The organism is Variovorax sp. VaC1, from assembly GCF_043658315.1.
Lineage (GTDB): Bacteria > Pseudomonadota > Gammaproteobacteria > Burkholderiales > Burkholderiaceae_C > Variovorax.
On record NZ_JBIGLT010000008.1, the window covers coordinates 1 to 56,996 of the forward strand.

The following is a 56,996-nucleotide window of genomic DNA, read 5'->3' on the forward strand; positions in this document are numbered from 1 at the left end:
GTCGCGGTGCTCAGACCCGTCGAGGTCGACGTGGACAAGCTGGCGACGCTGCTATTCGTCGTGCTCAGGCCGGTGGAAGCCGAGGTCGACAAGCTGCTGATGCTGCTCGTCGCGGTACTCAGACCGGTCGAGGTGGACGTGGACAGGCTGCCGATGCTGCTGGTCGCCGTGCTCAGGCCGGTAGACGTCGAAGTCGACAGGCTGCTGATCCCGGTGGAGGCCGAGGTCGACAAGCTGCCGACGCTGCTCGTCGCGGTGCTCAGACCCGTCGAGGTGGACGTGGACAAGCTGGCAACGCTGCTATTCGTCGTGCTCAGACCGGTGGACGTCGAAGTCGAGAGGCTACTGATCCCGGTCGAGGTCGACGTCGACAAGCTGCTGATGCTGCTGGTCGCGGTGCTCAGACCCGTCGAGGTGGACGTGGACAAGCTGCCGATGCTGCTTGTCGCTGTGCTCAGGCCGGTAGACGTCGAAGTCGACAGGCTGCTGATCCCGGTGGAGGTCGACGTCGACAAGCTGCTGACGCTGCTCGTCGCGGTGCTCAGACCGGTCGAAGTGGAAGTCGACAAGCTGCCGATGCTGCTGGTTGCCGTGCTCAGGCCGGTGGACGTCGAGGTCGACAGGCTGGCAACGCTGCTGTTTGTCGTGCTCAACCCTGTGGAAAGGCTGCTGATGCCGCTCGCCGACGTGCTCAAGCCCGTCGAAAGGCTGCTGACAGTGCTGTTGGTCGTGCTCAACCCTGTCGAAAGACTGCTAATGCTGCTCGTTGCAGTGCTCAGGCCAGTGGACGTGGAGGTTGAGAGGCTGCCGATGCTGCTTGTCGCGGTGCTCAGGCCCGTCGAGGTCGAGGTCGACAGGCTACCGATACCGGTGGAAGTCGAAGTCGACAAGCTGCTGATGCTGCTGTTTGCGGTGCTCAGACCGGTCGAGGTAGACGTCGACAAGCTGCCGATGCTGCTCGTGGCGGTGCTCAAGCCAGTAGACGTCGAAGTCGACAGGCTGCTGATGCCTGTGGAAGTCGAGGTGGACAGGCTGCTGATGCTGCTGGTCGCCGTGCTGAGCCCGGTCGAGGTGGACGTCGACAAGCTACCGATGCTGCTCGTGGCGGTACTCAAGCCAGTAGACGTCGAAGTCGACAGACTGCTGATGCTGCTGGTTGCAGTGCTCAGACCCGTCGAGGTGGACGTGGACAAGCTGCCGATACTGCTCGTCGCCGTGCTCAGGCCAGTGGACGTCGAAGTCGACAGGCTACCGATCCCGGTGGAGGTTGAAGTCGACAGACTGCTGATGCTGCTCGTCGCCGTGCTCAGGCCGCTCGAGGTCGACGTCGACAAGCTCCTGATGCTGCTGGTCGCGGTGCTCAGGCCCGTGGACGTCGAGGTCGACAGGCTGCTGATTCCGGTGGAAGTCGAGGTCGACAGGCTGCCGATGCTGCTCGTCGCCGTGCTCAAACCGGTCGACGTCGAAGTCGACAGGCTGGTCAGATTGCTGTTCGTCGTGCTCAGGCCGGTGGACGTCGAGGTCGACAAGCTGCTGAGGCTGCTCGTCGTCGTGCTCGCCACGGAGTACAGCTGGCTGCCGTTGATCGCGTCGGTGCTGCTGGCACCAACCAGGCCGGCGGCGACGTTCTGAATGCGGCGCTCCGCACCCGGGCCGCCCACGCTCACCACCCCTGCGGACGAGCTGGCGCCTGCAAAGCCGCCGAACGTCGTGCCGCCAATGGTCGCGCTGCTGACGGTCGTGGTGCCACCGGTGGCTGCCGTGGCGGCGCCAGTGGTTGCCGCGCCCTGCCCGAGGGCAACCGACCCGGCGACGCTGGCGTTGGACCCGAGACCGATCGCGACACCCGAAGTGGCACCCGAAGTGACCACGGATTGCCCGCCAATCGCGATGGCGTCGCTTGCAGCCGCCGAAGCACCGCCGTTGCTGTTTGTACCGATCGCCGTGGCGCCATTGCCGGTGGCGGTTGCCGTCCGACCCAGAGCAGAAGAAAAATCGCCGGCCGCGGTGGCTCCGGAGCCGATGGCCACCGAGCGATTTCCGTTCGCGACTGCGGAGGTCCCGAGTGCCAGGGCATTCTCTGCGCCAGCCTGCGCAGCGTAGCCAAATGCCGCGGAAGTCTTTCCTGCGGCATTGGAGAGGGTGCCGAATGCCGTAGAACCACCACCGCTGGCATTTGCAAGGTTACCGAAGGCCGTCGAAGGCGCCAGGCCACTCGGGTCGCCAACGGCCTTTGCATTGGTGCCGAAGGCCATGTCATTGCTGAAGGCAGCGTTGGCGTTGTTGCCAAACGCCGTCGCGCCACCTCCGTTTGCACGGGCACCCGTCCCGATGGCGACGGTGTTGTCCGATGCGGCATTGGCCGCACTGCCGAGCGCTAACGCGCCATTTCCGCCACTGACCGCATTGGCGCCCAACGCCATCGCTGCATCGATCACGCTCCCGGTGTTCGACTTGACCAGTGCGCCATTGCCGATTGCGACGGCACGGGTCGTGTTGTTGTCCGTCGTGGCGTTGCTACCGATCGCGATGGCTGCGTTCGGCATCGCGCCTCCCACCTGATCGGCAGATGCACCCACGCCCAACGCGACGCTTCCACCCCAGCTGTTCGAATTCGTACCAATGGCAATCGAATTGGTTTCGCCGCCGCCGGCCCCAATCGACGCACCCGCATTCTTGCCGATGGCGATCGAACCATCGACCGTCGCTCGCGCGCCATTGCCCAGTGCGGTAGCACTGTTTCCGGCTGCTGCACTGCTGCTCCCGATGGCAACGGAGTCTGATCCGGTGGCTTTCGCGCTGATGCCGATGGCCGAGCTGTTGGCGCCGGATGCACTGGTATTGCTGTCGCCTACCTGGAAGTGGTTGGCAAGGATGGTGGTAGTCGAATTCGTTGTGCTCGCGTCGCCCAACGTGATGTTCGTGGCATTGGCGATGTCGGCATTGCCAACGAAGTAGTTGCGAATAGGGGTACCAGCCCCGCCGCCGCGCAGAACCATGAACTCGCCTGATCCGATCGAATCAGGGTTCGAGACAAATGTAAGACCGTTGTTGCTGCTGGGCTGACAAGAAGTAGTTGCGTTACAGGTGATCTGGGCGTTGGCCACCGACCCGATCCAACCAAAGGCAACCGCCATCGAGGCTGACAGCAACGTCGTGCGAAGCATGCCCCGAGCACGCCCGCTCTTGCTGGCCTTGCCCCTGCTCTTTTCAAGTTCGCTGACCGCAATCCAAGCACCCAGGGCTTCGTTCCAAACAGTTCTGTAAGACTTATTCATTTATTCAACTCAGTTCACGGTAGAGAACAGCCAGGTACAGACCGATAGGAAACGCGACCTCCCTGGCTCAGAATCCGTCGCGAAAGGCGCCCGCATGCGACGCCCATTTACAAGAACGGTGAAATGTACGGGGTTGTTTACATTTATGGCGCAATGCAACATCCGCTGAAAATGCAGCGGATGATTTAGTTCACAGAAACGAAATAAGAGTGGGCAAACCGCTGGTTGCGAGTTGTCCTCGAACCACGAAAGAGCACCGCCACGTAGAATTTGGGCGGCTTTGAAAGCGGACATTTATCACACAAATCCGCCGGTAAATCCGGCTTTTCCTGTGATCTGCACCTCTTCCTCGGTGATTGGCGGCCCTGATACCGCACGCCAGGTCAAATCGAAAGCACTCGAAATCTGGAAATTTCTCACAGGACTGGCAATTAATTTCTTACCCAAAGAGGCACCGCTATTGCCTTTGTCAGAAATTAACAAATTGGAAACAAATTAAAAATGACCGCCTCCACCAAGCTCCGTATTGGCATCACTATCGGCCTGCATCACGAGGCTGAAACGTTATGGAATAACGGCATCAAGCAGAACGCCGTGTTCCTGGCGGAAGCGCTGAAGCACTGCCCGAGCGTGGCGTCGGTCGTGCTGGTGAACACCACGGCCGTGCCCATCACCGCCGCCCTACCCTGGGACCTGGCACGCTGGCCCACAGTGAATTTCGAAGCGGCCAAGGACAACGTGGACGTGCTGATCGAGCTCGGCGGTCAGATCGATCCGGTGCAAACGGACTACCTGAAGCGCCGCGGCGCACGGCTGGTGTCGTACTGCTGCGGCTTCGAATATGTGCACGCCATGGAGTCGATGCTGTTCAGCAGGCCGCTCTGGGGGCAGAACCTGTTCATCAACCAGCGCTACGACGACATATGGATGGTTCCGCAGGTGACCCATATCAGCCAAGCCTATTTCGAGGTGCTGCGCCGCGCCGAAGCGCGCGCCGTGCCTTTCGTGTGGAGCCCGGTGTTCCTCGACGAGCGCACCCGCACGCTGCCCGATGCCGGCGTTTACCAGCCGCGCAGCGGCCCGCGCCGGCTCAGCGTGATGGAGCCGAACATCAACGTCGTGAAGTTCTGCCTCTACCCGATCCTGATTGCCGAGCTGTCTTACCGCGCGCGGCCCGACGCCATTGCCCTGCTGCAAGTCACCAACGCCGAGCGGCTGGCCAAGGAGAACATGGAGTTCATCACGCTGATGAACCAGCTCGACCTGATCCGCCAGCACAAGGCGGTGTTCCTGGGCCGGCACGAAACGCCAGTGTTCCTGGCGCAGAACACCGACATCGTGGTCTCGCACCAGTGGGAGAACCCGCTCAACTACTTCTACCTGGAGACCTGCTGGCAGGGCTACCCGCTGGTGCACAACGCGCATCTGTGCGCCGACCTCGGCTATTACTACCAGGACAACGACGTGGCGGCAGGCAGCGCCCGTGTGCTCGAAGCCATCGACACGCACGATGCACAGGCGCTCGCCTACCGCGAGCGGCAACGCGGCCTGATCGACCGCTACCTGCCCGGCAACGCGGCCGCCACCGAGGTGTACAACACGCTGCTGCTCGGCCTGATGCAGCGGCCCGCCAAATGAAACGAGCAACGCCCCATGCTTGACCCCTCCGAACTCCGCCAATTCTTTCCCGTCGTTGTCTCGCCCAGCCACGACGGCAAGTTTTTCCAGAACTACGTCCTGTCGATGCTGAACCTCACCATCGAAGCCGAGCGGGCCGGCATGCGGCTGCAGGTGCTGTTCCACCAGGGCGAGAGCCTGGTGACGCGCGCGCGAAACAACTGCGTGGCCCAGTTCCTGGCCAATCCGCACTGGACGCACCTGTTCTGGATCGACGCGGACATCGGCTTTTCGGCGCAGGCGGCCTTCCGGCTGCTGCTGTCGGGCTACGACATTGCCGCCGGTGTCTACCCGCTCAAGCGCGAGAACTGGCCCGCCGAGGGTGTGGCCGCAGGCACGACGCAGCAGCAGTTCGAAGCCACGTTCACGCGCTACACCGTCAACGCCAAGGCCTCGGAAGTCACCTCGCAGGTGGAACTCGACGTTCAGCCCGACGGCTTCATGAAGATGGACGAGGCGCCGACCGGCTTCATGGTGATCAAGCGCGCGGTGTTCGAGCGGCTGATGGCCAGCTACCCCGACCTCAGCTACGTGCCAGACAGCATCGGCGAAGCGAACCTCGGGCTGCACTACCGCTTCTTCGACGTGATGGTCGATCCGGTGACGCGCCGTTATCTGTCGGAAGACTATGGCTTCTGCCGCCTGTGGTCGGGGCTGGGCGAGTCGATCTACATCGATGCCAACTCCAACCTCTCGCACCAGGGCGCCAAGCTGTATCGCGGCGACTTCGCCAATTCGTTGCTGACCGCGCTGCCCTATGCGGTCGGCGGCCCCGCCGGTGCGGCAATGGTGCTCACGGGCCGGGAGCACCTGAAGCCGAACGCTCCGCCCCCTTGAGCGCCGCGAGTCCCTTGGGGCTGCGCCCACAAAAAAACCCCGCCGAAGCGGGGCTTTTTGATTGAGGCGATCTGAAGAAGATCAGGCCGCGACCGTGTCCGCCACACCCTTGTAGTCGTCAATCTTGTCGAAGTTCAGGTACTGGTAGATCTGCGTGCTGGCTGCATCGAGCACGCCCGATGCGGCCATGTACTCCTCGCGGGTCGGGATGCGACCAAGGCGCGAGCAGATCGCGGCCAGCTCTGCCGAGCCGAGGTACACGTTCGTGTTCTTGCCCAGGCGATTCGGGAAGTTGCGGGTGCTGGTCGACATCACCGTGGCGCCTTCGCGCACCTGTGCCTGGTTGCCCATGCACAGCGAGCAGCCCGGCATTTCGGTGCGGGCACCTGCATTGCCGAACACGCCGTAGTGGCCTTCTTCGGTCAGTTGTTGCGCATCCATCTTGGTCGGCGGCGCGATCCACAGCTTGACCGGAATGTCGCGCTTGCCTTCGAGCAGCTTCGAAGCCGCACGGAAGTGACCGATGTTGGTCATGCACGAGCCGATGAACACTTCGTCGATCGCGGCACCGGCCACGTCGCTCAGCGTCTTCACGTCGTCCGGATCGTTCGGGCAGGCCACGATCGGTTCGTGGATTTCGGCCAGATCGATCTCGATGACGGCGGCGTAGTCGGCGTCGGCATCGCCCTTGAGCAATTGCGGGTCCTTGAGCCAGGCCTCCTGCGCGGCGATGCGGCGTGCCAGCGTGCGGGCATCTGCATAGCCTTCGGCAATCATCCACTTCATCAGCGTGATGTTGCTGTTGATGTATTCGATGATCGGTTCCTTGTTCAGATGCACCGTGCAGCCGGCGGCCGAACGCTCGGCCGAAGCGTCGCTCAGTTCGAAGGCTTGTTCGACCTTCAGGTCGGGCAGGCCTTCGATTTCGAGGATGCGGCCCGAGAAGATGTTCTTCTTGCCTTGCTTGGCCACGGTCAGCAGACCCGACTTGATGGCGTACAGCGGAATCGCGTTGACCAGGTCACGCAGCGTGACGCCGGGCTGCATCTTGCCCTTGAAGCGCACGAGCACCGATTCGGGCATGTCCAGCGGCATCACGCCGGTGGCAGCGGCGAAGGCCACGAGGCCCGAGCCTGCCGGGAAGCTGATCCCGATGGGGAAGCGGGTGTGGCTGTCGCCGCCGGTACCGACGGTGTCGGGCGTCAGCAGGCGGTTGAGCCACGAGTGGATCACGCCGTCGCCCGGACGCAGCGAAACGCCGCCGCGGTTGGCCATGAACTCGGGGAGTTCGTGGTGCATCTTGACGTCGACCTTCTTCGGGTACGCCGCCGTGTGGCAGAACGACTGCATCACGAGGTCGGCCGAGAAGCCCAGGCAAGCCAGGTCCTTCAGCTCGTCGCGGGTCATCGGGCCGGTGGTGTCCTGCGAGCCGACCGACGTCATCTTGGGTTCGCAGTACGTGCCCGGGCGAACGCCCTGGCCTTCAGGCAGGCCACAGGCGCGGCCGACCATCTTCTGTGCGAGCGAGAAGCCCTTCTTGGTGTCGACCGGGCTTTGCGGCAGGCGGAACAGCGTCGAGACAGGCAGGCCCAGCGCTTCACGCGCCTTGGCGGTCAGGCCACGGCCGATGATCAGCGGAATGCGGCCGCCGGCGCGCACTTCGTCGAACAGCACGTCGCTCTTGACCTGGAACTCGGCGATGACCTTGCCGTCCTTCAGGGCCTTGCCTTCGTAGGGACGCAGCTCGACCACGTCGCCCATGTTCATCTGCGTCACGTCGAGCTCGATGGGCAGCGCGCCCGAGTCTTCCATCGTGTTGTAGAAGATCGGTGCGATCTTGCCGCCGAGGCAGACGCCGCCGAAACGCTTGTTCGGCACGAAGGGAATGTCTTCGCCGGTGAACCACAGCACCGAGTTGGTGGCGCTCTTGCGCGACGAACCCGTGCCGACCACGTCGCCAGCGTAGGCCACGAGGTGGCCGCGCGCGCGCAGGTCTTCGATGAACTTCACCGGGCCGCGCTTGCCGTCTTCTTCGGGAACGATGCCGGGGCGTGCGTTCTTGTGCATCGCGAGCGCGTGCATCGGGATGTCGGGACGCGTCGTTGCATCGGGTGCGGGCGACAGGTCGTCGGTGTTGATTTCGCCAGCCACCTTGAAGATGCTGACGGTGATGCTTTGCGGCACTTCGGGACGGCTGGTGAACCACTCGGCATCGGCCCAGCTTTGCAGCACGCCCTTGGCGTGGACGTTGCCCTTGTCGGCCTTTTCCTTGACGTCGTGGAACTGGTCGAACATCAACAGGGTCTTCTTCAGGCCCTCGGCCGCCACGGCGCCGACTTCGGCGTCGTCGAGCAGGTCGATCATGGGGCTGATGTTGTAGCCGCCGAGCATGGTGCCGAGCAGTTCGGTCGCGCGGGCGCGCGAAATGAACTCGCTCTTTTCGGTGCCGTGGGCCACGGCCGCGAGATAGCTCGCCTTGACCTTGGCGGCATCGTCGACGCCGGCGGGCACGCGATAGGTGAGCAGATCGAGCAGGAAGGCACCGTCCTTGGCATTCGCGCTCTTGAGGAGCTCGATCGCTTCGGCGGTTTGCTTCGCGCTCAAAGGCAGCGGCGGGATACCGAGCGCGGCGCGTTCGGCAACATGGTCAACGTAGGCTTGCAACATCTTCTTTTCTCCGGAAACTGGGCTGGCGGGCGTGCGGAGCGCTCATGCAAGAGCCGCGCCGCACCCCGTTTCGGTACGCTTACTTCTTGGCCGCGTCGGCGCCTTCGAACAGGGCCTTCGGCGGGTTCTTCTTCATTTCTTCGGCAAATGCGACCTGGGCCGCGGTCTGGCATTCGTCAGCGATGCGCAGGCCGGCCTTCTGGTTCATCAGCATCGACTTGTTGCCGAGCTGGAGCCACATGGCGCCGGCACGCGGGTCTTCGAGGCGAATGGCGCCGGTGCGGCTTTCGACCGGGTGCATGCGGTACTTCAGGCCCTTGGTGGTCACGGTGAAGAAGCCGGGCTTCTTCTCGTCGGGCGTGACGGTCACGTCGGCGCCGAGTTCGCACTGGGCCTTGCCGACGGACACGCGCTGGGCCACGGCCAGGTCGGCCTCGGAGAGCGTCACGTCGGTGTCGGTGTTGATGGGCGTGACTTCTTCGACGGCCTTGGCGGCCTTGCGCGTGACCTGGTGCTTCTTGGCGGGTGCCTTGGCCGTGGTGGTCTTGGCGGCGGGCTTGGCCGCCGGCTTGGCTGCGTCCTGGGCCATTGCGGCCAGCGGGAGCGCCAGGGCAACAGCGGCGATCAGGGCAATTTTCTTCATGTGTGGGTTTCCTTGAGGCTGGGTTCAGTGAGTTTCAGGAGGCCGCGAATGCAAACCAGGCTTTCGCCTCGGGGGGCAACGCGCGCCCTGTTGCGTGGGCACGCGTCAGAACCTGCCAGAAATGGCGGTAGCTCGCGCGGTCGTGCAATGTGCCATCAATTTGTGTCGGAGCCCAATCCGCATCTGCGGCTTTTGCAATGATTTGTGTGGCAATTTGAATCTGCGCTTCGTCGGGCGCGAAGGCCTCGAGGATGGGGCGGATCTGGTTCGGGTGGATGCTCCACATGCGCGTGTAGCCGAATTCGGTGGCCGCCTTGCGGGCCGCGATGCGCATGGCATCGGTGTTGTTGAATTCGGTCACCACGCAGTGCGAAGGCACCTTGCCGTAGGCGTGCGCCGCCGAGGCGATGGCCAGCTTGGCGCGCACCACCAGCGGATGGGTGAACTGCCCGGCCGCGCCCATGCCGTCGGCGGGAATGGCACCGGCGTGCGCCGACACGAAATCCATCAGGCCGAAGCTCAGCGATTGCACGCGCGGATGCGCGGCGATCTCAAAGGCGTTGTGCACCGCCAGGGGCGATTCGATCAATACGTGCAGGGGCAGCGCACCGGCGTCCGCGGCTTCGAGCGCCGCAACAGCCTGCAACACATCGGCCACCGATTCGACCTTGGGCACCATCAGGTGGCTCAGGCGCTGACCAGCACGGCCGGCGATGGTGATCACGTCGCCGGCGAAGGCCGGATGGTCGACCGGATGCACGCGCACGCCGACGCGCATGCCGGGCTTGGCGGCCAGCGCCAGCTCGGTGACGAGGGCCGCATGCTCGGCCTCGCCGCCAACCGGGGCACCGTCTTCGCAATCGAGGGTGACGTCGAACACGCAGGCGCCGAACTCTTCGGCCATTTCGGCTTGCAGCGCCAGGCTTTTCTTCATGCGGGCTTCAACGCCGCTGTAGTGGTCGCACACGGGCAGGGTCACGGCCCCGGCCTGCGCGCCGAGCAGCACTTCAGCAGGGTGGACTGCGTTCGTCATGCTTTCTTCTGCGCCACGATGAACATGCGTGGAAAAGCGAGCAGGCGCTTGCCGTCGGCACGGGCCGGATATGCCTTGTTAACGCGGCGCTCGTACTCGGCCAGGTAGCTTGCCTGCAGGTCCGGCGGGAGCCGGTCGACGAAAGGCTTCAGCCCGGTGCCACGCACCCATTCGACGATAGCCGCAGCATTCGCCATCGGGTGCTGGTAGATCGTGTGCCAGACATCGACATGCGCGGCGCGCGGCGCCAGCAGGTCGTAGTACCCACCCAGGCCGAACAGCTTCGTGCGCAGCTTGTCGGCATCGCCGATGGGCTCGGCCCAGGGCGCTTCGGCCGCCACCGCGCGCATCAGGCGGTGGGTAGGCTCCTGGCGGTTGTCGGGCATCTGGACGGCGAGCACGCCGCCCGGGGCCAGCGCATCGAACAGGCGCGGGATCAGCGTGTCGTGATCCGGCACCCATTGCAGGGACGCGTTGGCATAAATGAGATCGGGCGCTTCTTGCGGCGCCCAGGTCGCGATGTCGCTCAGCTCGAAGCGCGCCTGCGGCAGGCGCTCGCGCGCGCTGACCAGCATGGCTTCGGAGTTGTCGGTCCCGATGACGTGCGCCTTCGGAAACCGCTGCACCAGCAGCTCGGTGGAATTGCCCGGACCGCAGCCGAGATCGACCACACGGGCCGCCTTGGTCAACGGCACCCGCGCCAGGAGTTCCTGCGCGGGGCGGGTGCGCTCGTCCTCGTAGCGACGATAGAGCGCGGGGTTCCAGTCGAGCATGCCGGCGGATCTTGCTTGCTTACTTAGATCAGGTGAGCGACGCCGGCTTGTTCGCCTTGCAGCTCTTCCAGGGTCTTGTTGATGCGTTCCTGGCTGAATGCGTCGATCTCGAGGCCTTCGACCAGCTTGTACTCACCGTTTTCGCAGGTGACGGGGAAGCCGAACATCGTGTCCTTCGGAATGCCGTACTGGCCGTCCGACGGAATGCCCATGGTGACCCACTTGCCGTTGGTGCCCAGGGCCCAGTCGCGCATGTGGTCGATGGCGGCGTTGGCGGCCGAAGCAGCCGACGACAGGCCGCGGGCTTCGATGATGGCTGCGCCGCGCTTGCCGACGGTCGGCAGGAACACGTTGGCGTTCCATTCCTGATCGTTGATCATCTTGGCGACGCTTTCGCCGTTGATGGTGGCGAAGCGGTAGTCGGCGTACATCGTGGGCGAGTGGTTGCCCCAGACGGTGAGCTTCTCGATGTCGGCCACGGGCTTGCCGGTCTTGGCAGCGATCTGGCTGGCAGCGCGGTTGTGGTCCAGGCGCAGCATGGCGGTGAAGTTCTTGCGCGGCAGGTCGGGCGCGCTCTTCATGGCGATGTAGGCGTTGGTGTTGGCAGGGTTGCCGACCACCAGCACCTTGACGTTGCGGCTGGCGACGGCGTTGAGGGCCTTGCCTTGTGCCGTGAAGATGGCGCCGTTGACGGCCAGCAGTTCAGCACGTTCCATGCCCGGGCCGCGGGGACGCGAGCCAACCAGCAGTGCGTAGTCGGCGTCCTTGAAGGCGGTCATCGGGTCGCCATGCGCTTCCATGCCGACCAGCAGCGGGAAGGCGCAGTCGTCAAGTTCCATCATCACGCCCTTGAGCGCCTTCTGGGCCTTCTCGTCGGGAATTTCGAGCAGTTGCAAGATGACCGGCTGGTCTTTGCCGAGCATTTCGCCAGATGCGATACGGAACAACAGGGCGTAACCGATTTGACCGGCGGCACCGGTGACGGCAACGCGGACGGGCTTTTTGCTCATGGGAAGACTCCAGAAGGTGATGAAAACGGTGTCGGCGCGCTCGTGGTGCGCCAATGGTCCAACGGGGGGATTACCTTCCCGCGGCGCGGGACCGGCCCGCATTTTAAGCCGATTCAATGAGCCTCGTCTTATGTCTTATATAAGATATCCTCTGGGGGTCCGCCAAGGCGCACCCCACCGCTGCCATGAACACCCCCACCGCCCTCGACGAGCCCGCGACGCCGTCCTTCAGTCCGCTCTACCAGCAGATCAAGACATTGATCCTGCAGAGCCTGCAGGCGGGCGAGTGGAAGCCGGGCGAACCCATCCCGAGCGAGATGGACCTGGCCGTGCGCTATCGCGTGAGCCAGGGCACGGTGCGCAAGGCCATCGACGAGCTTTCCGCCGAAAACCTCGTGGTGCGGCGCCAGGGCAAAGGCACCTTCGTCGCGACGCATGCCGAGCAGCATGTGCAGTACCGCTTTCTCAAGCTCGTGCCCGATGCGGGCAGCCCGAGCACCGAAGGCCCGGCCGTGCGCACCATCGTCGACTGCAAGCGCCAGCGCGCTTCGGCCGACGTGGCACGCGCCCTCGGCCTGCGCACCGGCGACGCGGTGCTGCAGGTACGCCGCGTACTCGCCTACGCGGGCGTACCGACCATCCTCGAAGACCTCTGGTTGCCCGGCACGCCCTTCAAGGGCCTCACGGCCGAGCGACTGCGCGCATGGCCCGGCCCGATGTACGCGCTGTTCGAAACCGAATTCGGCGTGCGCATGGTGCGTGCCGAAGAAAAAATCCGTGCCGTGCTGCCCGATGCCGAGCAGGCCGAACTGCTCGACGTGACGCAGCAGATGCCCCTGTTGAGCGTGGAACGTGTCGCGCACACCTACCATGACATGCCGATGGAGTTGCGCCGCGGGCTGTACCGCACCGACACGCACCACTACAGGAATCAGTTGGGCTGAACCCGATGCGGACAGAAATCGAATTCCGGTGCGCCAACGTGCGCACACAACATGCGCGATGCGCTACGAAGTCAATAGCATCCGACTGCAGCGGTGCGTTGACGCGAGTGCGTCCGCAGCACGATGGTGCATTGCAATAGAATTTTGCGTTGTTTGCATTTCCGCATAAGAAACAAAAGCGTTCGCTCTCAGAACAAGCCACCAAGCCACGAAAGCCCTCCCCCATGACAGAGCTTGCAACTCCCCCCCGGCCGCCACGTCGCGAATTTCGCAACATCAATGCGTTCACCGACCTCACGACCTACCGGCTGCCGCCGGCCGGCATCGTGTCGATCCTGCATCGCGTGAGCGGCGTGATCATGTTCCTGCTGCTGCCGTTCATCATCTGGATGTTCGACACGTCGCTGTCATCTGACTACTCGTTCGCCAAATTCAAGGCCGCCTTCAACAGCGGCCTTGGCTTCGTTCCGGGCTGGTTCTTCAAGCTCGTCGCACTGGCCCTGATCTGGGCCTACCTGCACCACTTCATCGCCGGCCTGCGCCATCTCTGGATGGACGTGAGCCATGCCGCGGTCACCAAGGAATTCGGGCACAACTCGGCCGTGGCCACGTTGGCCCTGAGCATCGTGCTCACCCTGGTGCTCGGCGCCAAGCTGTTCGGCCTGTACTGAGAAGGAGCCACCCCATGTCTGTGAATTACGGCTCCAAGCGCATCGTCGTCGGTGCACATTACGGTTTGCGCGACTGGCTCAGCCAGCGCATCACGGGCGGCCTGATGGCGCTCTTCACGATCATCCTGCTCGCACAGCTGATCTTCTCGCGCGGCCCCATCGGCTACGACCTCTGGGCCGGCATCTTCGCGGCGCAGTGGATGAAGGTGCTGACCTTCTCCGTGATCGTTGGCCTGCTCTATCACGTGTGGGTCGGCATGCGCGACGTGTGGATGGACTACGTCCAGCCCGTTGCCATTCGCCTCGCCCTGCAAATTTTCACCATCGTCTGGCTTGTCGGTTGTGCGGGTTGGGCCATTCAAGTGCTTTGGAAGATCTGAGCCCACCATGACCTACACAAAAGAAAAAATCACCAAGCGCAAGTTCGACGTCGTGATCGTCGGTGCCGGCGGCTCCGGCATGCGCGCCTCGCTGCAACTTGCACGTGCCGGCCTCAACGTGGCTGTGCTCTCCAAGGTGTTCCCGACCCGCTCGCACACCGTCGCTGCGCAAGGCGGCGTGGGCGCATCGCTCGGCAACATGAGCGAAGACAACTGGCACTACCACTTCTACGACACGATCAAGGGTTCCGACTGGCTCGGCGACCAGGACGCCATCGAGTTCATGTGCCGCGAAGCACCGAAGGTCGTGTACGAGCTCGAACACTTCGGCATGCCCTTCGACCGCAACCCCGATGGCACGATCTACCAGCGTCCGTTCGGCGGCCACACGGCCAACTACGGTGAGAAGCCCGTGCAGCGCGCCTGCGCCGCGGCCGACCGTACCGGCCACGCGATGCTGCACACGCTCTATCAGAAGAACGTCGAAGCCCGCACCCAGTTCTTCGTCGAATGGATGGCGCTCGACCTCATCCGTGACGAAGAAGGCGACGTGGTCGGCGTGACCGCACTCGAGATGGAAACCGGCGACCTGCACATCCTGCAGGCCAAGACCGTGCTGCTGGCCACCGGCGGTGCAGGCCGCATCTTCCAGGCCTCGACCAACGCCTTCATCAACACCGGCGACGGCCTCGGCATGGCGGCCCGCTCGGGCATTCCGCTGCAGGACATGGAGTTCTGGCAGTTCCACCCGACCGGCGTGGCCGGCGCGGGCGTGCTGCTCACCGAAGGTTGCCGCGGCGAAGGCGCCATCTTGCTGAACAGCAACGGCGAACGCTTCATGGAGCGCTATGCGCCCACGCTGAAGGACCTGGCACCACGCGACTTCGTCTCGCGCTCGATGGACCAGGAAATCAAGGAAGGCCGAGGCTGCGGTCCCAACAAGGACTACGTGCTGCTCAAGCTCGACCACCTCGGTGCCGAGACCATCCACAAGCGCCTGCCCTCGGTGTACGAAATCGGCGTCAACTTCGCCAACGTCGACATCACCAAGGAACCGATTCCCGTCGTACCGACCATCCACTACCAGATGGGCGGCATCCCGACCAACATCAACGGCCAGGTCGTCATCCAGAAGGGTGAAGACAACAGTGCCGTGGTGAACGGCCTCTACGCCGTGGGCGAATGCTCCTGCGTGAGCGTGCACGGCGCGAACCGCCTGGGCACCAACTCGCTGCTCGACCTGCTGGTGTTCGGCCGTGCGGCGGGCAACCACATCGTCGAGTTCAACGACAAGCTCAAGGAACACAAGCCCCTGCCCAAGGATGCGGCCGACCGCACGCTGGAGCGCCTGAACCGCCTCGAAGCCACCACCGGCGGCGAATACGCCCAGGACGTGGCCGGCGAGATCCGCGCCGTCATGCAGCAGCACGCGGCCGTGTTCCGCAAGCAGGCCTCGATGGACGAAGGTGTGGTCAAGATCGCCGCCGTGCGCGAGCGCGTCAATTCGATCGGCCTGAAGGACAAGTCCAAGGTGTTCAACACCGCCCGCATCGAAGCGCTGGAAGTCGACAACCTGATCGAAGTGGCGCAGGCCACGATGGTCTCGGCCGCCGCCCGCAAGGAATGCCGCGGCGCGCATACGGTCGAAGACTACGAACGCCCGGCGGACGACCCGGTCGCGCCGCTCGGCCGCGACGACGCCAACTGGATGAAGCACACGCTCTGGTACAGCCAGGACAACCGCCTCTCGTACAAGCCAGTCAAGCTGCAGCCGCTCACCGTGGCCTCGGTTCCACCCAAGGTCCGCACGTTCTAAGCGAACGGTCAAACGGCTCACAGTCAGCTCATACAAAGCATTCACAAGGTCACTACGATGAAGCGCACATTCCAGATCTACCGCTACGACCCGGACAAGGACGCCAAGCCCTACATGCAGACAGTCGAGATCGAACTCGACGGCCACGAACGCATGCTGCTCGACGCCCTGATGAAGCTCAAGGCACAAGACCCGACGCTGTCGTTCCGCCGCTCGTGCCGCGAAGGCGTCTGCGGCTCCGACGCCATGAACATCAACGGCAAGAACGGCCTCGCCTGCCTGACCAACATGCTTACGCTCAAGGGCACGATCGTGTTGAAGCCGTTGCCCGGCCTGCCGGTCATTCGCGACCTGATCGTCGACATGACGCAGTTCTTCAAGCAGTACAACTCGATCAAGCCGTACCTGCAGAACGACAGCGTGCCGCCCGAGAAGGAACGCCTGCAGTCGCCCGAAGAGCGTGAAGAGCTCAACGGCCTGTACGAGTGCATCCTGTGCGCCAGCTGCTCCACGAGCTGCCCGAGCTTCTGGTGGAACCCCGACAAGTTCGTCGGCCCCGCCGGCCTGCTGCAGGCCTACCGCTTCATCGCCGACAGCCGCGACGAAGCCACCGGCGAGCGCCTGGACAACCTGGAAGACCCGTACCGCCTGTTCCGCTGCCACACGATCATGAACTGCGTGGACGTGTGCCCGAAGAGCCTGAACCCCACCAAGGCCATCGGCAAGATCAAGGAACTGATGGTGCGTCGCGCCATCTGAACCTTTTCATCAAGAAGCCACCATGCAATCCGCCGCCGACTTCGACCAGCCGCTCAGCGAACGTGCGCTGAGCAAGCTGAAATGGCGCTGCCGGCGCGGCCTGCTCGAGAACGACCTGTTCATCGCCCGCTTCTTCGAGCGGCACGAATCCCGCATGACCGTGGGTCAAGCGGGAGCGATGGAGACATTGATGGACCTGTCGGACAACGACCTCCTCGACCTTTTGCTACGCAGAAAGGAGCCCGAGCCCGCATGGGCCGGGGCCGAGGTGGTCGAACTGCTGCAGTTGATGCGCACCGACGGCGCAGCACGTCAATGAAAGCGCCCTGCCTTACGCAGCGCCCCGCCATCTCTCCTTCGTCCCGAATCCTCCTCTGAAAGAAAACCGAAATGAAAGCATCCGATACCAAGGCCACGCTGTCGTTCAGCAACGGCGGCGACAGCGTTGAACTGCCGATCTACAAGGGCACCGTCGGCCCCGACGTGATCGACATCCGCAAGCTGTACGCACAGACCGGCATGTTCACCTATGACCCGGGCTTCATGTCGACCGCCGCCTGCCAGTCGGCCATCACGTACATCGATGGCGACAAGGGCGAGCTGCTGTATCGCGGCTACCCCATCGAGCAACTCGCGACCAACTGCGACTTCCTCGAAACCTGCCACCTGCTGCTGTACGGCGAGCTGCCGGACACGGCCAAGAAGGCCAACTTCACCAAGCTCGTGACGAACCACACGATGGTGAACGAGCAGATGCAGTTCTTCCTGCGCGGCTTCCGCCGCGACGCGCATCCGATGGCCATCATGACCGGCCTCGTGGGCGCCCTGTCGGCCTTCTATCACGACAGCACGGACATCAACAATCCCGAGCACCGCGAGATCGCCGCGATCCGCCTGATCGCGAAGATGCCCACGCTCGTGGCCATGGCCTACAAGTACACGATCGGCCAGCCGTACATGTACCCGAAGAACGACCTGAGCTATGCGGGCAACTTCCTGCACATGATGTTCGCCACGCCGTGCGAAGAGTACAAGGTGAACCCGGTGCTCGAGCGCGCGCTCGACCGCATCTTCATCCTGCACGCAGACCACGAGCAGAACGCTTCGACCTCGACGGTGCGCCTGTGCGGCTCGTCGGGCACGAACCCCTTCGCAGCCATCGCAGCTGGCGTGGCCTGCCTCTGGGGCCCTGCCCACGGCGGCGCCAACGAAGCAGCTCTGAACATGCTGTACGACATCCAGAAGGAAGGCGGCGTCGAGAAGATCGGCGAGTTCATCAAGAAGGTCAAGGACAAGAACTCGAACGTCAAGCTCATGGGCTTCGGCCACCGCGTGTACAAGAACTACGACCCGCGCGCCAAGCTGATGCAGGAAACCTGCAACGAAGTGCTGACCGAGCTGGGCCTGGAAAACGACCCGCTGTTCAAGCTCGCCAAGGAACTCGAAAAGATCGCCCTGGAAGACGAATACTTCGTGTCGCGCAAGCTGTACCCGAACGTCGACTTCTACTCGGGCATCGTGCAGCGCGCCATCGGCATCCCGGTGCCGCTGTTCACCGCGATCTTCGCGCTGGCCCGCACGGTCGGCTGGATCGCCCAGCTGAACGAAATGATCGGCGACCCCGAGTACAAGATCGGCCGCCCGCGCCAGCTGTTCGAAGGCTCGCCCAAGCGCGACGTCAAGCCGATCACGGCTCGCTGATCGCCGCGGGAGCTTCGGCTCTCGTTGCCATCCCATCAAAAAAGCTGCCCTCGGGCAGCTTTTTTCGTTGGAGGACACCAAAGCAAGCGCTCTTCGCCACCGGGCAGGAAGGTCATCGCATATCGCGATGGCCTTGCACCGAAAACAGGAAGAAAATAGACAACTCATCGCCAGACGCGATGCCCCAAGCCCCATGAGCACATCCGAACGCAACTTTGCACGCCGCATCGACCTCACGTCGTTGCAGCTGTTCGTGGCCGTGTGCGAGCTGGGCAGCATCGGCCGCGCGGCGGAGCGCGAATTCATCGCGGCATCGGCCATCAGCAAACGCTTGTCCGACCTCGAAGCCACGCTCGGCACCACCTTGCTCTATCGCCATGCGCGCGGCGTCGACCTCACGCCGGCCGGCGAAAGCCTTTTGCATCACGCACGCTCGGTGCTCTACAGCCTGGAGAAGATGCAGGGCGAGCTCAGCGAATACGCCGACGGCGTGCGCGGCCACGTGCGAGTGCACGCGAATATTTCGGCCATCGTGCAGTTCCTGCCCGAAGACCTGGGCGTGTTCACGCGGGCGCATGAAGCCATCAAGATCGACCTCGAAGAGCACCTGAGCAGCGAAGTGATCCGTGCGGTGCAGGAAGGCGCGGCCGACCTTGGCGTATGCCATGTGGCCGGCGGCGCGGGCGAATTGCAGAGCCTCTCGTACCGGCACGACCGGCTGGCGCTGATCGTTCCAACGGGCCATGCGCTGGCGCCGCAGGGCGCCATCGACTTCATCGATTCGCTCGACTTCGACCACGTCGGCCTGCACACCAACAGCTCGATCTACGTGGCGATGCACGAGGCCGCGCTGAACGCTGGCCGCAGCATCAAGCTGCGCATCCACGTCACAGGCCTGGACGCCATGTGCCGGATGATCGAGAACGGGCTGGGCATCGGCGTGATGCCGCAGCGCGCCTTCGAGCTGATGCAGAACGGCATCGGCCGCGGCCTCGTGAGCGTGGCGCTCAACGATGCCTGGGCGGCACGCGAGATCCGGCTGGTGGCACGCGACTTTTCCACGCTGCCGGTGGCGGCGCGCTCGCTGGTGAATCACCTGCACGCGGCAGCCGACACCGCCGAGCAGCTCGCCGCCTGAGCCGCACGGACCGACAAGCAAACCGTCAGACAAACAGACAATCCATTTCCCCACGAAAGAAGAGACCGACATGGCACGCACGCTCTACGACAAGATCTGGGACGAACACGTCGTCCACACCGAGGAAGACGGCACCGCGATCCTCTACATCGACCGCCACCTGGTGCACGAAGTGACCAGCCCGCAAGCCTTCGAGGGCCTGCGCGAAGCCGGCCGCAAACTGTGGCGCATCAGCTCGGTGGTGGCCACGGCCGACCACAACACGCCGACCACCGGCTGGGAACGCGGCTACGCGGGCATCGCCGATCCGACCAGCAAGGAACAGGTCACCACGCTGGACAACAACATCGCGGAATTCGGTGCTGCCGCGTTCTTTCCGTTCCTGAGCAAGCGCCAGGGCATCGTGCACGTGATCGGGCCCGAGTCGGGCGCCACGTTGCCGGGCATGACTGTGGTGTGCGGCGACTCGCACACCTCCACGCATGGCGCCTTCGGTGCGCTGGCGCACGGCATCGGCACCAGCGAAGTCGAGCACGTGATGGCCACGCAGACGCTGCTGGGCAAGAAGGCCAAAAACATGCTCGTGAAGGTCGAGGGCAAGCTGCCGCTGGGCTGCACGGCCAAGGACATCGTGCTGGCGATCATCGGAAAGATCGGCACGGCCGGCGGCACGGGCTACACGATCGAATTCGCGGGCTCGGCCATTCGCGACCTGAGCATGGAAGGCCGCATGACGGTCTGCAACATGGCCATCGAAGCCGGTGCGCGCGCCGGGCTGGTGGCGGTCGACGAAAAGACCATCAGCTACGTCAAGGGCCGCCCGCTCGCGCCCACCGGCGTGGAGTGGGAGCAGGCCGTGACCTACTGGCGCACGCTGCAATCGGACCCGGGCGCGAAGTTCGACGCCGTGGTCGAACTCGACGCCACGCAGATCCAGCCGCAGGTGACCTGGGGCACCTCGCCCGAGATGGTGGTCGAGATCAATGGCCGCGTGCCCGATCCCGACAAGGAAAAAGACGCGAACAAGCGCGGCGCCATCGAGCGTGCGCTGGTCTACATGGGCCTGGAGCCCAACAAGGCCATGAACGACATCTTCATCGACAAGGTGTTCATCGGCTCGTGCACCAACAGCCGCATCGAAGACATGCGCGAAGCCGCCGCCGTGGTGAAGAAGCTGGGCCAGAAGGTCGCGAAGAACGTGAAGCTCGCGATGGTCGTGCCCGGCTCGGGCGTGGTGAAGGAACAGGCCGAGCGCGAAGGGCTCGACGTGATCTTCAAGGCCGCTGGCTTCGAATGGCGCGAACCCGGTTGCTCGATGTGCCTGGCGATGAACGCCGACCGCCTCGAGCCCGGCGAGCGCTGCGCATCCACCAGCAACCGCAACTTCGAAGGCCGCCAGGGCGCCGGTGGCCGTACCCATCTCGTGAGCCCGGCCATGGCCGCCGCCGCCGCGGTGCACGGCCACTTTGTCGACGTCCGTACGTTCGCCTGATCCCAAGAGAGATTCACCATGCAGAAATTCACCGTGCACAAGGGCCTCGTGGCCCCCATGGACCGCGAGAACGTCGACACCGACGCGATCATTCCCAAGCAGTTCCTCAAGTCGATCAAGAAGACCGGCTTCGGCGTGAACCTGTTCGACGAGTGGCGCTACCTGGACGCCGGCTTTCCGGGCCAGGACCCGAAGAGCCGCAAGCCCAACCCCGACTTCGTGCTGAACCAGCCGCGCTACGCGGGCGCCTCGGTGCTGCTGGCCCGCAAGAACTTCGGCTGCGGCTCGTCGCGCGAACACGCGCCGTGGGCACTCGACCAGTTCGGCTTTCGCGCGATCATTGCGCCGAGCTACGCCGACATCTTCTTCAACAACAGCTTCAAGAACGGCCTGCTGCCGATCGTGCTGACCGAAGCGCAGGTGGCGCAGTTGTTCGACGAGACCTTCGCCTTCCCCGGCTACACGCTGACCATCGACCTGGAACGCCAGGTGGTGGTGAAGCCGGACGGCGGCGAGTTCGCCTTCGACGTGCAGGCCTTCCGCAAGTACTGCCTGATCAACGGGCTGGACGACATCGGCCTGACGCTGCGCCACAAGGACAAGATCAAGGCCTTCGAAGCCGAGCGCCTGGCGCAGAAGCCGTGGCTCGCGCATACGATGCTGGCCAACGCCTGAGCGCGTCTCTGATTTTTCTCTTCAACACACGACACAAATGAAAATCGCAGTTCTCCCGGGTGACGGCATCGGCACCGAAATCGTGGCGGAAGCCGTCAAGGTGCTCAACGTCCTCGACCTGAAGTTCGAGATGGAATCGGCACTGGTCGGCGGTGCCGCCTACGAGGCCCACGGCCATCCGCTGCCCGAATCGACGCTCAAGCTGGCGAAGGAATCGGACGCGGTGCTGTTCGGCGCGGTCGGCGACTGGAAGTACGACAAGCTCGACCGGCCGCTGCGCCCCGAGCAGGCCATCCTGGGGCTGCGCAAGAACCTAGGGCTGTTCGCGAACTTCCGTCCGGCCATCTGCTACGAGCAGCTGGTGGACGCGTCGAGCCTGAAGCCCGAGCTGATCGCGGGCCTGGACATCCTCATCATTCGCGAGCTGACCGGCGACATCTACTTCGGCCAGCCGCGCGGCCGCCGCATCGCGACGGACGGGCACTTTCCGGGTGCCGAAGAGGCCTTCGACACGATGCGCTACTCGCGCCCCGAGATCGAGCGCATCGCGCGCGTGGCCTTCGAGGCGGCCCGCAAGCGCAGCAAGCGCGTGACCAGCGTGGACAAGAACAACGTGCTGGAAACCTCGCAACTGTGGAAAGACGTGATGCTCGACGTCGCGAAGGAATATCCGGACGTCGAACTCGACCACATGTTGGTCGACAACGCGGCCATGCAGCTCGTGAAGGCACCCAAGAAATTCGACGTGGTGGTCACCGGCAACATGTTCGGCGACATCCTCTCGGACGAGGCCGCGATGCTCACCGGTTCCATCGGCATGCTGCCCTCGGCGTCGCTCAATTCGAGCAACCAGGGCCTGTACGAGCCCAGCCACGGCAGCGCCCCAGACATTGCCGGCAAAGGGGTTGCCAATCCTTTGGCTACAATCCTGTCCGCTGCCATGATGCTCCGCTTCTCACTCAACCAAGCCGAAGCTGCCGACCGTATCGAGTCGGCGGTCAAGGACGTGCTCGCCTCCGGGCTGCGCACGGGTGACATCTGGTCAGAAGGTACGAAGCGCGTCGGCACCCGCGAAATGGGCGACGCGGTCGTTGCAGCAATCACCAAAAAGACGATTACCGGCTAACCGCAGCCCGCTTCGTCACGCCCCTCCCCGGCTCGACGAGTCGGGGGCAAAAAAAGACAACTTCTTTCTTTTTTCACAAGGGCAAACTGAAATGGCGAACGCATCCCAACAACCTCTGGTCGGCCTCGTAGGCTGGCGCGGCATGGTCGGCTCGGTCCTGATGGACCGCATGCAGGCCGAAGGCGACTTCGGTCTCATCGAGCCGCTGTTCTTCTCGACCTCCAACGCTGGCGGCAAGGCCCCGGCGATGGCCAAGAACGAGACCGCGCTGAAGGATGCGAACGACATCGACGCACTGAAGAAGTGCGACATCATCATCACCTGCCAGGGCGGCGACTACACCAGCGAGGTGTTCCCCAAGCTGCGCGCCGCCGGTTGGAACGGCCACTGGATCGACGCCGCTTCCACCCTGCGCATGCAGGACGACGCGGTCATCGTGCTGGACCCGGTCAATCTGCCGGTGATCCAGAACGCGCTCACCAATGGCGGCAAGAACTGGATCGGCGGCAATTGCACCGTGAGCTGCATGCTCATGGGCGTGGGCGCCCTCTACAAGGCCGGCCTGGTCGAGTGGATGACCAGCATGACCTACCAGGCAGCCTCGGGCGGCGGCGCGCAGCACATGCGCGAGCTGCTGACCCAGTTCGGCACGATCAACGCCGAAGTGCGTGCGCTGCTGGACGACCCGAAGTCGGCCATCCTGGAAATCGATCGCAAGGTGCTGCACAAGCAGCAAACCCTGAGCGCCGCTGAAACGGCCAACTTCGGTGCACCGCTGGGCGGCTCGCTGATCCCCTGGATCGACAAGGACCTGGGCGACGGCATGTCCAAGGAAGAGTGGAAGGCCGGCGCCGAGACTAACAAGATCCTCGGCCAGGGTGCGGGCTTCGGCACCGCCGCCGTGCCGGTCGACGGTTTCTGCGTGCGCATCGGCGCCATGCGCTGCCACAGCCAAGCCCTGACCTTCAAGCTCAAGAAGGACGTGCCGCTGGCCGACATCGAAGCGATGATCGCCGCCGACAATCCTTGGTCGAGCGTGGTGCCGAACACCCGTGAAGCCACCCTCAAGGACCTGACGCCAGTGGCCGTGACGGGCACGATGAATATTCCGGTCGGCCGCATCCGTAAGCTGGCGATGGGCCCCGAATACGTCGGCGCCTTCACCATTGGCGACCAGCTGCTGTGGGGTGCCGCCGAACCGCTGCGCCGCATGCTGCGCATCTTGCTCGAAGCCTGATGCGGGCTGCTCAGGCCCATTTGAAACACAATTTGTTGCCATTGGGCAACATAAGATGTGATCGTAAGTATGCGCGCACTGGGTAGAACAGGCGCATTGCCTTGTCAGTGCCCGGTGATGATGCTAACGTCCTCTTACAAATTCTGGGCCTGAGCCGCCCCTATCAGCATGACAAGACATCTGTTGCCTGCGGCCAGCCCATCGGCCGCTCGCCCGCTTCTGCCATCGAACGGTTGGCGCCTTTCCATTCTGGGCGCGGCCGCCGCCGTGGCCCTGGGCCTTGCCAGTACCGATGCCAGCGCTTTCGCGCTGGGTCAGTTGAAGGTGCAGTCGGCCCTGGGCGAACCGTTGCGTGCCGAGATCGAGGTGACCGAAATCGCCGCGACCGAAGCGGACGGCCTGAAGATCAACATTGCCACGGCCGAAGCCTTCAAGAACGCGGGTGTTCCGTACAACACAGCCCTGAGCGACGTCAAGGCGACGCTTCAGCGCCGCGCGGGCGGCCAGTACGTGGTGCGCCTGAGCGGCAATCGCCCGCTCAACGACCCGTTCATCGACCTGCTGCTGGAAGCCAACGGCGCGTCGGGTCGCATCGTGCGCGACTACACCGTGCTGCTCGATCCGCCGGCCACGCGCCAGGCGGCAGCGAGCACGCCGGCAACGCCGATTGCCCCGCAGATCAGCACGCCGGTCGAACGCCCTGCCCCTGTGGCACGCACGCCGCGCCGCGAGCGGACACCTGCAGCGGCCGCTCCTTCGGCACCTGTCGCCGCCGCACCAGCGGCAGCAGCTCCTGCACCTGCCCCCGTCGCAGCATCCGCTCCGGCACGTACCGGCGGTGGCAGTGGCGAACAGGTCACGGTGCAGCGCGGCGACACCGCCAGCAAGATCGCTGGCGCCCACAAGCCGGCCGACGTGTCCCTCGACCAGATGCTCGTGGCGCTGTTGCTCGCCAATCCGGATGCGTTCGTTGGCGGCAACGTCAATCGCATGCGGGCTGGCGCGGTCCTCGACCTGCCGAGCGCTGCCGAAGCGTCCGCCGTCACTCCGGCAGAAGCGCGTCGCACGGTCACGGCGCAAAGCCGCGACTTCGGCGCGTACCGCCAGCGTCTGGCTGAAAACGCGCCGACCCAGAACGTGGCCGCCGCGAGCCGCAAGGCCTCGGGCAAGCTGCAAGCCAACGTAGAAGACCGCAATGCGGCGGCCAGCGCTCCCGACAAGCTCACTATTTCCCAAGGCGGCGCATCGACCCGCGCAGCCGACGAAAAGCTCGCGCAGGCACGCCAGGCGCAAGACAGCAGCAACCGCGTGGCGGAGCTGTCGAAAAATATCAACGAGCTGAACAAGCTCAAGGCCGGCACGGGTGCCAGCTCGTCGGCCCCCGCAGCGGCAGCGCCTGCCGCACCGGCTCCGGCTGCGCCGGGCATCCCGGTTCCGACACCGGCAACCAGCGCCACGACGACGCCGGCCGCCGCAAGTCCCGCACCGACGCCTGCCCCCGCACCTGCACCCGCTGCTGCCGCAGTCGCACCAGCGGTGGCGCCAAGCCCGGCCGCCCCGACGCCCGAAGCAACCACGCCAGCAGCCGTTGCTGCGCCTGTCGCAGCCGCCTCAGCCCCCGCGCCGGGTACGGCAGCACCGTCCGCCACCGATGCGGCCGCCCCACCCGTGGCTGCAGCGGCCAGCGCCGCAGTTGCGGCAGCACCGGCACCCGCTCCCAAGCCAGTGGTCAAGGCAGCGCCTCCACCGCCGCCCCCGCCGGAACGCAGCTTCTTCGAAGAACTGCTCGACAACCCGTTGATGCTCGCCGGCGCGGCGCTGATTGCACTGCTGGTCGGCTTCCTGCTCTATCGCGTGCTGGGCCGTCGGCGCGAGGAAATGAGCGAAAGCGTGTTCCTCGAAAGCCGCATCCCCAAGGATTCGTTCTTTGGCGCCAGCGGCGGCGAATCGGTCGACACCAAGCACCGCGGCGACTCCACCGTCTCTTCGCTGTCGTACTCGCCCAGCCAGCTCGACGCGGGCGACGTCGACCCCGTGGCCGAAGCGGACGTCTACCTGGCCTATGGCCGCGACCTGCAAGCCGAGGAAATCCTGCGCGAAGCATTGCGCCTGAACCCGGATCGCACCGCCATCCACCTCAAGCTGCTCGAGATCCACGCCAAGCGCCGTGACGTGCGGGCCTACGAAAGCCTCGCCACCGAAGTGCACAAGCTGACCGGCGGCCTCGGTTCCGACTGGACCCGCGTGGTCGACATGGGCAAGGACCTCGATCCGGGCAATCCGCTGTACGAATCGGGCGCACCGCGCAGCGCGAGCGCAGCCGAAACGGCCGCTTTCGCCGGCGCCCTGGCAGCTGCCGCCAAACCGACGGCACCACCTCCCGCAGCGCCGCCAGTCGCCGCCGCACCGCCCGCGTTCGTCCCCTCGGTGGCACCGCTGGACTTCGACCTCGATCTGAGCCAACCGCCAGCCCCCGCGCCGGCACCTGTCCAGAACCACGCACCGGTCGGTGCAAGCCTGCCGAAGTCGGCCTATGCACCTGCCCCGACGGCTGCACGCCCCACCGCGCCCCTGTCCAACGGCCACGCCGCAACGCCGGTCGATCTCGAAAACGACTTCGACACGGCCCCCGGCGCACTGACGCCCGACACGCGCCCCACCACGCTCAACCTGGGCGATGCGGAGCACAACACCCGCCCGGCCATGCTGCGCAACGCGCTGCCGGCCGACTCGGGCTTCATCGAATTCGACATGAGCGCACTGGCAGGCCTGCCGGCCCGCACCGCTGAAACCGCGGCAAGGCCGGCAGCGGCTGCGCATGCGGACGAAGGCGATGACAGCCCGCACGCCGTCAAGCTGTCGCTCGCACGCGAGCTGCAAGCCATCGGCGACGTCGAAGGCGCCCGCTCGCTGGTCGAGGAAGTCGAAGCCGAAAGCGCTGGCGACCTCAAGTCGCAAGCCCGGCAGCTGCTCGCCGAACTGCGCTGAGCGGTTTGTTTCGTTCCCTGAATTCGTGAGGCTGGCGCTCGGCATCCGGTACAACGGCCAGGCATACGAGGGCTGGCAAAGCCAGCGCTCGGGCCGCACGGTGCAGGACAAGCTGGAAGCCGCCCTCACAAAGTTCGCGGCACAGCCCATCGGTACGCTGTGTGCCGGCCGCACCGATGCCGGCGTGCACGCGCTGATGCAGGTGGTGCACTTCGACACCACCGTCGAGCGCGAACCCTTCTCCTGGATGCGCGGCACCAACCGCTTTCTGCCCGACGACATCGCGGTGCAGTGGGCGCAGCCGGTGCCTGATGCCTTCCATTGCCGCGCCAGTGCCCTGGCGCGCCGCTATCTCTACGTGCTGTCGCAATCGCCGGTGCGGCCCAGCCTCGACACGGGCCGGGTCGGCTGGTCGATGCATCCGCTGGATGGCGACGCGATGCGCGCCGCCGCCGCGCTGCTGGTCGGCAGGCACGACTTCAGCTCGTTCCGTGCCTCGGCCTGCCAGGCGCGCTCGCCGGTCAAGGACCTGCGGCGCATCGAGATCACGCGGGTCGGCGAAGGCGAACGCTGCCGCTGGCATTTCGAATTCGAGGCCGATGCTTTCCTGCATCACATGATCCGCAACCTCATGGGTTGCCTTGTGCGCATCGGCCGGGGCGATGAGCGCCCCGAATGGATTTCCGAAGTGCTGGAAGCACGCAGCCGCAAGGTGGCGGCCCCGACCTTCTCCGCCGACGGCCTGTACTTTCTTGGCCCGTTGTACGACGCGCAGTGGGGTCTGCCGGCCGAAGCCACGCTGCAAGCCGGTGGCGCTCCTTATGATGGCCCGCCATGACAGTCGCTCCTCGCACCCGCATCAAGGTCTGTGGCCTGACGCGTGAGGCCGATGTGGATGCGGCGGTCGAGGCCGGCGCCGATGCCATCGGCTTTGTGCTTTACGCCCAAAGCCCCCGCGCGGTAACGGCCGAGCGGGCCGCCGAATTGGCCTCGCGCCTGCCCCCCTTCATCACGCCCGTGCTGCTGTTCGTGAACGAGGATGCTCCGAAAGTCATAGCATCACTCGCACACGTGAAGGGCGCCATCGCTCAATTCCACGGCGAAGAAACACCAGGGCAATGCGAAGAGGCCACCGGTCCAGGCCGCTTTCGCTACATGCGTGCCGCACGCATTCCGCTGGGGGCTGCCGGAGCGGGCTTCGACCTCGTAAAATACGCGTCCGATTACTCCCGCGCCCAAGCCATCCTGCTCGACGCTCATGTCGAAGGTTATGGCGGAGGCGGCAAGGCATTCGATTGGTCACTTCTTCCACCCGCCGTCGACGCTCACCTCGTCTTGAGTGGTGGGCTCACACCTGCAAACGTGAGCGATGGCATTCGCATCCTGCGGACGCGCTGCAAAACGCTGTCCGTTGATGTGAGCTCGGGCGTCGAAATCGACGGCCCGGGGAACAAGGGCCTGAAGGACGCCGGAAAGATCCGGCAATTCGTCGCAGCCGTCAGAGCGGCAGACGCCTCGTCCTTCTCCAGTTAGCTGCCGCACCCGATCGTCATTCGGGCTGCGGCCCAACGATCGAGAACCATGCAAAGCAATTTCCAGGATTACCAGCAACCCGACGCCACCGGCCACTTCGGCAACTACGGCGGCACCTTCGCGAGCGAAACGCTCACCCACGCGATCAACGAGCTGCGCGACGCGTATGCGAAGTTCAAGGAAGACCCGGCCTTCCTCGCCGAATTCCACTACGAGCTCAAGCACTTCGTGGGCCGGCCCTCGCCGATCTATCACGCCGCGCGCACCAGCCGCGAAATGGGCGGCGCGCAGATCTACCTGAAGCGCGAAGACCTGAACCACACCGGCGCGCACAAGATCAACAACGTGATCGGCCAGGCGATGCTCGCGCGCCGCATGGGCAAGCCCCGCATCATTGCCGAGACTGGCGCCGGCCAGCACGGCGTGGCCACCGCCACCATCTGCGCGCGCTACGGCCTCGAATGCGTGGTCTACATGGGCAGCCAGGACGTGAAGCGCCAGAGCCCCAACGTCTACCGCATGAACCTGCTCGGCGCGACCGTGGTGCCCGTCGAGTCGGGCAGCAAGACGCTGAAGGACGCGCTGAACGAGGCGATGCGCGACTGGGTCACCAACGTGGAAAACACCTTCTACATCATCGGCACCGTGGCCGGCCCGCACCCCTACCCGACGATGGTGCGCGACTTTCAGAGCGTGATCGGCACCGAGTGCATCGAGCAGATGCCTGCCATGCTCGCGGCGGACGGCATCACCGGCGAAGCGGAAGGCAAGCAGCCCGACGTGGTGGTCGCCTGCGTGGGCGGCGGCAGCAATGCGATGGGCATCTTCCACCCCTACATTCCGTTCGCCGGTACCCGGTTGATCGGCGTGGAAGCGGCCGGCGAAGGGCTCGACAGCGGCAAGCACTCGGCCTCGATCCTGCGCGGCAGCCCCGGCGTCTTGCACGGCAACCGCACCTACCTGCTGCAGAACGAAGACGGCCAGATCACCGAGACCCACAGCATCAGCGCCGGCCTCGACTACCCCGGCGTGGGCCCCGAGCACGCGTACCTGGCGGACATCGGCCGCGCCGAATACGTGGGCATCACCGATGCCGAGGCGCTCCACGCCTTTCACTATTTGTGTCGAACGGAGGGCATCATTCCCGCGCTCGAATCCAGCCACGCCGTGGCCCATGCCATGAAGCTCGCGAAGACCATGCGCCCCGACCAGTCGATCCTGGTCAATCTCTCCGGCCGTGGCGACAAGGACATCGGTACCGTCGCCGACCTGTCGGGCGTCGATTTCTACGACCGCCCCTCGATGCGCGGTCTGAGCGTGAAGGGAGGCAAGTGATGAGCCGCATTGCCACCACTTTCGACGCGCTGAAAAAAGACGGCCGCCGGGCCTTGATTCCCTACGTCACCGCAGGCTTCCCCTTTGCCGACATCACGCCCGAGCTGATGCACGGCATGGTCGAGGCCGGCGCCGACGTGATCGAACTCGGCGTGCCCTTCTCCGACCCGATGGCCGACGGCCCGGTGATCCAGAAGGCCGGCGAAGCCGCGCTGGCGCTGGGTATCGGCATGAAGCAGGTGCTCGCCATCGTGGCCGCCTTCCGCCAGAAGGACGCAAGCACGCCCGTGGTGCTGATGGGCTATGCGAACCCGGTCGAGCGGTACGACCTCGTGCATGGCAAGAAGGCCTTCATCCGCGACGCGGCAGCCGCCGGCGTCGACGGCCTGCTGGTGGTCGATTACCCACCCGAAGAATGCGAGGACTTCGCTGCCGACCTGAAGGCAGCGAACATCGACCTGATCTTCCTGCTCGCCCCGACCAGCACCAGCGAGCGCATGGCGCAGGTCGCGCGCATCGCCAGCGGCTACGTCTACTACGTCTCGCTCAAGGGCGTGACCGGCGCGGGCCACCTCGACACCGAAGCCGTTGGCCAGATGATCCCGCGCATTCGCCAGCACGTGAGCATTCCGGTTGGCGTGGGCTTTGGCATCCGCGATGCGCGCACGGCGCAGGCCGTGGGCTCCGCCGCCGATGCGGTCGTGATCGGCACGAAGATCATTCAGCTGATCGAAGACCAGCCGCGCGACAAGGTGGTGCCGGCGGTGAGTGAATTCCTCGCCGGCATCCGCCAGGCGCTGGACGCCCTGCCCGCGGCTACCCCCAAGAATGCGGCTGGCCGATAATCGCGGTTGCCCTCACCTCAAGCCCCTTCGCTGCTTGCGGCGAAGGGGAGCTAATCATCACGAAGGATCGCCCTTCGAGAGAACCCAGGATTGCCTATGAGCTGGCTTGAAAAACTGCTACCCGCCAAGATCGCACAAACCGACCCCAGCGAGCGCCGCCAGGTGCCCGAGGGCCTGTGGATCAAATGCCCTGCTTGCGAGACGGTGCTCTACAAGACCGACCTCGAGCACAACCAGAACGTCTGCCCGAGCTGCGGCCATCACCACCGCATCGGCGCACGCGCGCGGCTCGACGCCTTCCTCGATGCCGAGGGACGCTACGAAATCGGCCAGGAAGTGCTGCCGGTCGATGCCCTCAAGTTCAAGGACAGCCGCAAGTACCCCGAGCGGCTCAAGGAAGCGCTCGAGAACACAGGCGAGACCGATGCGCTGGTCGTGCTGGGTGGCTCGGTCCACAGCATCAGCGTGGTCGTAGCCTGTTTCGAGTTCGAGTTCATGGGCGGCAGCATGGGCAGCGTGGTTGGCGAGCGCTTCGTGCGCGGCGTCGAAACCGCCATCGAGCAGAAGGTGCCCTTCATCTGCTTCACCGCCACCGGCGGCGCACGCATGCAGGAAGGCCTGCTCTCGCTGATGCAGATGGCCAAGACCAACGCCGCGCTCACGCGCCTCGCGAAGAAGGGCCTGCCCTACATCAGCGTGCTGACCGACCCGACCATGGGCGGCGTGTCTGCTGGTTTCGCCTTCGTGGGCGACGTGGTGATTGCCGAGCCCAAGGCGCTGATCGGCTTCGCCGGCCCGCGCGTGATCGAATCGACCGTGCGCGTGACCCTGCCCGAAGGCTTCCAGCGCGCCGAATTCCTGCAGACCAAGGGCGCGATCGACTTCATCAGCGACCGCCGCGAACTGCGCAAGACGATCGCCAGCACGCTGGCGATGCTGCTGCGTCAGCCGGCCGACGCGGTCAGCTGAGCCGGGCGCGACGACAAGTCAACGCAAAACAACGAGGGCCCGAGTGCATCGCACCCGGGCCCCTTTTGCTTGTCTTGTGTCGACTCGACTCAGAAAGCCAGTTGGTAGGCAAACACCAGCAAGTTGTTCAGCACGATCGCCAGCACCTGCAGCACGACGATCGCAGCCAGCGGCGAAAGGTCAATGCCGCCGATCAACGGAATGAAACGGCGAAACGGCCGTACCAGCGGTTCGGCCAGGCGCGAGATCAGGTCGAGCAGCATCGGCGATGCACCCGGCACCCACGACAGCACTGCATAGACCACCAGCAGTGCCGTCAGACCCGAGACCGCGAGCTGAAGCAGGCCCACCAGCGACACCAGTGGCAAGGTCGCGATGCGCCCCAGGTTGCCGATCAGCAGCCACAGCAGCAAGAACTTCACGAGCACCAGCAGCCAGGCCGCGATCAGGCTCGCCAGGTCCCAACGCTTGACCGACGGCACGATGCGGCGCAGCGGCAGCACGATCCAGTCGGTGATCGCGAACACGAAGCGCCCGAGCGGATTGCCGAACGGCACACGGTGGTACTGCATGTAAAGGCGCAGCAGGCATGCGCCGCCGAGCAGGCCGACGATCACGTCGAGAAGGAACGAGGGAATCTGATAGAGCATGAGGGCGCAGCCGTGAGCGGAATGCGATGATAGCCACGCAAGGTTCTTCGATGACGACACAACCCCTTTTGCATTCACTGCCATTGTTCCCGCTCGGTACGGTCCTGTTTCCGGGCGGGCTGCTGCCGCTGCGCATCTTCGAGGTCCGCTACCTCGACATGATCGGCAAATGCCGCAAGGCCAACGCCCCCTTCGGCGTGGTCAGCCTCACCAGCGGCAGCGAGGTCCGCAAGGCCGGCGCCGACGCGGAGAGCTTCGCCGCCATCGGCACGCTCGCCACGATCCGCGAGTTCGACTCGCCCCAGAGCGGCCTGCTTCAGATCGAATGCGTCGGCACACAGCGCTTTCGTGTTCGCGATGTCGAGTTGCAGAAGCACGGACTGTGGGTCGCCGAAGTCGAGGCCGTACTCGATGACGTTGCGCTGGAGATTCCTGACGATCTGCAGCATACGGCCAGCGCGCTGCGGCGCCTGGTCGACACCCTCGAAGAGCGGCGCGCTGAACAAGGCGAGTCGGTGCGGCTGCCAATCGGCGCGCCCTACCGGTTCAACGATTGCGGTTGGGTCGCCAATCGATGGTGCGAGCTGGTGCCGATGCAGCTTGAACTACGGCAAAGGCTGATGGAGCTCGACAGTCCGCTGATGCGCCTCGAGTTGGTCAGCGATCTGCTGGCACGGACGGGGATTTCGGGCTGATCTGCAATGCCGGCAGCAGGCAGCAGCGCGTTAAGCTCAAGACTCCAGTGCACGATGCACCGCCCGACGAACCGTGATCACAACATCCGCCATGCCAGGCCCCGACTATTTCTTTTGCATCGCGCATGAACCGCCTTGGTTCGACCTGCCGGACCACGTTGAAGTCGTTGCCACGGGCAAATACCAGGCCAATGGTCGCCTGAATATCCGCGACTCACGGCGCACCATCGGCACGGGCGGCCTGAACGGCGACAACTTCTACCCTTACCTCACCGGAACCGCGGGCTCGCTGTATATCAGCGAGTTGCTCCAGGAGCGCCCGACAGAGGGACGCTCGGTCTGCGTTTTCCAGTACCGCAAACTCATTTCGTCGACCCCCATCGGTACGCCGGCAGTCAACTATCCATTCATGCGGATGCTGGGCATGCCCTTCGGCAAGGATCAGTTGGCCGAAATTCTCGCGAGCTACGCGACGAACTTGCTGGTGCCCCACCCGTTCATCATGAGCGAAGGGATGCTCGCCCAATACGCCACCTACCATCGCGTCGAAGACTTTCTCTTGCTGACGCGCCTCGCTATCGAACATCAGGTGCTGCTCGCGTCCGAAATCACGACATTCTTCGACACACGGCTCTTCGTTCCGGGTGGGATCGAATTCGGTATCTTTCCCTGCAATCTCTATATAGGCCTCCTGGAGCGGCTGCGCCCGATCGTCGATGAATTTCTGACCCGGCACGCCCCAATTGAGCCGCACCATGGCTACCAACGGCGCGCGCTTTCCTTCTTTGTCGAGCGCCTCAGCAGCTACCTGCTGCTCAAGGAACTCGGGTGGCCCGTCTCGGGCGTCAATCCGGACGGCAGCATCTGTGAGGTGCCCGCGCAAAACATCGGCTACATGTGCACGCTGAGCGGGGACGGCGAATACCGCGTCTTCGGCTATCCCGGTTAGGCGCGCGAAGCCGAAGATGCAGATACCCCCGACAGGACTGCCGATGCGCGACTTTTCGCTCCTTCTTTCATAGCACTTTGCGCAGAGTCGGCGGGCGCTGGGGCTCGGGTCGATCCATATACCTTGGTCTAAAATAGCCGGCCGCGCACGCTTTCCTTCTCTACCCTGCGCGCCCCATCCGCTCCCCCATGTCTGATCACCTGACCCCTTCCATCCCTGCGCCCGTTGCAGCCCCCGCCGCCGACGACAACAAGCTCATCGCCGAACGCCGCGAAAAGCTCAAGCTGCTGCGCACCGCGCAGGCCGAGGGCAAAGGCGTTGCATTCCCCAACGACTTCAAGCCGGCTCACCGTGCCGCTGCGCTGACCGAAGCGCACGGCGCCACCGAAGCCGAAGCCCTCGAAGCGCAAGCCGTGGCCGTGACCGTGGCCGGGCGGATGATGCTCAAGCGCGTGATGGGCAAGGCCAGCTTCGCGACATTGCAAGACGCCACCAGCCGCATCCAGCTCTACGTCACGCGCGATGCGGTCGGCGAGGAAGCCTATGCCGAATTCAAGCGTTGGGACCTGGGCGACATCCTCGGTGCCGAAGGCACGCTGATGAAGACCAAGACCGGCGAGCTGTCGGTCAAGGTCACGAAGCTGCGCCTGCTCACCAAGAGCCTGCGTCCCCTGCCCGGTGACTTCTACGGCATGGCCGACCAGGAGCAGAAGTACCGCCAGCGCTATGTCGATCTGATCACCGACGAGTCGGCCCGCACGCGCTTCACCGCACGCAGCAAGGCCGTGAGCGCGCTGCGCGAGTTCATGGTGGCCAACGACTTCCTCGAAGTCGAGACGCCGATGCTGCACCCCATTCCAGGCGGTGCCAACGCCAAGCCGTTCAAGACGCATCACAACGCGCTCGACCAGGAGATGTTCCTGCGCATCGCGCCCGAGCTGTACCTCAAGCGCCTAATCGTCGGCGGCTTCGAGCGCGTGTTCGAGATCAACCGGAGCTACCGCAACGAGGGCATCTCGGTGCGGCACAACCCCGAGTTCACGATGATGGAGTTCTACGCGGCCTACTGGAACTACCGCGACCTGATGGACTTCACCGAGACGCTGATCCGCACCATCGCCGACAAGGCCGTGGGCACGCAGCAGCTCAGCTACCAGGGCAAGCCGGTCGACCTGACGCAGCCCTTCGAGCGCCTGACGATCCGCGAAGCGATCCTGAAGTACACCGAGGCCGGTGCCGGGGTGGACGACACGACCTGGCTCATCAACGCCCTGCGCAAGCTCGGCCTGAGCGAAGAAAAAGACAAGCTCTCGCAGCGCAGCCTGGCCAGCCTGCAGGTGATGTACTTCGAAGAGACCGTCGAAGAGAAGCTCTGGCAGCCGACCTTCATCATGGAGCACCCGACCGAGATCTCGCCGCTGGCGCGCGCCAACGACGAACGCCCCGAGGTCACCGAGCGCTTCGAGCTCTACATCACGGGCCGCGAATTCGGCAACGGCTTCAGCGAGCTGAACGACGCCGAAGACCAGGCCGCGCGCTTCAACGCGCAGGTGGCCGCCAAGGACAGTGGCGACGACGAGGCCATGTACTACGACCACGACTTCGTGCGCGCGCTCGAATACGGCATGCCCCCCACCGGCGGCTGCGGCATCGGCATCGACCGACTGATGATGCTGTTGACAGATTCGCCGAGCATTCGCGACGTGATCCTGTTCCCGGCGCTGCGCAGGGAGCTTTGACTGCGCGGGCTCCGCGCCCATCTGCCCTTTGCCCTTGTTCGATACCCGCTCCCAGCGACACGGCATGACCACACATTCATCTGAGACTGTCTTCTCGAACATCTTCACGTCGAATGCCTGGGGCTCGATGGAGAGCGTCTCCGGCGCGGGGTCCGAGCTCACGAACACGGCGCAGGTGATTCGGGAGCTTCCGCACCTGCTGCGCGAACTGCAGGTGCGCACGTTTCTGGACGTGCCATGCGGTGACTTCAACTGGATGCAGCACGTCGACCTGACAGGTATCGACTATCACGGGGCCGACATCGTCGACGCGCTGGTGGAGCGGAACACCGACCGCTTCGCGCGACCCGGGCGCCGCTTCAGCAAGCTGAACCTGCTGAGCGACGAGTTGCCGACGGTCGACCTCATCCTTTGCCGCGATTGCCTGTTCCATTTCTCTCATGCCGACACGTTCCGTGCCTTACATGCCGTGGTGGCGAGCCGGTCGAAGTGGCTGCTGACCACCACCTTCACCTACCGCTCGCTACCGCGCAATCACGACATCCAGACGGGTGGCTGGACACCGATCAACCTGGAGATGGCGCCATTCAACCTGCCGTCGCCTCGACGTCTGATCGTCGAAGGCAATGTCACCGAGTCCGTCATTTACTCGTCGGACAGCGGATCGCAGAAGTTTCCGCAGAGTGATCGCTGCCTCGGCCTGTGGCTGGTGGACGACGTGCGCGAAATGCTGCTCAGGCAAGGCCGCTGAGCAACCCGGCCCGGGCGTCGCTCCTGCCTCAGCGAATCCGCTGGGACATGGCATCCATGTCCGCCATGTAGACCGAGCGATAAGGCTCGCCAAGGCTCATGAAGTGGACCAGCAGGCTGTCGCTGGTGGCCAGGCTCGGTGGCGTATTGAGGCTCAGGCAGTCGAGGATGTTGTTCTCGCTGGCCAAGCCCTCCTCGCTGATCACTTCGTTCGTATGGAACTGGTCGCCCTGGCTGCTGTACACGCTCGATTTGTCTTCGACCCCCGTGATGCGCGCCCAGATGCGCGCGAGCAGTTCTGCATTGCGCGCGGTGTTCCTGAACCCCATGACGCCGGAGTTGAAGAGCCACCCGCCAACGTCCTTGGCGAAGAGAAGGTCGCGCCCCTCGAGCAGTGGCTCGAAGCGTTTTGCCTGGTTCACGAAAAGGATGTCGGCATCGACCCAGACCACCCACTGGTGCTGCGCCAGATGCCGTGCAAGGAGCCAGGCCTTGACCCACGCGCCATTGATCCCCGGATCCAGTTCGCCCGGAATGCCCCTGTACACGTGATAGCCGTACCCGTGGCGCTCGCAGTAGCGGCGCACGTTGTGCTCGGAAACGCGCGCGTAGGTGCTGATGTGGTGCGTGTAGAGCGTCACGAAGGCGATTTGCGCATGGCCGTTGACACTCGACATGGCCTCCTCCGAAAGCGCCGGGTATGCCGGCTGCTGCAACATCGGCCGCCCCTCCATCAGCGCCGCGTTCACCTGCCGCACCAGCAGGCGCTGCAGGTTGAGGTCATGGAGCATGTCGTCGTGCACCTGCCCGTCCTGTTCCAGCTTCGGCAGGGAAGCGAGGCTCACGACGAAGACGGGCGCATTGAACCATTCGGAGATGCGCCAGCTCACGTTGACATGGCGATCAGCCACGAAGGCGTTGAATCCGAGCATGCCAGCGGGCCGAAACAGCGCCGCTTCGTCGAGCCGCGACGTCAAACCCCTTTGCCGGTCCGCTTCGCTGAGTCCCGACACCGAGCGGGCCACTGCCGCGCCCGCCGCCACCAGCATCTGGCTCAGCAGGGTGCGGTTGGCCTGGGTGTTGCGCAAGATCATCATGTTCGTGAGCGCCAGGCCGCTGGGGCCATCCACCACGAGCAAATCTCGCCCCTCCATCAACGGCTCCACGGCCACAGGACGGAAAACCACGGAGTCTCCGTCGAGGAACAGCAGCCAATCGCCTTCCGCCAGCGTACGCAGGTGGCGCAGGATCTCCGAGTACTTGACCCCGTTGCGCAGGGCTGCGTCCCCGACATGCGAGGACTCGACCCATTGGTGCGGGTAGCCGTAGAGCCGGCAATAGTGCGCATGGTTGCGCAAGACCTGCTCGTCGACCCGCTCGAAAAACGTCATGCACAACGGCATCGGAAACTCCCGCTATATCCACGAACCGGGGCCGCAGTCTATCTCGCACCGCGCCGACCTTTACACTCGACGCCCCCGCTTCGGATGCAGTCGCCGCGCCGGACAGGCTCCATCGCCCCCCACCAGAACATGAAAGGCCGCGCACTTAGTCAGGCGCGCAACGCATTGATTGCATGAAGCAACGCCCCATCTCGACACTCGGCATTGACTTCGGAACCTCGAATTCAGCCATCGCCTGCGCCCCCAACGGCGAAGCCGCCCGGCTGCTGCCGGTCGAAGGCGGCGCCACCACCCTGCCCACCGCGATCTTCTTCAACGCCGAAGACCGCACGACCCATTTCGGCCGCGAGGCCATCGCCCAGTACCTGTCAGGCACCGAAGGGCGTCTGATGCGCTCGCTCAAGAGCCTGCTCGGCAGCGCGCTGATGCAGGAAAAAACGGCGATCTACGACGGGCTCGTGAGCTTCGAGGACATCATCGCGCGCTTCCTGCGCGAGCTGGCCGTGCGGGCCAGCCGCGAGCTTGGCCAGATTCCCGAGCGTGTCGTGATCGGGCGCCCTGTGCACTTCGTGGACGACGATCCGAAGCGCGACGAGCGCGCCGAAGAAAGCCTGCGGCACGCGGCCCGCGCGGCCGGTTTTCGCGATATCGCGTTCGAGCTCGAACCGATCGCCGCGGCCTTCGACTACGAGCAGCGCGTCACCAAGGAATCGATCGTGCTGATCGTCGACATCGGCGGCGGCACCTCCGACTTCACCGTCGTGCGCGTCGGGCCCGACCGCGCCACGCGCGATGACCGCAGCGACGACGTGCTGGCCACCAGCGGTGTGCACATCGGCGGCACCGACTTCGACCAGCGCCTGAACCTCGAGCGCGTCATGCCGCAATTCGGCTTCCGCCACACCGGCCCGCAGGGGCGCGAGGTGCCGAGCAAGGTGTTCTTCGAGCTGTCGTCCTGGCACCTGATCAACTGGCTCTACGCCCCCAAGGCGGTTCGGCAGGCCAAGGAATTGCGCACGAGCTACAGCAACACCCGCCTGCACGACCGGCTGATGAACGTGCTCGAAGAGCGGCACGGCCACCGCATCGCCAGCGCCGTCGAGGCCGCCAAGATCGATGCCTCGGTGCGAGACGCGGAGACCGAGATCGACCTTTCCTGCGCCGAAACAGGGCTGATGGCCTCGCTCTCGCCAGAGGACATGGCGCAGCAGCTCGCGACGCCACTGGAGAACGTGATCGCCTGCGCCCACGCCTGCGTCAAGCGGGCCGGACTGCGCAGCAACGACCTCGATGCGATCTACCTCACCGGTGGCTCTTCGGCGTTGCGGCCGTTCCAGCATGCGCTGCGCAAGAGTTTTGCCGGCGTCACCCTGGTCGAAGGCGACCTGTTCGGCGGCGTGGCGACCGGCCTGGCCTGCGTCACGCGGCCGGGGCGCGCGGCATGAAGTACCTGGCGGGCTATCCGGCACCCCTGCTGGACCAGGTCCGCCAGCTGATGGCCGAGAACAAGCTCGGGGCGCTCCTGGCCCAGCGCTACCCCGAGGGCTCGCATGGCGTCCAGACTGACCGGGCGCTCTACGACTACGTGAGTGGACTCAAGAGCGAGTTCATGCGCAAGGCCGAGCCGCTGTCCAAGGTGATGTACGACAGCAAGCTGCATGTGATCCGCAATGCGCTGGGTACGCACACCACGGTCTCGCGCGTGCAGGGCGGCAAGCTCAAGGCCAAGCGCGAGATCCGGGTAGCCAGCCTGTTCAAGGAGGTGCCGCTCGATTGGCTGCGCATGATTGTTGTGCATGAGTTGGCACACATGAAGGAACGGGATCACGACAAGGCGTTTTACGCACTGTGCATGCACATAGAGCCGGGCTATCATCGATTCGAGTTCGACCTTCGGCTGTACCTTGAGCACCTGAACATGGGTGGAAAGCGCCTCTGGTCCGGCACGGCGGAGACACCCGTGCCGGGCGGCGACTAGCCCTCTTCCTTTACGCCAGTCACCCCACATGCCCGCGCCGTTACCCCCATGACGACGACGCTACCTCGCCTCAACTTCACATCGCTGTCTCCGCCGGAGATTTGCGGCGACATCGTCGAAGCCTTCAGGCTGGCGGCCGAACGCCTCGGCTATCCGACCCGTTTCGTCCAGAGCCACATCGAGCCGGGCGAGATCAACATCCTGTTTTTCTTCTGGGATGTGCCATGGGAGCACATCGAACAGCACCATCCCGACTGCATCATCGTCAACTTCGAGCCGATGGTGCAAGGCACCCATGCTTGGAACGAACGCTACCTCGACGTCCTCAAGCATTGCTACCTCTGGGAATACAGCAAGTCGAATTTCCAGCGGCACCAGCAGCTGGAATACAGGAACGCGGACTACGTCGCGCTCGGATGGGAGCCTGGCGCGGCAGAGATCCTTCCTCTGAGCGACATCCTGCCCGACGAGCAACAGGACATCGACATCGTCTTCTTCGGCTCGCTGACGCGCCGGCGCATCGACATTCTCGAAGGCCTGATGGCGCGTGGCCTGCGGGTCGAGGTCAACCGCGGGCGCTCGTGGTCGCTGGAAGAGCGCAACGGCTTCATGCGTCGCGCGAAGATCGTGCTCAACCTCCACAACTGGGAAGAGTCGCGCATCGTCGAAGTGCCGCGCCTGTCGATCCTGCTGCGCCATCGCAAGGCGGTGGTCTGCGAGCTCTATCCTGACAGCGAGATCGAGGCCTCGGCGCGCGATGCGGTGGTCGGCGCCCCGTACGAAAAGCTCATCGAGACGGTCGAGCAACTGCTCGCCGATGCACCCCGGCGCGCGATGCTCGAGCGCGAAGGCCTGGACCTGTTCAGCCGTGCATTTGCCCCGCCATTGGTGGGGCCTGCCATCCAACGCTTCCTGAGCTGGCGCGCGCAGCAGCCCGACCGGTTCGTGGCAACGCACATGCCGCGCGTGACGGTCTGCCTCACGGCCGGCGACTCGCTCGATACGCTGTCGCAAAGCCTCCACGCATGGGCCGCGCAGCGCGATGTGACACTGCACGTGGTGCTCGTCGCACAGGCAGGGGCGCCCGGCCTTGGCGCGCTGCTCTCCCAGGCGGGCATCGCCAATGCACAGCTGATTTCGCTGCCGGTCGCATGCGATCGCGCCACCGCCCGCAATCTTGCATTGGCGCAGGCGCAAGGCGACTACGTCGTCTTTTCCGATGCCGGCGACATTCCTGCACCCGAGCGTCTGCAACGCCAAGCCGCGCTGCTCGAGACCTGCCCCGACATTGATATCGTGGGCTGCTGGTGCGAAACGCACGAAGGGTCGTTGAAGTTCGCCGAGCGGCACCAGGACATCCTCGTGGAATACCTCGGTCCGCGCCCGTTGCTGCTGTCGGCCTGCATGGTGCGGCGCGGCTTCCTGGAACGCAGCGGCGTGCGTCACGACCCGGGCTTCACCACGCACGACGACCTGCACATGCTGTGCAAGAGCGTGGCCGCAGGCGCGCACTTTGCCGTGATCCCTCAGTTGCTGCACCGGCCCGCTACATCGCCCGCGCCCACCGATGCGGCCAGGGCCACCGCGCAGGCCTTGCAAGCGCGCGCACTGGTGCTGGCGTATCTGCTGCCGAAGTCCAGCGGCGACGATGTGCGGGAGATCGCAGAGCTCTATGCGCTGTATTGGCCGTCGACACTGGACTTTGCACAGCGCCTGCTGCACACCCTGGCACGCGCCTGCTTCAAGCCGGCCGCGGCACCGGAGCAGCAGCGGGTCGAACATGAAACGCTGACGCGCGCGCTGCGGCACGAAACCTTGCGGCTGCTGCAGATCTTCTTCAACGCCGGCCTTGCCGACAAGGCATGGCTGGAAAGCCAGTTCGCGTCTCCCGAGATCGCGCAATTCCTGGCCCCGGCGGCCAACCAGTTGCCGGTGCGGATCTTCAGGTTAGTGCCCGATCTTGCGGCAGGTGACACGCCCCCATCGACGGGCAGCTAGCTATCGCAAGCGCTGGGAGGCAGCGTCCATCGACGCCATGTACGCCGACCGGTACGGTTCGTCCAGATTGATGAAGTGCACCAGCAGCGTTTCATCCGAGGCCAGGTGCGGTGGCGTGTTGATGCTCAGGTTGTCGACGATGGTCCGGTCATCGATCAGCCCCTCTTCGGACAGCACCTGGTTCGTGTAGTACTGGTCGCCCTGGCTGCTGTAGACCGCCGACTTGTCATTCACCTCGCCGATGCGCTGCCAGATGCGCGCGAGCAGCTCGGCGTTGCGCGCCGTGTTCAGGAAGCCCATCACGCCCGAATTGAAGGACCAGCCGCCCACGTCCTTCGCCAGCAGCAGCTCGCGCCCTTCGAGCATGTCGTCGATGCGGCGGCCCTGGTTAAAGAAGATGACGTCGGCGTCGACCCAGATCACCCACTTGTGATGCGCAATGTGCTGCTGCAGCAGCCAGCTGCGGACCCACGACCCGCCGATGCCAGGGTCGATCGCCTCGGGCACCGCGCGGTACACGTGATAGGCATAGCCGTGCCTGTCGCAGTAGCGCTTCACGTTGTGTTCGGAAACCCGCGCGTAACTGGCGACGTGGTGCGTGTAGAGCGTGACGAAGGCGATGTCCGCGCCAGTGTTGTAGCTCGACACCGCATCGTCCGACAGCGCCGGATAGGCGGCCGGCTGCAGCATGGGCTGGCTGTGGATCAGCGCGTTGTTGACCTGCCCCACCAGGAAGTCCTGCAGGTTGATGTCGTGCAGCAGCGCTTCGCGCCATTCGCCTTCGGGTGCGGCAAGGGACAGCGGCGCCAGGTTGACGACGAAGATGCGCGCCAGAAACCACTGCGGAATGCGCCACGAGACATTGACATAGATGTCGCCGACCACGGCGTTGCACCCCAGCATGCCGATCGGACGCAGCCGTGCCGCTTCATCGGTCGAACGGTTCACCAGCGCAATGACATGCCCCGCATCGCCCATCAACTCGTGCAGCGCGGCACGGTTCGCGGCGGTGTTGCGCAGCACCATCATGTTGGTCATCGCGGGGCCGGGCCTGTCGCCGCTGGGTGGCCCTTCCACGACCAGCGAATCCCGCCCTTGCATCAGGGTGTCGATGGCGACGGGATGGAACACCACCGAATCGCCATCGAGGAACAGGAGCCAGTCGTTCTCGGGCAGTGCGCGCAGGTGCCGCAGGATGTGGCTGTACCGGGCACTGTCACGCAATGCCGGATGGCGGATGCGGTCCGCCTCGATCCACTGATGCGGGTAGCCGAACAGGCGACAGTAGTGCGCATGATTGCGCAGCGTGGCCTCGTCCTTGCGTGGAAAAAAACTGAGGCACAGGGGCATGCGCTACTCCACCAGATCGCCTTGCGAGAGGAGGCGCATGGCCCCCTGGTATGGACTCGAATCCGCGAGCGCGGACCACGACAGCGATGCCGAGCGCGGCAGCAATGCCCGGCGGCGGGCTTCGCTCGCAGCCTTGCCCGCCCATCGGCCCGCGTCCCGGGCCGCACCGAAGTCTTCGAGCAATTCGTCGAGCGGTGCACCATCGCCGATGCTCTGGTTGCACAGCAGCGCCAGGTCACAACCCGCATCGATGGCCGCCAGTGCAGCATCGGCGTAGCTGAGCAACTGGCCGTCGATGTAGCGCCCGGCTTCCATGCTGAGATCGTCGCTGAAGATCACACCGTCGAAAGCCAGCCGCTGCCGCAGGATGTCCTGGAGCCATCTGGCTGAAAAGCCGGCCGGCCGCTTGTCGACCTTCGGGTAGATCACGTGTGCCGGCATCACCGCGGTGAGCGTGCCTGCCAGCCAGTCGTAGGGCCGCGCGTCGTCGGCCAGGATGGCCTTGAGGCCCCGCTTGTCGACCGGGATCTCGACATGCGAGTCGCCCGCGACGAAACCGTGCCCCGGAAAATGCTTGCCGCAGTTGCGCATGTCCGCCTGCAGCATGCCGTGCATCACGCTCTTGGCGAGCAGCGCGACCACGCGTGGATCGCGATGAAAGCTGCGGCTGCCGATGACGCTGCTCCCGCCGTAGTCCAGGTCGAGCACCGGTGCAAAGCTGAAGTTGACGCCGCAAGCACGCAGCTCGGCGGCCAGCACATACCCGACGGCCGTGGCGGCCTGCGTGGCACGCATGGCGTCGCTCATCCACAACTCGCCCAGGGCACGCATCGAGGGCAGCCGGGTGAAGCCATCGGTGCGAAAGCGCTGCACGCGCCCGCCTTCGTGGTCGACGCAGATCAGCAGGTCGGGCCGGATTGCCTTGATCTCGGCGTTGAGCGCTGTCATCTGCGCGCGGTCGCGCCAGTTGCGCGCGAAATGGATCACGCCGCCCACCAACGGATTGGCAAGGCGCCGACGGTCGGCGTCGTTGAGTTCGGTGGCCGCGATGTCGATGATCAGCGGCGCGTGGAGGCTTGTTGTTGTCGTTGTCATGCGTCGTGGGTGCCCTGGCGTTCGACCACCACGAAGCTCGCGGCGTATTCTGTTTCGTCCGTCACGGTCACGTGAGCCGTGAGACCCTTGGCCTCGAACCACTCCTTGAGTTCGCCGTGCAGCACGATCACCGGCTTGCCGCTGCGCAGGTTGGCGATCTCGCACAGCCGCCAGGTCATGGGCATGCGCATGCCCAGGCCGATGGCCTTGCTGAAAGCCTCCTTGGCCGAAAAGCGCGTCGCGAGATAGCTGATGCCGCGCTTGGGCCAGCGCGCACTGCGGGCTTGCCAGACCGCGAACTCGGCGTCGCACAGCACCTTGCGGGCAAAGCGTTCGCCCTGGCGCTCGAAGGTCGCCGCGATGCGACGCAGGTCGCAGATGTCGGTGCCGATGCCGTAGATCATGCTGCGCAGGCGTTCACCGTGCCTCGTCGATGCAACGCAGGTAGTCGCGCGTGGTGGCCGCATAGCCGAGTTCGAGCGCATCGGCGACGAAGGCATGGCCGATGGAAACCTCCTGCACACCCGGCACGGCGCGCAGGAAGGCGGTCAGGTTGTCGCGGCTCAGGTCGTGGCCGGCGTTGACGCCAAGGCCTGCAGCCAGCGCGGCGTGCGCAGTCTCGGCATAGCGCGCGAGCACGGCCTGTTCGTCCGGCCGGCCCCGCGAGGCCGCATAGCCTTCGGTGTACAGCTCGACGCGGTCGGCGCCCACGGCCTTGACCGCCGCCATCATCTCGGGGATCGGGTCCATGAACAGACTGACGCGCACGCCCAGTGCCTTGGCTTCAGCGATCAGCGGGCGCAGGCGCTCGGCGTCGTCGGGAAAAGTCCAGCCGTGGTCGCTGGTCGACTGGGTTTCGCTGTCGGGCACGAAGGTGGCCTGATGCGGCTTCAGCGTGCGCACGAAGTCCATCAGGTTCTGGAAGGGGTTGCCCTCGATGTTGAATTCGATGCCGGGCCAGTCCTTGGCGAGCAACGCGGACAGGTCGCTCACGTCATGCGCGCGGATGTGGCGCGCATCGGGCCGCGGGTGCACGGTAATGCCCTGCGCGCCGGCGGCCAGGCAGGCCTGGGCAGCCTTCACCACGCTCGGAATGCCGAGGTGGCGCGTGTTGCGTACCAGGGCAACCTTGTTGAGGTTGACGGACAGCGAGGTGGTGCCGGCGTGGCCTGAAGTGCTCATAGTGCTTGCAGATCTCTCATCATTTGCCGCGTGCGCAGCGTGGACACGCCGCAATGGTAGTTGAGCAAGGCGCGCAACTGGTTTCGCAGGGCGCTGTTGCTGCCGGCGTTCATGGTGGCGATCTCGCGCAGCGTGGCGGTGAAGGGCGCGCGATCGTCCAGCACGCCTTGCAGGGATTGCCAGTCGGTGCCGGTCAGCGCGGCTTCTTCCTTGGTGGCCTGCCGCAATCCAGCTTCCGGCACGAGGGTGTAGCGCGTTCTGGCCGCGAGCGGCTCCAGCGTGAGGGTCTGCGCATCGAGCGAAGGCAGCAGGCCCACCCCACGCAGCAGCAGCAACTCGAAGGCGCGCAGGGCGGCCGCCTGCGTGGCGGCCTGGGCGCCGGCATGGTCGCTCGCCAACACCTGCACCACGCCGGCGTAGGCATCGAACAGGGCTTCGTGGGCGTCGTCCCGCGCAAGCAGGCGCAGCAGCAGCTCGTTGACGTAGTAGCCCGACATCAGGGCTTCGCCGGTCGGCATCACGTGGCCGCCCATCCATTCGGCGCCCTTGAGCGTGCGGATCTCAGCGTCGCCGCCGTAGTTGAGCTGCAGGGGCTGCAGCGGCAGCAGCACCGGGCGGAAATTGGAGCTCGGGCGCTTCGCCCCCTTGGCCACGAGCGCGATGCGCCCGTGGTGGCGCGTGAAGACCTCGAGGATCAGGCTCGACTCGCTCCAGTCGTAGCGGTGGAGCACATACGCCGGTTCGTGCGAAACGCGGTGGGTAGCCATGTCAGTACGCGCTGTCGAGGAGCATCGAGGCTTGATGAAGCCGGCAGGCGCCGCGCAACCGGCCTGGCCGGGCTGCTGGCGTTACCGCCTGCAAGGGAATTGGCGGCTGCACAAAGCGAGCAAGCTTGGAGATTTGCCCGTGCTTATTCGTAGCCGAAGGAGCGCACGCGCGCTTCGTCGTCGGCCCACCCCGAGCGGACCTTGACCCAGAGCTCGAGGAACACCTTGGCATCGGCCAGCTTTTCGAGCTCGACGCGGGTTTCCATGCCGATGCGCTTGATGCGCTCGCCCTTGTCGCCGATCACCATGGCCTTGTGGCCGTCGCGCTCGACCACGATGGTGGCGGCAATGCGCAGCAGGCGCTTCTGGCCTTTTTTCTGGGGCGGCTCTTCCTCGAACTTGTCGATGATGACGGTCGAGGTGTAGGGCAGTTCGTCGCCCGTGAGGCGGAACAGCTTCTCGCGCACCAGTTCGCCAGCCAGGAACTTCTCGCTGCGGTCGGTGAGTTCGTCTTCGTCGTAGAACCAGGGCTGCTCGGGCAGGTACTTTTCGCAGATGCCGAACAGGCGCTCGACGTCCTTGGCGTTCTTGGCCGACATCGGCACGTACTCGGCAAAGCTGTGCTTGCCCTGCATGGTCTGCAGCCAGGGCGCGATGTCGCCACGGCGGTGCACGTTGTCGAGCTTGTTCGCCAGCAGCACGGTCGGAATGCCTTTGCCGAGCAGCTTGAGCACGCGCTCGTCGGCCGGCGTGAAGCTGCCGGCCTCGACCACGAACAGGATCAGGTCCACATCGCCGACCGCGCCCTGCACGGTCTTGTTGAGCGACTTGTTCAGCGCGTTGGCGTGCAAGGTCTGGAAGCCCGGCGTGTCGACGAAGACGAACTGCGTCGCGCCCAGCGTGCGCATGCCGGTGATGCGGTGTCGCGTGGTCTGCGCCTTGCGCGAGGTGATGCTGATCTTCTGGCCGACCAGCGCATTGAGCAGCGTCGACTTGCCCACATTGGGCTTGCCGACGATGGCGATAAGGCCGCAGTGCTGCGGGCCGGTGGTGCCCGAACCGCCAGCGGTGTCTTCGGGTTCCGCTACGGGATTGATAGCATCGTTCATTGTGATTTCACGCGGCGCCGCGTGCCTTGAGCCGGATCAACATGGCGGCCGCGGCAGCCTGCTCGCCGGCGCGGCGCGAGCCGCCGATGCCGCGTTCGCGAAGGCCCAACTCGGGCACCTCGCACTCGACATCGAAAGTCTGCTTGTGCGCGGCGCCCAGCGTCGCTGCCACGCGGTACACCGGCAGCTTCATTTTGTGACCCTGCAGCCATTCCTGCAATTCGGTCTTGGGGTCCTTGGCCGCCGCTTCCATGCGCGGCGTGATTTCGACCGACTCATACAGCCGGTGCACCAGCGCCTGCGCGGCGGCAAAGCCGGCATCGAGATAGACGGCGCCGATCAGCGCCTCGAGCGCGTCCGCCAGGATCGACGGCCGGTTGGGGCCGCCCGAGCGGGCCTCGCCTTCACCGAGCCGCAGCAGCGGCGACAGTGCCAGCTCGAGTGCCAGCCGGTGCAGGGTGTCCTGCTTGACCAGGTTGGCCCGCACGCGCGACAAGTCGCCCTCGGGCAGTGCCGAAAGGCGGATGTAGAGCAGGTGGGAAACCGCGAGGTTCAGCACCGAGTCGCCGAGAAACTCGAGGCGCTCGTTGTGATCGGCCGAAAAACTGCGGTGCGTCAGCGCGAGCTGAAGCAGCCGGGTGTCGGAGAACTTGTGCTGGAGACGCGCCTGCAGCGCGACAAGGCTGCCGTCCACCTTCTTAAGCGCCGCGTTCAGCGGGTCTCGCCTTTGTACTTGAGCGTCAGGTAGGCCGGCCCGAACAACGGGATTTCGCGCTCGTATGCGTACGACACGACGACCTTGTCGCCGACCTTCTTGATGTCGAGGTCCTTGCCACTGACCGACTTGAAGTCGTCGATGGCCTGCGCACGATCGAAGATCGCGCGCACTTCGGGCACGGTCGTGCCTTCCTTGGCCTTGTTGGCGGCCTTGTCGATCGCCTGCCATTCGATCAGCGTCGGAATGACCTGCGCGACGACCACGCCCAGGCAGCCGAGCACCACCGCGACGAACACCAAGCCGATGAACGAGATGCCGCGCTGTTGCGCCGCCCTGCTGCGGATAGACCGGTTTGTTCTCATGCCCTCTTACCCCTCGAACAGTTTTGACTGCTTATTGAAACGGACCGATGCGCCCCAGATCGCTGAAATTCATCCAGACGAAGAAAGCCCTGCCCACGATGTTCTGGTCAGGCACGAAGCCCCAGTAGCGCGAATCCGCCGAATTATCGCGGTTGTCGCCCATCATGAAATATTGGCCGGCGGGCACCTTGCAGACCACGCCTTCGACGGAGTAGCGGCAGTTTTCACGGAACGGGAAGTCACTGGCGCCGGGCACGAAAGACGGGGCCGCGTCGTCGTTGAGGATCTTGTGCTGCTTGCCGCCCAGGTTCTCGTCGAACTGCTTGAGCAGGCGCATCGATTCGCCGTCGAGGTAGTCGGCGGCCGGCTCCTTGGAAATCGGCTTGCCGTTGATCGTGAGCTTCTTGTTCAGGTACGCCACCTCGTCACCCGGGATGCCGACCACGCGCTTGATGTAGTCCATGCTCGGCTTGGGCGGGTAGCGGAACACCACCACGTCGCCACGCGCCAGCGGCGTGCCGTCGGTGATCTTGGTGTTGATGACCGGCAGGCGCAGGCCGTAGGTGAACTTGTTGACCAGGATCAGGTCGCCGGTCAGCAGCGTAGGCATCATCGAGCCCGAGGGAATCTTGAAGGGCTCGTACAGGAACGAGCGCAGCAGGAACACCACCAGGATCACGGGGAACAGGCCAGCGGTCCAGTCGAGCCACCAGGGCTGCATCAGCAGCCGGTCGCTCGCCTTGGCGTCGACCGTGTCGACCTGCGTGATGCCCTGTCCGGCCAGCCGCGCGTTGCGCTCGGCCATCGAGGCCTCGAGCTTGGCGGCGGCCTGCTCGCGCTTCGGCAGGAAATAGAAGCGTTCCGCCAGCCAGTAAAGGCCGGTGACCACCGTGGCCAGGAACAGCAGCAGCGCGAAGTTGCCTTCGATCACGCCGAAATACCAGGCGCCGACATAGCCGGCAAATGCCGCGAGAACCAGGGAGGTGATGAATGCCATTTTTTGATCAGTCTTCGACTTGCAGAATCGCGAGGAAGGCCTCTTGCGGGACCTCGACAGAGCCGATCTGCTTCATTCTTTTCTTGCCCGCCTTCTGCTTCTCGAGCAGCTTCTTCTTGCGGGAAATGTCGCCGCCGTAGCACTTGGCCAGCACGTTCTTGCGAAGCGCCTTGATTGTCTCACGCGCAATGATGGTGACCCCGATGGCGGCCTGGATCGCCACGTCGTACATCTGGCGCGAAATGATCTCGCGCATCTTCGACACCACCGCCCGGCCGCGGAACTGCGACTGGCTGCGGTGCACGATGATCGACAGCGCATCGACCTTGTCGCCGTTCAGCAGGATGTCGACCTTCACCACGTCCGACGCACGGTATTCCTTGAACTCGTAGTCCATCGAGGCATAGCCCCGGCTGACCGACTTCAGCTTGTCGAAGAAGTCGAGCACGATTTCGCCGAGCGGCATCTCGTAGGTCAGCATGACCTGGCGGCCGTGGTAGGCCATGTTGATCTGCACGCCACGCTTCTGGTTGGCCAGCGTCATGACCGAGCCGACGTACTCCTGAGGCATGTAGAGGTGCACGGTGACGATCGGCTCGCGGATCTCGCTCATGCGGCCGACGTCGGGCATCTTGGACGGGTTCTCGACCATGATCACTTCGCCGTCGTTCTTGACCACCTGGTAGACCACGCTGGGCGCGGTCGTGATCAGGTCCTGGTCGAACTCGCGCTCCAGCCGCTCCTGCACGATTTCCATGTGCAGCAGGCCCAGGAAGCCGCAGCGGAAGCCGAAGCCCAGCGCCTGGCTCACCTCGGGTTCGTAGCGCAGCGACGAATCGTTGAGCTTGAGCTTTTCGAGCGCATCGCGCAGCGAGTCGTACTCGCTGGCTTCGGTCGGGTAGAGACCGGCAAAGACCTGCGGCTGGATTTCCTTGAAGCCCGGCAGCGCTTCGGTGGCCGTGGCCGCCGCACCGCCGGTGCCCGGCTTGATCAGCGTGACCGTGTCGCCGACCTTGGCCGCCTGCAGCTCCTTGATGCCCGCGATGATGTAGCCCACCTCGCCCGCTTCGAGCGAAGGGCGCGGTTCGTTGGCGGGCGTGAACACGCCCACGCTGTCGGCGTTGTACATCGCGCCAGACGCCATCATCTTGATGCGCTCGCCCTTCACGAGCCGGCCGTCGACCACACGCACCAGCATGACGACGCCGACGTACGGGTCGAACCAGCTGTCGACGATCATCGCGCGCAGCGGACCGTCGGGATTGCCGCGCGGCGCAGGCATCTTGTGGACGATGGCTTCGAGAATCTCGTCGATGCCCAGGCCCGTCTTGGCGGAACATGGAATCGCATCGGTCGCGTCGATGCCGATCACGTCTTCGATTTCGGTGCGCGCGTTGTCGGGATCCGCGTTCGGCAAATCCATCTTGTTGAGCACCGGCACCACTTCAACGCCGAGGTCGAGCGCGGTGTAGCAGTTGGCCACGGTCTGCGCTTCGACGCCCTGCGATGCATCGACGACGAGCAACGCGCCTTCGCATGCCGACAGCGAGCGGCTCACTTCATAAGAGAAGTCGACGTGGCCCGGCGTGTCGATCAGATTGAGGTTGTAGACCTGTCCGTCGCGTGCCTTGTAGTGCAGCGCAGCGGTCTGCGCCTTGATGGTTATCCCACGCTCTTTTTCGATGTCCATCGAGTCGAGCACCTGCGCTTCCATCTCGCGTTCTGCGAGACCACCGCAACGCTGGATCAAACGGTCTGCGAGCGTCGACTTGCCGTGATCGATGTGCGCAATGATCGAAAAATTTCTGATGTGATTCATCAACGGGAACGCTTAAGTACTTGAATTGGCTCGGCCGCAGAGTGCGACGGGCAAGAAAAAAGGGCGCGTCTTCTGGAGACGCGCCCTGAACCAACAAGCAATGGCAACTGCAGTAGTTGGAACTTCATTGTAGGCAAAAAGGGAAGCACGTACATCCGGGAACAGGGTCCAAAGGGGTCGTTGCAGGTCCACAACATCAAAGATATAAACAGCTTATCAACAGGATCGGTGGAGCACTCACTGAACAACTTGTGGGCGATCTGTGGAGCACCGGTGGACTGCTGTCTGACATCTCGCATCGTGAAGGTCATTGCACTCCTTATGCGCTGACCACCCGCCGAGGTGGCCCTATTCTACCGAAAACCGTCCTTAGCCCCGCCGCAAGTTAGTAGGCACAAACAAAAATCATCGCCTTCCGGCACCCAGATTTTTTTCAAGCCCGGCGCCGGAACGTCGTAAACACCTCAAAAAAACGGCCCCAAACCCGACTGCCGGGTGGGGCCACTTGACGCCAGCGTCAGATCAGCGTGCGGGACGGATCAGGGCGTATTGGGCCCAGTCCCCCCGGCGGAACAGCACGCTGAGCGCCTTGCTCTTGTCGGCTTTCCCAATGGCAGACTCGAATTCCCGTGCGTTGGCGACCTCGATATTGCCAACGGCCAGGATGATGTCGCCCTCGCGCAGACCGGCGCGCGCAGCGGCGTCGCTGGCGGTATCGACCTTCACGCCGCCCTTGAGCTTGAGTTCCTTTTTCTGTGCATCGCTGAGATCGCTCACCGCAAGGCCCAGCGACTTGGCGGCAGCGGAAGCCGACGGCTTCGGCGCCGGCTCGTCCTTGTCGGCTCCACGCTTGGCAGGCTTATCGGGCTCGATCTCGGCGATGGTCACGCTCAGGTCGCGCGAGGCACCGCGGCGGAACACGGTGAGCGTGCTCTTGGTGCCCGGCTTGGTATTGCCCACGAGGCGCGGCAGATCGCTCGGCTTTTCGATGGGCTTGCCGTCGAACTTGGTGATGACGTCACCCGGCTCGACACCCGCCTTCTCGCCCGGCGATCCGGCTTCGACGCCACGCACCAGCGCGCCCTGCGCCTTGCCCAGTCCGATGGCCTCGGCCACATCCTTGGTGACCTGATCGATCTGCACGCCGATACGGCCGCGCGAGACGCGACCCGAGGTGCGCAACTGGTCGCTGACACGGATCGCCTCATCGATCGGGATCGAGAACGAGATGCCCATGAAGCCGCCCGAGCGCGAGTAGATCTGGCTGTTGATGCCCACCACTTCGCCGCGCATATTGATCAGCGGGCCGCCCGAGTTGCCGGGGTTGATGGCCACGTCGGTCTGGATGAACGGCAGGTATTCGCCGGTGTCGCGCTGCTTGGCGCTGACGATGCCCGCGGTGACGGTGTTCTCGAGGCCGAAGGGCGAGCCGATGGCCATCACCCATTCGCCCACGCGCAGCTTGGAGATGTCACCCACCTTCACGGCCGGCAGGCCCGTGGCCTCGATCTTGACGACCGCGACGTCGGTGCGCTTGTCGGCACCGACGATCTTGGCCTTGAATTCGCGCTTGTCGGGCAGCGTGACCATGACCTCCGAGGCGTCTTCCACCACGTGTGCGTTGGTCATGACATAGCCGTCGGGCGTCAGGATGAAACCGGAGCCCACGCCGCGTGGACGCTCTTCTTCCTGAGGCTGTTGCTGGGGTTTGTTCGAACGCGGCCCCTGGCGCGGCACGCCTGGAAGCGGCTGGCCGAAGAAGCGGCGGAAGAACTCCTGCATCTCCTCGTCCATCTCGCCGTTGCCACCGCCGCGCTGCGCAACCTTCTCGACGGTGCGGATGTTGACCACGGAGGGGCCGACCTGATCGACCAGATCGGTGAAGTCGGGCAGCGTGCGCGTCTGCGCGTGGACCGACTCGACCGGCAGGAAGGTGGCACCCGCAGTCACCGCAAGCGCAAAAGCCAGCAGGCCGGAACGAAGCTTGTGTCCCTCGACTTTGAAGATCATCGGTTTTCTTTCAAAAGAACAGAGCGGCTAAAACAACAAATGCTGTGAGTCTGCGGCGCATGCTTGGTTCAGCGCAAGGGGAGCAGCTTTCGCGTTCGTGGCCCGTCAGCGCGTGCGCGCAAGACTCTGGGCAAATGCGTTGAGTGTCTGCTGCGGCACTTCGCCAACGGCGGTCAACCACCAGTCGCTGGCCGGCTCAGGCAGGCGACGACGGATTGCGTTGGTCGCGCCGATGGTCAGCACGCCATCGCGGGGCGCGCGCACCGCGTCGTAGCGTTCGATGAAAAGCGACACCGAAGCGAGGCCATCGGAGAAGGTCCATTGAACCGTCGTCGCGTCTGGCTTGGACGACTTGCCATCGCTGGCCGGACGCCGGAAGAAGCTTCGGGGCTTGAATCCGGCCACGGGTGTACTGAGAGCCCAGCCTTCGTCCTGCGCCGTGGTGCGCTCGAGCTCCAGCTTCTCGATGCGATAACCGGACGTGTTGGCCATCATTTGCGCCAGGGCCTGCGCCTTGATCGGCGCATCGAGCTGCAGCTCGGAGAACGCCGACTGCTCCACCACGCGGGATTCGCTGTCGATGGTCTGAAGCTTCACCACGAGACCCGAGCGGCGCTCGCTCCAGATGCGATAGCCGAAGCGCAGTCCGTCGTGCGGCACCAGTTGCACCACGTCGGCATCGAAGCCGGCCACGCGGTCCTTGCCGATGGCCCGCACGTCGTAGAAATCGCTGATCGACGAGTCGGGCTTTTCAGGGAGATTCGGGAAGAGATCGAGGTTCTCGCGCTTCTCGACCTTGACGACCTTCACCTCGGGCAGGAAGGTCATGACGTTGCGATTGCGCCGGAAGGTCGAACGCTGCGGCCCCGACAGCGCCTCGATGCGCTCGATCTGGTGATCGCCATCGCGCACGTGCCAGATGCGTGCACTCGACAGATCGCCACCCGGTGCCGACACCACGAAAGTGCCCACATAGTTGCGCTGCCGAGCACCCGCGTGCATGCGCTGCAGCCACTCGGTCACGCTCATCGCCGGCGGCTCGTCCGTCTGCGCGGTTGCCGCACTCTTCGCATTCGTCGAGCCCGAGCGGGTCTGCGCGGTGGCAACCTGCGCCAGGCAAAAAGCTGCAAACACAAGCACGCAGGCGCGTGCGGAGATCGGCATCTGAACGGTCATTACGGGCAGCTAAGGGCGCGCACTCAGCGCGTAGGCCCCTCGAAGGTGGCGTTGCGCAGGAATCCGGAAGGCATTTGCGAAGCACCACCAGCCTGCTGGTGCGCTTCGAGCAATTGATCGAGCCGTGGATCGCGCAGCATGACCTGCGGCGCGCCGTTGCCGACGATCACCCGGGTCGGGGTCAATGTCGCACCGGCTGGCTGCTGGCCATTCGTGGTTGCGACGGCGAGAACCGAATTCACCGCCGGTTGTTGCTGCTGGGCCGACGCGATCTGCGCGCCGGTTTGCGGGATCGCCGCGCCGTTGCCGACGAGCGTCCAGCTGACGGCCACCACTGCGACCAGCGAGGCCGCGCCTGCCACCAGCTTCCAGCGGAACACCGGCTCGTTGGCGGCCTCGACCCTGCGCTGCGCAGGCACGGCCGCCGCCACCGCAACGGGCGTCAACACAGGCGCGACGGCAACCGGCTCGGCTGCCAGCCGCTGCTGAAAGCGCGCAAGAAACGCTGAGGTGTCGCTGCACGGCGCATGAGAACCCGAACGCAGGACATCGCCCACCATGTGGTAGGCCTGCCAGGCGGCACGCGAGTCGCCCTCGTTGCAGACCGCATCGATCGCCTGTGCGAACGCCTCGCCCTGCAAATGACCATCCGCAAGTGCGGACACCTGTTCCCGAACCGTCATCGTCTGATTCATTTCATTCACCTGCTTGCTTACCAACGCTTGCCGGACTGGTTGTCCAGCAGCGGTTTGACCTTGGCCGAAATGGCCTCTCGCGCCCGAAAAATACGCGAACGCACCGTGCCGATAGGGCAATCCATGACCTCGGCAATCTCTTCGTAACTCATGCCCTCGATCTCGCGCAGCGTGACCGCCTGGCGCAACTCGGCCGGAAGTGCGTCCATGGCCGTCTCGACCACATTGGCGATTTCCTTCGCCGCCATGACTGATTCGGGGGTTTCGTCGCTGATTGGTTCGTTTCCAGGACGGTAAGTTTCATCGTCGTCGTCAGAAGAGGGCCGCAAGGCGCTTTCGGAGACGGTCGGATCGCGCTTCATGTCCACCAGCGCCTTCTTGGCGGTGTTGACGGCGATCCGGTAGAGCCAGGTGTAGAACTGCGCCTCGCCACGGAACTGGTGCAGCGCGCGGTAGGCCCGGATGAAGGTCTCCTGCGCGATGTCCTCGATCAGGTCGACATCGCGCACCATCCGGCCGATCAGGCGCTCGATGCGGCGCTGGTACTTGACGACCAGCAGCTCGAAGGCCTTCTGGTCGCCCGCCACCGTGCGCTGGACCAGCTGGAAATCGACCTCGCCCGGGCGCGGTGCCTCGGCGGACGCGTCGGTCAGGCCGGAGTCCGGTGGCACAGGCGGCGGAGAAGTTGTCATCGAGGGAGGTTCAGGGCGCGTCGGCGGGAGCCGTCGCGCGCCAGGGGTCGGCAGCAGGCGCTGCAGATGGAGCGCGCGAATATACCGCGCGACGCACGTCGCGCCAGCGCTCTGGCATCGCCCTCTGCTCGATCCAGAGCCAGCGCCGAGCGCGGCCAGGCTCGGCGAGCCGGACCAGCATCAGCGACTGGAAATCGAGCGCAACTGTCGCTTGCGCCTCGTGAACGGAGCGGCTTGCATCGGCACCCGTCAGGGACCAGCGGAGCCCGTCAAAATGCAGGACGGCAGCGCCATCGCGCCGCAAGCCGAAGCCGGCAGCGACGCCCGAGAACACGACACTGAAAACCAGCAGCAGCTGGCGCCATCCAACGCTATCGAACAGATAGCAGGATGCGCCAGCGCAGATGGCACCCAGGGCCCAGAGGGCAATCAGAATCCGGGTCGCGCCACGCGAGCGCCCCACCGGATAGGTCACCGACGGTGCGCTGTGCATGAAAGAGCAATGCTCAAGCGCGCTTGAACACCAGCGTGCCGTTGGTGCCGCCGAAGCCGAAGTTGTTCTTGACCGCGACATCGATCTTCAGATCGCGCGCCTCGTTGGCGCAGTAGTCGAGATCGCACTCCGGATCCTGGTTGAAGATGTTGATCGTCGGCGGGCTCTTCTGGTGATGCAGCGCAAGCACGGTGAACACCGATTCGATGCCGCCCGCGCCGCCCAGCAAGTGGCCGGTCATGGACTTGGTCGAATTGACGACGAGCTTCTTCGCGTGATCGCCAAAGGCGAGCTTGACCGCGTTGGTCTCGTTGACGTCACCGATCTGCGTCGAGGTACCGTGCGCGTTGAGGTACTGGACTTCGTCGGCATTGACGCCGGCATTGGCCAGTGCCATAGCCATCGAGCGGCGTGGGCCGTCGACGTCGGGCGCGGTCATGTGGTACGCGTCGCCGGTCAGGCCGAAGCCCGAGACTTCCGCGTAGATCTTGGCGCCGCGCGCCTTGGCATGTTCGTACTCTTCGAGCACCAGCACGCCGGCGCCCTCGCCCAGCACGAAACCGTCGCGGTCCTTGTCCCAAGGGCGCGAAGCCGTGGTGGGGTCGTCATTGCGGGTGCTCAGCGCGCGGGGCGCCGTGAAGCCGCCAATGCCGAGCGGCGAAATGGTCGACTCGGCACCGCCCGCGATCATCACGTCGGCATCGCCGTACTCGATCATGCGAGCCGACGTTCCGATGGCATGCAAGCCGGTGGTGCAGGCGGTGACGACGGCGATGTTCGGGCCCTTGAAGCCGTACTTGATCGACACGTGGCCCGAGATCATGTTGATGATCGATGCCGGC

The 56,996-nt window shown here is 64.6% G+C and carries 51 protein-coding genes (1 of these 51 running past the window's edge); 27 read left to right on the forward strand and 24 right to left on the reverse strand.

Translation table 11 applies throughout. The annotated features are described in order from the left end of the window. Window positions 1–3,278: ESPR-type extended signal peptide-containing protein (locus tag ACGLHS_RS27945; RefSeq protein WP_394485403.1), on the reverse strand; the 3,278-nt coding region annotated here is incomplete at its 3' end. Window positions 3,279–3,779: 501 nt separating this feature from the next. On the opposite strand from ACGLHS_RS27945, the gene ACGLHS_RS27950 reads away from it, so the two are divergent. Together ACGLHS_RS27950 and ACGLHS_RS27955 are read left to right on the forward strand one after the other, a co-directional pair. Beyond that, window positions 3,780–4,916, forward strand: coding sequence for a DUF2827 domain-containing protein (locus tag ACGLHS_RS27950; protein WP_394485121.1), 1,137 nt, complete (start codon window positions 3,780–3,782; stop codon window positions 4,914–4,916). 15 nt (window positions 4,917–4,931) lie between these two features. After that, on the forward strand, window positions 4,932–5,792 hold the full coding sequence (locus tag ACGLHS_RS27955) for a hypothetical protein (RefSeq protein ID WP_093236614.1): 861 nt from the start codon (window positions 4,932–4,934) through the stop codon (window positions 5,790–5,792). A gap of 81 nt (window positions 5,793–5,873) precedes the next feature. On the opposite strand, the gene ACGLHS_RS27960 is transcribed toward ACGLHS_RS27955, so the two are convergent. From ACGLHS_RS27960 to ACGLHS_RS27980, 5 genes are all read right to left on the reverse strand, one after another. Next, window positions 5,874–8,459, reverse strand: coding sequence for a bifunctional aconitate hydratase 2/2-methylisocitrate dehydratase (locus tag ACGLHS_RS27960; protein ID WP_394485123.1), 2,586 nt, complete (start codon window positions 8,457–8,459; stop codon window positions 5,874–5,876). A gap of 79 nt (window positions 8,460–8,538) precedes the next feature. Further along, the gene (locus tag ACGLHS_RS27965; RefSeq protein ID WP_093236612.1) at window positions 8,539–9,102 is read right to left on the reverse strand and encodes a hypothetical protein; all 564 of its coding nucleotides are present in this window, start codon (window positions 9,100–9,102) and stop codon (window positions 8,539–8,541) included. A gap of 34 nt (window positions 9,103–9,136) precedes the next feature. Further along, the gene (locus tag ACGLHS_RS27970; protein ID WP_394485124.1) at window positions 9,137–10,135 is read right to left on the reverse strand and encodes an HpcH/HpaI aldolase/citrate lyase family protein; all 999 of its coding nucleotides are present in this window, start codon (window positions 10,133–10,135) and stop codon (window positions 9,137–9,139) included. Next, window positions 10,132–10,908, reverse strand: coding sequence for a trans-aconitate 2-methyltransferase (tam, locus tag ACGLHS_RS27975; RefSeq protein ID WP_394485125.1), 777 nt, complete (start codon window positions 10,906–10,908; stop codon window positions 10,132–10,134). The genes ACGLHS_RS27970 and tam overlap by 4 nt, the downstream gene beginning before the upstream one ends. Before the next feature lie 23 nt (window positions 10,909–10,931). Next, window positions 10,932–11,918: a malate dehydrogenase gene (locus tag ACGLHS_RS27980; RefSeq protein WP_394485126.1), complete on the reverse strand. Its 987-nt coding sequence runs from the start codon at window positions 11,916–11,918 to the stop codon at window positions 10,932–10,934. A 185-nt stretch (window positions 11,919–12,103) separates the two neighbouring features. Between ACGLHS_RS27980 and ACGLHS_RS27985 the strand changes: the two genes are divergently transcribed. The 18 genes from ACGLHS_RS27985 (at window position 12,104) to accD (ending at window position 31,527) form a co-directional block, all read left to right on the forward strand. Beyond that, window positions 12,104–12,862: a GntR family transcriptional regulator gene (locus ACGLHS_RS27985; RefSeq protein ID WP_394485127.1), complete on the forward strand. Its 759-nt coding sequence runs from the start codon at window positions 12,104–12,106 to the stop codon at window positions 12,860–12,862. A gap of 224 nt (window positions 12,863–13,086) precedes the next feature. Next, a complete protein-coding gene (gene sdhC / locus ACGLHS_RS27990; RefSeq protein WP_394485128.1) occupies window positions 13,087–13,533 on the forward strand; it encodes a succinate dehydrogenase, cytochrome b556 subunit in 447 nt (148 codons plus the stop codon). Between the two features lie 14 nt (window positions 13,534–13,547). Then, a complete protein-coding gene (gene sdhD, locus ACGLHS_RS27995; RefSeq protein ID WP_093236607.1) occupies window positions 13,548–13,913 on the forward strand; it encodes a succinate dehydrogenase, hydrophobic membrane anchor protein in 366 nt (121 codons plus the stop codon). Window positions 13,914–13,920: 7 nt separating this feature from the next. Then, entirely contained in the window at window positions 13,921–15,729 is a 1,809-nt protein-coding gene (gene sdhA / locus ACGLHS_RS28000) for a succinate dehydrogenase flavoprotein subunit (protein ID WP_093236606.1), read from the forward strand. A gap of 57 nt (window positions 15,730–15,786) precedes the next feature. Further along, window positions 15,787–16,488: a succinate dehydrogenase iron-sulfur subunit gene (locus ACGLHS_RS28005; RefSeq protein WP_093236605.1), complete on the forward strand. Its 702-nt coding sequence runs from the start codon at window positions 15,787–15,789 to the stop codon at window positions 16,486–16,488. Window positions 16,489–16,510: 22 nt separating this feature from the next. Further along, on the forward strand, window positions 16,511–16,807 hold the full coding sequence (locus ACGLHS_RS28010; protein ID WP_093236604.1) for a succinate dehydrogenase assembly factor 2: 297 nt from the start codon (window positions 16,511–16,513) through the stop codon (window positions 16,805–16,807). 71 nt (window positions 16,808–16,878) lie between these two features. Beyond that, window positions 16,879–18,189: a citrate synthase gene (gene gltA, locus ACGLHS_RS28015; RefSeq protein ID WP_093236603.1), complete on the forward strand. Its 1,311-nt coding sequence runs from the start codon at window positions 16,879–16,881 to the stop codon at window positions 18,187–18,189. Window positions 18,190–18,382: 193 nt separating this feature from the next. Beyond that, entirely contained in the window at window positions 18,383–19,327 is a 945-nt protein-coding gene (locus ACGLHS_RS28020; protein ID WP_093236602.1) for a LysR substrate-binding domain-containing protein, read from the forward strand. 70 nt (window positions 19,328–19,397) lie between these two features. Next, window positions 19,398–20,819 (forward strand): 3-isopropylmalate dehydratase large subunit, encoded by a 1,422-nt coding sequence (gene leuC / locus ACGLHS_RS28025; protein ID WP_394485129.1) that lies wholly within the window; start codon window positions 19,398–19,400, stop codon window positions 20,817–20,819. Between the two features lie 18 nt (window positions 20,820–20,837). Beyond that, complete coding sequence (gene leuD / locus ACGLHS_RS28030; protein ID WP_093236600.1) at window positions 20,838–21,494, forward strand: 3-isopropylmalate dehydratase small subunit; 657 nt, start codon at window positions 20,838–20,840, stop codon at window positions 21,492–21,494. Window positions 21,495–21,531: 37 nt separating this feature from the next. After that, on the forward strand, window positions 21,532–22,620 hold the full coding sequence (gene leuB, locus ACGLHS_RS28035; RefSeq protein WP_394485130.1) for a 3-isopropylmalate dehydrogenase: 1,089 nt from the start codon (window positions 21,532–21,534) through the stop codon (window positions 22,618–22,620). A 91-nt stretch (window positions 22,621–22,711) separates the two neighbouring features. Further along, window positions 22,712–23,857 (forward strand): aspartate-semialdehyde dehydrogenase, encoded by a 1,146-nt coding sequence (gene asd, locus ACGLHS_RS28040; protein WP_394485131.1) that lies wholly within the window; start codon window positions 22,712–22,714, stop codon window positions 23,855–23,857. 168 nt (window positions 23,858–24,025) lie between these two features. Then, complete coding sequence (locus tag ACGLHS_RS28045; RefSeq protein ID WP_394485132.1) at window positions 24,026–26,845, forward strand: FimV/HubP family polar landmark protein; 2,820 nt, start codon at window positions 24,026–24,028, stop codon at window positions 26,843–26,845. 25 nt (window positions 26,846–26,870) lie between these two features. After that, a complete protein-coding gene (gene truA / locus ACGLHS_RS28050) occupies window positions 26,871–27,683 on the forward strand; it encodes a tRNA pseudouridine(38-40) synthase TruA (protein ID WP_394485133.1) in 813 nt (270 codons plus the stop codon). Then, on the forward strand, window positions 27,680–28,378 hold the full coding sequence (locus tag ACGLHS_RS28055; protein ID WP_394485134.1) for a phosphoribosylanthranilate isomerase: 699 nt from the start codon (window positions 27,680–27,682) through the stop codon (window positions 28,376–28,378). The genes truA and ACGLHS_RS28055 overlap by 4 nt, the downstream gene beginning before the upstream one ends. 48 nt (window positions 28,379–28,426) lie before the next feature. After that, window positions 28,427–29,713, forward strand: a complete 1,287-nt coding sequence (gene trpB, locus ACGLHS_RS28060; RefSeq protein WP_394485135.1) for a tryptophan synthase subunit beta — start codon at window positions 28,427–28,429, stop codon at window positions 29,711–29,713. Then, the gene (gene trpA / locus ACGLHS_RS28065) at window positions 29,713–30,558 is read left to right on the forward strand and encodes a tryptophan synthase subunit alpha (RefSeq protein ID WP_394485136.1); all 846 of its coding nucleotides are present in this window, start codon (window positions 29,713–29,715) and stop codon (window positions 30,556–30,558) included. Before trpB ends, trpA begins: the two co-directional genes overlap by 1 nt. A gap of 96 nt (window positions 30,559–30,654) precedes the next feature. Then, on the forward strand, window positions 30,655–31,527 hold the full coding sequence (gene accD / locus ACGLHS_RS28070; RefSeq protein WP_093236592.1) for an acetyl-CoA carboxylase, carboxyltransferase subunit beta: 873 nt from the start codon (window positions 30,655–30,657) through the stop codon (window positions 31,525–31,527). Window positions 31,528–31,616: 89 nt separating this feature from the next. Here the strand turns inward: accD and ACGLHS_RS28075 are convergent, their stop codons facing one another. Continuing rightward, window positions 31,617–32,177, reverse strand: a complete 561-nt coding sequence (locus ACGLHS_RS28075; RefSeq protein ID WP_093236591.1) for a YggT family protein — start codon at window positions 32,175–32,177, stop codon at window positions 31,617–31,619. A 50-nt stretch (window positions 32,178–32,227) separates the two neighbouring features. Between ACGLHS_RS28075 and ACGLHS_RS28080 the strand changes: the two genes are divergently transcribed. The 4 genes from ACGLHS_RS28080 to ACGLHS_RS28095 all read left to right on the forward strand — a co-directional run bounded on the left by ACGLHS_RS28080 (window position 32,228) and on the right by ACGLHS_RS28095 (window position 36,311). After that, entirely contained in the window at window positions 32,228–32,872 is a 645-nt protein-coding gene (locus ACGLHS_RS28080; protein ID WP_394485137.1) for an LON peptidase substrate-binding domain-containing protein, read from the forward strand. A 91-nt stretch (window positions 32,873–32,963) separates the two neighbouring features. Beyond that, window positions 32,964–33,821, forward strand: a complete 858-nt coding sequence (locus tag ACGLHS_RS28085) for a hypothetical protein (protein ID WP_394485138.1) — start codon at window positions 32,964–32,966, stop codon at window positions 33,819–33,821. A 188-nt stretch (window positions 33,822–34,009) separates the two neighbouring features. Then, entirely contained in the window at window positions 34,010–35,560 is a 1,551-nt protein-coding gene (gene lysS, locus ACGLHS_RS28090; protein ID WP_394485139.1) for a lysine--tRNA ligase, read from the forward strand. 64 nt (window positions 35,561–35,624) lie between these two features. After that, window positions 35,625–36,311, forward strand: a complete 687-nt coding sequence (locus ACGLHS_RS28095; RefSeq protein ID WP_394485140.1) for a class I SAM-dependent methyltransferase — start codon at window positions 35,625–35,627, stop codon at window positions 36,309–36,311. Between the two features lie 28 nt (window positions 36,312–36,339). On the opposite strand, the gene ACGLHS_RS28100 is transcribed toward ACGLHS_RS28095, so the two are convergent. Further along, window positions 36,340–37,701, reverse strand: a complete 1,362-nt coding sequence (locus ACGLHS_RS28100) for a galactosyl transferase GMA12/MNN10 family protein (RefSeq protein ID WP_394485141.1) — start codon at window positions 37,699–37,701, stop codon at window positions 36,340–36,342. Between the two features lie 185 nt (window positions 37,702–37,886). On the opposite strand from ACGLHS_RS28100, the gene ACGLHS_RS28105 reads away from it, so the two are divergent. From ACGLHS_RS28105 to ACGLHS_RS28115, 3 genes are read left to right on the forward strand one after another with little or no spacing between them, the layout of a single operon-like run. Continuing rightward, on the forward strand, window positions 37,887–39,158 hold the full coding sequence (locus ACGLHS_RS28105; RefSeq protein WP_394485142.1) for an Hsp70 family protein: 1,272 nt from the start codon (window positions 37,887–37,889) through the stop codon (window positions 39,156–39,158). Further along, the gene (locus ACGLHS_RS28110) at window positions 39,155–39,691 is read left to right on the forward strand and encodes a YgjP-like metallopeptidase domain-containing protein (RefSeq protein WP_394485143.1); all 537 of its coding nucleotides are present in this window, start codon (window positions 39,155–39,157) and stop codon (window positions 39,689–39,691) included. The genes ACGLHS_RS28105 and ACGLHS_RS28110 overlap by 4 nt, the downstream gene beginning before the upstream one ends. Window positions 39,692–39,739: 48 nt before the next feature. Next, window positions 39,740–41,689 (forward strand): glycosyltransferase, encoded by a 1,950-nt coding sequence (locus ACGLHS_RS28115; RefSeq protein ID WP_394485144.1) that lies wholly within the window; start codon window positions 39,740–39,742, stop codon window positions 41,687–41,689. Here the strand turns inward: ACGLHS_RS28115 and ACGLHS_RS28120 are convergent, their stop codons facing one another. From ACGLHS_RS28120 to fabF, 16 genes are all read right to left on the reverse strand, one after another. Further along, complete coding sequence (locus ACGLHS_RS28120; RefSeq protein ID WP_093236578.1) at window positions 41,690–43,039, reverse strand: galactosyl transferase GMA12/MNN10 family protein; 1,350 nt, start codon at window positions 43,037–43,039, stop codon at window positions 41,690–41,692. Window positions 43,040–43,042: 3 nt separating this feature from the next. After that, entirely contained in the window at window positions 43,043–44,134 is a 1,092-nt protein-coding gene (gene nagZ / locus ACGLHS_RS28125) for a beta-N-acetylhexosaminidase (protein ID WP_394485145.1), read from the reverse strand. Continuing rightward, window positions 44,131–44,538: a holo-ACP synthase gene (acpS, locus tag ACGLHS_RS28130; protein WP_394485146.1), complete on the reverse strand. Its 408-nt coding sequence runs from the start codon at window positions 44,536–44,538 to the stop codon at window positions 44,131–44,133. The genes nagZ and acpS overlap by 4 nt, the downstream gene beginning before the upstream one ends. A gap of 13 nt (window positions 44,539–44,551) precedes the next feature. After that, window positions 44,552–45,316, reverse strand: coding sequence for a pyridoxine 5'-phosphate synthase (locus ACGLHS_RS28135; RefSeq protein ID WP_394485147.1), 765 nt, complete (start codon window positions 45,314–45,316; stop codon window positions 44,552–44,554). Then, a complete protein-coding gene (recO, locus tag ACGLHS_RS28140) occupies window positions 45,313–46,083 on the reverse strand; it encodes a DNA repair protein RecO (RefSeq protein ID WP_394485148.1) in 771 nt (256 codons plus the stop codon). Before recO ends, ACGLHS_RS28135 begins: the two co-directional genes overlap by 4 nt. Window positions 46,084–46,226: 143 nt before the next feature. After that, window positions 46,227–47,192 (reverse strand): GTPase Era, encoded by a 966-nt coding sequence (gene era / locus ACGLHS_RS28145; RefSeq protein WP_394485149.1) that lies wholly within the window; start codon window positions 47,190–47,192, stop codon window positions 46,227–46,229. A 7-nt stretch (window positions 47,193–47,199) separates the two neighbouring features. Next, entirely contained in the window at window positions 47,200–47,886 is a 687-nt protein-coding gene (gene rnc / locus ACGLHS_RS28150) for a ribonuclease III (RefSeq protein ID WP_093236572.1), read from the reverse strand. A 17-nt stretch (window positions 47,887–47,903) separates the two neighbouring features. Further along, a complete protein-coding gene (locus ACGLHS_RS28155; protein WP_093236571.1) occupies window positions 47,904–48,272 on the reverse strand; it encodes a DUF4845 domain-containing protein in 369 nt (122 codons plus the stop codon). A 31-nt stretch (window positions 48,273–48,303) separates the two neighbouring features. Next, window positions 48,304–49,269 (reverse strand): signal peptidase I, encoded by a 966-nt coding sequence (lepB, locus tag ACGLHS_RS28160; protein WP_394485150.1) that lies wholly within the window; start codon window positions 49,267–49,269, stop codon window positions 48,304–48,306. A gap of 7 nt (window positions 49,270–49,276) precedes the next feature. Beyond that, a complete protein-coding gene (gene lepA, locus ACGLHS_RS28165) occupies window positions 49,277–51,088 on the reverse strand; it encodes a translation elongation factor 4 (RefSeq protein WP_093236569.1) in 1,812 nt (603 codons plus the stop codon). A 522-nt stretch (window positions 51,089–51,610) separates the two neighbouring features. Beyond that, window positions 51,611–53,098 carry a DegQ family serine endoprotease gene (locus tag ACGLHS_RS28170; protein ID WP_093236568.1) on the reverse strand — a complete coding sequence of 496 codons (1,488 nt, stop codon included), beginning with the start codon at window positions 53,096–53,098 and terminating at the stop codon, window positions 51,611–51,613. Between the two features lie 105 nt (window positions 53,099–53,203). Beyond that, the gene (locus tag ACGLHS_RS28175) at window positions 53,204–54,274 is read right to left on the reverse strand and encodes a MucB/RseB C-terminal domain-containing protein (RefSeq protein WP_394485151.1); all 1,071 of its coding nucleotides are present in this window, start codon (window positions 54,272–54,274) and stop codon (window positions 53,204–53,206) included. A gap of 23 nt (window positions 54,275–54,297) precedes the next feature. Next, on the reverse strand, window positions 54,298–54,969 hold the full coding sequence (locus tag ACGLHS_RS28180; RefSeq protein WP_394485152.1) for a sigma-E factor negative regulatory protein: 672 nt from the start codon (window positions 54,967–54,969) through the stop codon (window positions 54,298–54,300). Between the two features lie 17 nt (window positions 54,970–54,986). Next, the gene (rpoE, locus tag ACGLHS_RS28185) at window positions 54,987–55,661 is read right to left on the reverse strand and encodes an RNA polymerase sigma factor RpoE (RefSeq protein ID WP_093236565.1); all 675 of its coding nucleotides are present in this window, start codon (window positions 55,659–55,661) and stop codon (window positions 54,987–54,989) included. Window positions 55,662–55,671: 10 nt separating this feature from the next. Continuing rightward, entirely contained in the window at window positions 55,672–56,154 is a 483-nt protein-coding gene (locus ACGLHS_RS28190) for a hypothetical protein (protein WP_394485153.1), read from the reverse strand. 13 nt (window positions 56,155–56,167) lie between these two features. After that, on the reverse strand, window positions 56,168–56,996 hold the 3' portion of the coding sequence (fabF, locus tag ACGLHS_RS28195; protein ID WP_093236563.1) for a beta-ketoacyl-ACP synthase II. The gene runs 416 nt beyond the window's last position; only the last 829 of its 1,245 coding nucleotides appear in the window; its start codon lies beyond the right edge, outside the window; its stop codon occupies window positions 56,168–56,170.

Bases quoted from the DNA above. Each gene is read 5' to 3' on its own strand.
- sdhC (WP_394485128.1), top strand. From the start codon at position 13,087: ATGACAGAGCTTGCAACTCCCCCCCGGCCGCCACGTCGCGAATTTCGC.
- ACGLHS_RS28080 (WP_394485137.1), top strand. From the start codon at position 32,228: ATGACGACACAACCCCTTTTGCATTCACTGCCATTGTTCCCGCTCGGT.
- sdhD (WP_093236607.1), top strand. From the start codon at position 13,548: ATGTCTGTGAATTACGGCTCCAAGCGCATCGTCGTCGGTGCACATTAC.
- lysS (WP_394485139.1), top strand. From the start codon at position 34,010: ATGTCTGATCACCTGACCCCTTCCATCCCTGCGCCCGTTGCAGCCCCC.
- leuC (WP_394485129.1), top strand. From the start codon at position 19,398: ATGGCACGCACGCTCTACGACAAGATCTGGGACGAACACGTCGTCCAC.
- ACGLHS_RS28190 (WP_394485153.1), bottom strand. From the start codon at position 56,154: ATGCACAGCGCACCGTCGGTGACCTATCCGGTGGGGCGCTCGCGTGGC.
- tam (WP_394485125.1), bottom strand. From the start codon at position 10,908: ATGCTCGACTGGAACCCCGCGCTCTATCGTCGCTACGAGGACGAGCGC.
- ACGLHS_RS28155 (WP_093236571.1), bottom strand. From the start codon at position 48,272: ATGAGAACAAACCGGTCTATCCGCAGCAGGGCGGCGCAACAGCGCGGC.
- nagZ (WP_394485145.1), bottom strand. From the start codon at position 44,134: ATGACAACGACAACAACAAGCCTCCACGCGCCGCTGATCATCGACATC.
- trpA (WP_394485136.1), top strand. From the start codon at position 29,713: ATGAGCCGCATTGCCACCACTTTCGACGCGCTGAAAAAAGACGGCCGC.
- ACGLHS_RS28180 (WP_394485152.1), bottom strand. From the start codon at position 54,969: ATGAATCAGACGATGACGGTTCGGGAACAGGTGTCCGCACTTGCGGAT.
- ACGLHS_RS28020 (WP_093236602.1), top strand. From the start codon at position 18,383: ATGAGCACATCCGAACGCAACTTTGCACGCCGCATCGACCTCACGTCG.
- trpB (WP_394485135.1), top strand. From the start codon at position 28,427: ATGCAAAGCAATTTCCAGGATTACCAGCAACCCGACGCCACCGGCCAC.
- ACGLHS_RS28170 (WP_093236568.1), bottom strand. From the start codon at position 53,098: ATGATCTTCAAAGTCGAGGGACACAAGCTTCGTTCCGGCCTGCTGGCT.
- asd (WP_394485131.1), top strand. From the start codon at position 22,712: ATGGCGAACGCATCCCAACAACCTCTGGTCGGCCTCGTAGGCTGGCGC.
- acpS (WP_394485146.1), bottom strand. From the start codon at position 44,538: ATGATCTACGGCATCGGCACCGACATCTGCGACCTGCGTCGCATCGCG.
- ACGLHS_RS28110 (WP_394485143.1), top strand. From the start codon at position 39,155: ATGAAGTACCTGGCGGGCTATCCGGCACCCCTGCTGGACCAGGTCCGC.
- ACGLHS_RS28100 (WP_394485141.1), bottom strand. From the start codon at position 37,701: ATGACGTTTTTCGAGCGGGTCGACGAGCAGGTCTTGCGCAACCATGCG.
- gltA (WP_093236603.1), top strand. From the start codon at position 16,879: ATGAAAGCATCCGATACCAAGGCCACGCTGTCGTTCAGCAACGGCGGC.
- leuB (WP_394485130.1), top strand. From the start codon at position 21,532: ATGAAAATCGCAGTTCTCCCGGGTGACGGCATCGGCACCGAAATCGTG.
- recO (WP_394485148.1), bottom strand. From the start codon at position 46,083: ATGGCTACCCACCGCGTTTCGCACGAACCGGCGTATGTGCTCCACCGC.
- accD (WP_093236592.1), top strand. From the start codon at position 30,655: ATGAGCTGGCTTGAAAAACTGCTACCCGCCAAGATCGCACAAACCGAC.
- ACGLHS_RS28045 (WP_394485132.1), top strand. From the start codon at position 24,026: ATGACAAGACATCTGTTGCCTGCGGCCAGCCCATCGGCCGCTCGCCCG.
- ACGLHS_RS27960 (WP_394485123.1), bottom strand. From the start codon at position 8,459: ATGTTGCAAGCCTACGTTGACCATGTTGCCGAACGCGCCGCGCTCGGT.
- ACGLHS_RS28005 (WP_093236605.1), top strand. From the start codon at position 15,787: ATGAAGCGCACATTCCAGATCTACCGCTACGACCCGGACAAGGACGCC.
- ACGLHS_RS28175 (WP_394485151.1), bottom strand. From the start codon at position 54,274: ATGACCGTTCAGATGCCGATCTCCGCACGCGCCTGCGTGCTTGTGTTT.
- ACGLHS_RS28115 (WP_394485144.1), top strand. From the start codon at position 39,740: ATGACGACGACGCTACCTCGCCTCAACTTCACATCGCTGTCTCCGCCG.
- lepB (WP_394485150.1), bottom strand. From the start codon at position 49,269: ATGGCATTCATCACCTCCCTGGTTCTCGCGGCATTTGCCGGCTATGTC.
- ACGLHS_RS27980 (WP_394485126.1), bottom strand. From the start codon at position 11,918: ATGAGCAAAAAGCCCGTCCGCGTTGCCGTCACCGGTGCCGCCGGTCAA.
- leuD (WP_093236600.1), top strand. From the start codon at position 20,838: ATGCAGAAATTCACCGTGCACAAGGGCCTCGTGGCCCCCATGGACCGC.
- ACGLHS_RS28135 (WP_394485147.1), bottom strand. From the start codon at position 45,316: ATGAGCACTTCAGGCCACGCCGGCACCACCTCGCTGTCCGTCAACCTC.
- ACGLHS_RS28105 (WP_394485142.1), top strand. From the start codon at position 37,887: ATGAAGCAACGCCCCATCTCGACACTCGGCATTGACTTCGGAACCTCG.
- ACGLHS_RS28010 (WP_093236604.1), top strand. From the start codon at position 16,511: ATGCAATCCGCCGCCGACTTCGACCAGCCGCTCAGCGAACGTGCGCTG.
- ACGLHS_RS28085 (WP_394485138.1), top strand. From the start codon at position 32,964: ATGCCAGGCCCCGACTATTTCTTTTGCATCGCGCATGAACCGCCTTGG.
- era (WP_394485149.1), bottom strand. From the start codon at position 47,192: ATGAACGATGCTATCAATCCCGTAGCGGAACCCGAAGACACCGCTGGC.
- ACGLHS_RS28055 (WP_394485134.1), top strand. From the start codon at position 27,680: ATGACAGTCGCTCCTCGCACCCGCATCAAGGTCTGTGGCCTGACGCGT.
- lepA (WP_093236569.1), bottom strand. From the start codon at position 51,088: ATGAATCACATCAGAAATTTTTCGATCATTGCGCACATCGATCACGGC.
- rpoE (WP_093236565.1), bottom strand. From the start codon at position 55,661: ATGACAACTTCTCCGCCGCCTGTGCCACCGGACTCCGGCCTGACCGAC.
- ACGLHS_RS27965 (WP_093236612.1), bottom strand. From the start codon at position 9,102: ATGAAGAAAATTGCCCTGATCGCCGCTGTTGCCCTGGCGCTCCCGCTG.
- ACGLHS_RS28095 (WP_394485140.1), top strand. From the start codon at position 35,625: ATGACCACACATTCATCTGAGACTGTCTTCTCGAACATCTTCACGTCG.
- ACGLHS_RS27985 (WP_394485127.1), top strand. From the start codon at position 12,104: ATGAACACCCCCACCGCCCTCGACGAGCCCGCGACGCCGTCCTTCAGT.
- sdhA (WP_093236606.1), top strand. From the start codon at position 13,921: ATGACCTACACAAAAGAAAAAATCACCAAGCGCAAGTTCGACGTCGTG.
- ACGLHS_RS28120 (WP_093236578.1), bottom strand. From the start codon at position 43,039: ATGCCCCTGTGCCTCAGTTTTTTTCCACGCAAGGACGAGGCCACGCTG.
- ACGLHS_RS27950 (WP_394485121.1), top strand. From the start codon at position 3,780: ATGACCGCCTCCACCAAGCTCCGTATTGGCATCACTATCGGCCTGCAT.
- ACGLHS_RS27970 (WP_394485124.1), bottom strand. From the start codon at position 10,135: ATGACGAACGCAGTCCACCCTGCTGAAGTGCTGCTCGGCGCGCAGGCC.
- ACGLHS_RS28075 (WP_093236591.1), bottom strand. From the start codon at position 32,177: ATGCTCTATCAGATTCCCTCGTTCCTTCTCGACGTGATCGTCGGCCTG.
- ACGLHS_RS27955 (WP_093236614.1), top strand. From the start codon at position 4,932: ATGCTTGACCCCTCCGAACTCCGCCAATTCTTTCCCGTCGTTGTCTCG.